This is a genomic window from Flavobacterium sp. xlx-214 (genome assembly GCF_013874595.1).
Taxonomy (GTDB): Bacteria; Bacteroidota; Bacteroidia; order Flavobacteriales; family Flavobacteriaceae; genus Flavobacterium.
Genome location: NZ_CP059431.1, coordinates 2,076,173 through 2,133,843, shown reverse-complemented (window position 1 = coordinate 2,133,843; position 57,671 = coordinate 2,076,173). Strand labels below are relative to the sequence as shown.

Here is a 57,671-nt window from a genome sequence, read left to right as displayed (position 1 = left end):
ATATAAATTATGCGCCTTTAGGTTTTTTGACGGAAGCTGATCACTACTATATCAAAATTAAACTGACCGATATTATATTAGACCACTCAAATAGTAATTAATTCTAGTGTCACCTGAGTACAAATAGGAAGATCCAGCTTTGAAATCTCAATTGCAGTAAGAGATCTATCTCGGTTTTTCTCTTCTTTTACGCCCAGGCTTTATTTTAGAGCTTGGAAGTCGTGACTCGAGCGAAGCGACTGAACGAAGTTAATCTTCAATTTCGGATGAAAAGAAGCAAAAATTTTTTCTTTTTTATCTTGCCTCGGTATAAAATCGATTAAATAATGTCTTACAAGCTAACTAATCGCGGTTCGGCAGGCTCACCGACCAACCGATTAATTTACGCTTGCTTCAACAATTTAACTGTCAATTTGATACCAATGGCGCAATTGTATTACTTGTAAATAGTTGGATTTATTGTTGAACTGGGTTTCGACGCAGCTATTAGATTTGTATTCAATAACTTTAAGTAGTAACAAAGAAAATAAATCTGAACAACCAGAGGGAATAGGAGAACTAGTTCGACTCTTAAACAGTAGGTTTATACTGAGCATTAGTCCTATTTTCCTCTTTGGTTTATAGTACCATTTAGAATGTTAAGCATCAAGGCTTATTAATAGCGTTAGCAATAAAACCAATTGGTTGCCAGAGTTATTTTCCTAAATCTAAAATTATGAAAAAAAATGTAATTGGTGTTGACGTATCCAAAGATACACTTGATTATTGCATCTTAGATGTAGAAAATCATTCAAAAATTGGTAAAGGAACCATTGCTAATGAAGAAAAAGCTATTCTGAAGTGGTTACGAGAGTTTGATGTTGAAAATACAATAATCAGTTTTGAACACACAGGTCACTACGGAGCCCTATTAGCTTGGGTTTTGGAAGATTCAAAATTTGTGTATTATATAATCAATCCTTTAGATCTCCAGCGTTCGTTGGGTATTCAACGTGGAAAATCTGATGTTGTTGATGCTTACAGAATCGCAGAGTATACCATTGGGAATAAACATAAGCTAAGCCCATTTAAACTCCCAAGTGAAGGTTTGAGGAAATTAAAAGTCTTAATGACAGCTAGAGAACGTTATGTGAAAATTGCTGTACAGATTAAAAACAGTTTGAAAGCCGAAGAGATTTTAGCAACGAAAGTGGATATAAAAAAGCTAATTACGCTTGAAAATCAACAATTAAATGTCATTGAAAAAACAATCAAAGCTTTAGAAAAAGAAATGATGGATATCCTAAAATCGATAGATGAATTACAGCTTTCATACAAAAAAATTACTAGGATAATTGGTGTAGGTCCCATTACAGCATTGAAATGCATTATTGAAACAGATAATTTTATGAAGTTTACTGATGCGCGTAAATTCAATTGTCATTGTGGGTTAGCACCGTTTCCATATCAATCAGGAAGCAGCATAAAAGGTCGGACTAAAACACATTTTCTCAGAGATAAAACCCTTAAGACTATTCTGTTTAATGCAGCAGGATCTGCTATACAACACGATCCTCAATTAAGAAACTATTATCTCGATAAAATTGAAAAAGGGAAACATAAACTAACCGCTCTTAATGCAGTAGCAAACAAAATTGTACTTAGAATATTTGCTGTCGTAAAAAGAGAAGAGCCTTTTGTGAAATTAACTACTTAAAAATTTGCTTTTATCTTAGAATGCTCAGCCACGTAGTCACGAGTAACGAAGTGAAATGGCTGTTTGGTTATAGGTTTTATGTTGATGCGTTTAACTGGTGAATCGTTGAACTGGTGAACTGGTGAACTGGTGAACTGTTGAATTGTTGAATTGTTGAACTGTTGAACTGTTGAACTGGTGAACTGATGAACTGGTGAATTGATGAACTGATGAACTGATGAACTGATGAATTGATGAACTGATGAACTGATGAACTGATGAACTGATGAACTGATGAACTGATGAACTGATGAACTGATGAACTGATGAACTGATGAACTGATGAACTGATGAACTGATGAACTGATGAACTGATGAACTGATGAACTGATAAGTCGAGATTTATTATCTATCACAGACTACATCAAGTTTCTTAGCTACTTGTGAGACATCGCATCAAGTGCGATGTGACAGGGCGCTTAAGTAGTTGATGTGTTTAACTGGTGAACTGGGCTTCGACTTGCGTCTGTGAACAATTAGGCATTTTAGCCAACATTACAATTTAAATACGGTTCATCATAAAAAAACAACAACTCAGTAATTATTTTTCGAATATTCTTTTTATTGACAATACTTTTGAAGCAAAACAATTAAGTAAATAGACAATGAAGAAACTTTTAAAAATTATTAAATTATCATTTATAGCCATTTTAAGTATTTGCACACTATTTTTCTTATACTTTTTTATTAGTAATAAAATATTTTTAGAATCTAAAAATGAAAATAATATAGCTTATTTAACCAAAAATAATACTGAAATCACAAATGCTATTAATGACAAATTGTTTGGCGAAGAATTTTATAAGTCAAAGGTTTTCCTTTTAGGAGAAATTCACGGGTATGCAGATAATCAGAAATTGGACAAAGAGTTACTATTTTTCTTAAATAAAAAAATAGGTGTTAAATACTATATAGCAGAGATGGATAGTTTAACGGCTAAAAATCTTAATAACTTCTTATCAAATAGTTCGAAAAATCAAGAAACTTTGAAAGAGGTAGTTTTAGCAATTAAAGAAAGAATTCCACAACAATCAAGTCAAGAACTATTTGACAAATGGAACGACATTTATGATTATAACCAAAAACTAACAGATTCATTAAAAATAACAGTAATTGGAATTGATAAGAATTTTGATGATAATTCAAAAGGTTCAAGAGATTTAGCTATGGTAATTAATTTTAAAAATTCAATCAAAAAATTGAAACTTGAAAATGAAAAATTCTATGGCCTTTTTGGTTATTTCCACGTATTGCAAAATAAAATGGAAAATGGAAAGGAAACATTCGCTTCTGAACTAAAAAAATCAGGTATAAAAACCACGAGTTTTGTTAGTTATACATTAGATAGCGAAGTGTATCTTCCTAAAAACTCCCAATTTCCTACACCTGAAAATGAAAAAGTGGATTGGATTAATGCAGATGGTCCATTGCAACTTGTTAAGGGAATCAATGACTTAAAGGAATTAAGTAAAGCTAATTCAATAACTCTCTTTAAGTTAAACTCCAAGAACACTCCTTTTTTAAAATCTCAACACTTAATTAGTGTAAAATCGAACGTTTTTGGAGAAAATATTGTTCCTCAAAAAAACACTTTTACAACAGATTATTTTCAGTATGTTTTTTTATTAAGGAATTCCAAAGCACTAACAAAACTGAAGTAAAAAAATACAGCTATAATATCGGTTTTACTTCATATAGTTCGCCTAGCTTGGGTGGCGAGATGTAGGATTAAGTGCTAATTGAACTTCCGCCCTATTTATCCGCCAAAAGCTGTTTGTTTTTGTTTTTTTATTAAATTTATCAAAAGGTTTACAGCTTTGGCTCAGTTTCTGCCTAAATTGAACTTTCGCTCAATTCAACCCCGCACTTCGCCAATTGCCGGAACGTTAACAGTAATTTTCCCAAGACATACCTAAACAAAAAATAAAATGAAACAAATAATGACTTTTCTCGTCATCACTTTTATAAGTTATGCAACATGCGCACAATCTGTAATTGTAAATGCTGATGGAACTCATTCAACTGTAATTGACAACGGAACAACCAAGACAATTGTAAATGCTGATGGAACTCATTCAACTGTAATTGACAACGGGACAACAAAGACAATTGTAAATGCTGATGGAACTCATTCAACTGTAATTGACAACGGAACAACAATGACAATTGTAAATCCTAATGGAACTCATTCAACTGTTAAAAAGAAAAAGAAAAAAAATCATCGCTAATAAGGGTTTTACTTTGTACAGTTCGCTTCTTTTGGATGGTAAAACCTAATGAAGTGGTTCAACGAAGTCAAATACGGATGAAGTGCTTCATATGAAACTTTTCGCAAATTTGAATATTTGTACTTCGTATCTAAGGTAGTGTTAAAAATCTGCTCACTAGGAAAGTCCCGAACCATTATGTGCTATCTTATAAAACTGTGTTCCATAATAAAATTTCGACAACATGAAAAATGAATATTCAATAGAATTAATACAAATGGAAAAACATGATTTACATGTAAGAGAAAAATTATTAAAAGAAAATAAACTCACTTCTGGCTATGATTTGGAAATGGAAAATGTGCATCAATCAAATGCCAAACGATTAAGAGAAATTATTGATAAAATAGGATTCCCCACAATTTCTAAAGTTGGCAGAAAAGCAAGTGATGCAGCTTGGTTAATTATACAGCATGCCATTTCTGAACCAATTTTCATGGAAAACTCATACAAATTAATGCTAGAAAATCAGACCGATATAAATCTGAAAAACATTGCTTTTTTATATGATAGAATTCAATTTTTTAAAGGAAAGCCACAAAAATTTGGTACACAATTAAATTCAGATGGAACAATTTATCCAGTAGAAAGTAAAGAAAACCTAAATAATGAAAGAGAAAAATACAATTTATATAAATTATCTGATCTAGAAATTGAAAAAATTCCGAACATAGACAAAATAGAACAACTTGAAAATGAAAACCATGAGTATATTTTATGGCGACAAAAAGTTGGATGGAAATAAACACTTCCATTAACATTGTATTTGCCTAGTACAGTTCGCTGTGATTGGGTGGTAAAACCTAATGAAGTGGTTCGACGAAGTCTAATGCGGGTTAATCTATAATAGTAAAATTTACACTTTGCTACTTTTATCTTTATTTATTCTTTCCTATTGATATCAATAAACTATCCGTTTTGTATAATTTTTTTGTTTAACTCACTTTAATGAAATCTAGTATATAGAAGTAGTTTTACGAAACTTTTGTATTTTTAAGTTTTACTAATTAACTATGTTACCTTTAAACGTAAAACGAGATACCTTGAACAAAAAACATACATTTATGAAAACACTTGTTTTCTTAATTTTTACTTTCATTTTTTTTAATGTTCATTGTTTTGGACAGAAAGAATCGAATCAAAAAATTGAAAAAATTTACCTTGACAAAAATGATAAAACAAAAAACTGTTACACGATCATTTATCCCTCAAAACTTCCTTGGAAAGGGTATGTTTTTTTAATTCCAGGGTTTGGGGAAACAGCAGAAAATGTTTTACAACAAACCAACTTGCCAAACGAATTAGCTAAAAATGGTTTTTTGACTGTTATTCCTACTTTTCAAGATGGTGTTTTGTCTTTTGGAGTTGATAATTTGAGTCAAGAAACCTTTCATAAAATTCTTAAAGATGTAACTTCAAAGCACAAGCTCATTGACCAAAATTTTTATGTTGGTGGATTTTCTATTGGTGGAAGTGCTGCCATAAAATATGCTGAAAATACATTAGTTAAACCAACAGCAGTTTTTGCGATAGACCCGCCGCTTGATTTTGAAAGATTTTATAATTCTGCAAAAAGAGATATTAGACTTTCAAAAAACGGAGAGGCAAATCAAGAAAACATTTACATGATAGAAAGACTTGAGAAAGAAACAGGTGGAAATCCGACAACGAATCTTGCGGAATATTATAAACTTTCACCATACTCATTTTCAGACAGCTCTCAAACAGCAATTAAAAAACTGGAAAATATGCCCATAAGAATTTACACCGAGCCTGATATAAATTGGTGGTTGAAAGAACGTGGAGCAGACTTTACAACTATGAATGCTACGGAATGTTCGGCAATGATTAATGAACTTAACAAGTTAGGAAATGAAAATGCACTATTAATTACAACAGAAAATAAAGGTTTTAGAAAATATGAAAATAAACGACATCCGCATTCTTGGAGTATTGTAGATAATGAAGAACTAATAAATTGGTTATTAGAACAAAAATAACGTATCCACCCCACCAAGTACATCTTTCATAATAAAAAATAAGCATTGAAATTTGCTTAATGAATACAAATGAAACAAAACGAGCGTCTATGCTTAACTTGGTTAATCTGTGGCGCGCTTCTGGTCGGCCAAAAAAAGAATTTAGTGCAGCAAATTCAATCAGCATCCACAAGTTAAACTATTGGATTGATCTTTCAAATAAACAAAAAAAGTCAAATAGCTTTATCGAAATTTCGCGCGAAATTCCGCCTTCAAAAACCTTAGATATCATTTACCCAAACGGTGTAAAAATCAGCACTAACGGCGATTTCTCGTTAATTAAAAAATTAATCCACTTATTTTAGGATGTTTTCATTAGGATCTTCGCATCGATTTTTCCTTTATCAGGAACCTTGCGATATGAGAAAATCATTTGATGGACTTTGTGGGTTGATTTCATCAGGCATGCAGCGCAGCGCTACAAGTGGCGAAGTATTTGTGTTTTTAAACCGAAACCGCACCCATATTAAACTTTTGCATTGGGAAAATGGAGGCTTTGTGTTGTATTATAAAAGACTTGAGTTGGGTACTTTTTCCAAACCAAGCAGCTTAAGCTGCGAACTGCAATGGCATGATTTAATTTTGATGATTGAAGGAATACAAGTGGTAAAAAGCATTCAAAAAAAACGCTTTTATTTACCATAAAGTTATTATTTTTATTGGAAAAGCGCTGCTTTTTAGTATATTTACTGTATGGAAAAAGCACTAGAAAATTTATCGAAAGATGACCTTTTAAAGGTTATTTCTAGTCAACTTGATTTGCTTTCAGATAAAAATGAGCAAATAAAATCAATATCTCAAGAACGTGACCATCTTTCACAAGAACGCGATTATTTAAAAGCACAAGTAGAAATGCTTAAGCGCATGCAATTCGGGCAAAAGCGCGAGCGCTTTGAAGGCGATCCTAATCAAGCGACGCTTCCTTTTGAAGCCGAACCTTTTGAAATAGAAGCGCAAGAAGAAATCATTAAAGAAAAAATAGAGTATACACGCAAACGCCCTAACCATAAAGGTCGTGCTAAGTTGCCAGAGCATCTTGAGGTAAAAGAAATTAAGATCCACCCTGAAGGTGATTTATCGCAAATGATTTGCATTGGCAAAGAAATTACCGAGGAATTGGAATGCGAGCCTGCAAAATTTTACATCAAAAGATACATTCGTTACAAATACGCTGCTAAAAATGGTGAAGGTGTTTTAATTGGCGAACTTCCTGAACGTGTGATTGACAAAGGAATTCCGGGAGCTGGCGTTTTAGCCATGATTTTAACCGATAAATACGTAGATCATTTACCATTATATCGCCAAAAGCAACGTTTTGCCAGAGAAAACATTCAAATACCCTCATCCACCATTGAAGGTTGGACCAAGCAAGCACTCGAAAAGCTTGAACCACTATACGAACAGCTTGTTTTTGATACCAAAAAACAAGGATATCTTCAGGTAGATGAAACACCTATAAAAGTGTTGGATAGCGACAAAAAAGGCGCTACCCATCAAGGCTACTATTGGGTATATCATGCTCCGTTAGAGGGAACCGTATTATTTGACTATAGCCCCACTCGCGGCAGTAGTGCACCTGCGCCTATGCTTAAAAATTTTAAAGGATACTTACAAACCGATGGTTATGCAGTGTACGAAAAGTATGGTAAAATGAAAGAAATAACGCATTTGGCTTGTTGGGCACATGCGCGCCGTGAGTTTGAAAAAGCGTTAGAAAATAATAAAGCAAGAGCTGAAAAAGCATTGCTAATCATTCAAAAACTCTACGCAATAGAACGATTAATCAAAGAAAGTAATCTAGATTCTTCTCAAATAAAAACTTTACGCTTAACAGAATCATTGCCAATAATCAATGAGTTTGGACAATGGATTTTTAAGGAAATAAAAAATACACTACCTAAAAGTCAAATTGGCAAAGCAATGACCTATGCATACACAAGATGGGATGCCTTATCAGCTTATTTATACGATGGAAACTTACATATTGATAACAATTTAGTAGAGAATGCAATTAGACCAGTTGCACTAGGACGAAAAAATTACCTCTTCGCAGGAAGCCATGAAGCTGCACAGCGTGCTGCAATGATCTACTCGTTCTTTACCATCTGCAAAAAGCATGAGGTAAATCCATTTAAATGGTTGAAGCATACCTTGCAAAACATAGCGTCTATAAACCATAAAAACTTAAAGGACCTTTATCCTCAAAATTTCAAGAATTTAAATATGTAGTTTGTAGGGTGGATACAAAATAACACCTATAGGTAACACTCTTTATTTACTTCATACAGTTCTAGTTAATATGGTGGTAAAACCTAACGAAGTGGTTTGACGAAGTCAAATAATAAGATTACACTTCTACACTTCTCAGTGCAGGAATGTAAAGTAGAAATATTTATCCGCCTCTGCTTTTATCTAATTATTTGTTTTGATGAACTGTGTGTTTCATATTGTTTTTTCTTTACTTTAGTAAACATAAAAAACCATTGCTCAAGTTAGTGCATAATTGAAAGTTTAGTCTTTCTAATCCGCCACTATCGCAAAGCCCCAAACTGTTAGCTATAATTTTAAAACAATCCCATGTCACACACTGACCACAAAAAAATTATCAATAAAGTAGCAAAAAAAATTTTAAGCTCACATGGAATAACTCAAAAAGGACAATCTCGAATTTGGCTTGATGATAATGGTTGGTTTGTAACTGTTATCGAATTTCAACCATTCCATGGAAGACAAGGAACAACTTTAAATATTGGCGTAAACTTTAATTGGTATGAGGAAGAGTATTTTTCATTTGACATCGGCTACAGACAGGATATTGACTTTGTAGATTATGACGGAAATGAAGATATGTTTTCAGAAGAAATAGAAAAACTTTGTCATTTGGCCCTGAACAAAATATTAGAATTTCGTGAAAAATTTAAAAATTTAGATAATGCAAAATTAAGTATTTTAAATAATACATTTACCAGCGAAGAAATATGGGGAAGTTATCACAAAGGAACAATTTGTGGTTTAACAAATGAGTATGCTAAGAAAAATGAATATTATCAAAAAATACTTGACAATAATGAAACTTATGAGTGGTTGAGTGAACTGAAAAGCAGAGTAAATCTTCTTGAAAATAATATTAGCAATCACAATGATTTTAGTAAAAAAGTTATTGAAATAATTAAAAAAACAAGGACTTTAAAAAAACTTAAAGAAAAGGAAATCATATTGAGCTAATAAAAACTACCGCTAACATCATATTTACTTCCTACAGTTCGCTGCGATCGGGTGGACAAAAGCGGGTTAAGTGATAAATTGAGAGTTTTTGCTTCCTTATCAACCAAAATCTGTCCATATTTGTATTTTTTGTAAGTTTACAAATAATGGAACAGCTTTAGTTTCGTTCGGGTCTGAATTGAACAGTTGCTCAATTTAATCCTACACAGTCACTAAGCTGCGGCACATTATATGTAATTTTATTAAAACTTTATGTCCAAATTAAAGCAGATTAGAGAACAACAAAATCTAACGCAAGAAGAATTATCCGAAAAATCTGGAATTTCTGTAAGAACAATACAAAGAATTGAATCGGGAACCGAACCAAAAGGTCATACTTTAAAAGCACTATCTAAATCGTTGGACATTTCGGAAAATGAATTAACTAAAAAATTAGTAGAAGATTCAATTGAAGAATCTCTTGAAAAACCAATCGAATTTATAGAACCCAAAAGTGGAGTTGACTATCAAAAAATCAAACTCATTAACCTCTCTTCTATCCTATTTATTTTGATTCCGCCCCTTAATATATTGGCTCCTCTTATTTTGTCTTACGCCCTAAAACAGAAAAATAATTTGTCTAAACAAATAATTTCGCTACAAATTCTTTGGACAATTTTAGCTCCGATATTTTTCATGTTGGGGATTTTATTGAAACTTGGACGTTCATTTACAATTGTGATTTTAATCATTATTGTGTTATCTAACGTTTTCTTGATATTGCGAAATCTTGCAGAAATTGACAAAAACAAAAAACTACGTTATCAATTGAATTTCAACATGATATAATCTTTGACGGGGAATTGTCGGGTTTTTGTCGGGGTGAATTTTTGCTATATTTTGTTTTAAATGTAACCTTTGTTGAAAATTAAAACAATGTCTAGTAAAATCAGTTTCGGAATTCTATTTCTTATTATTTGCTCAAATAAAATCTTTGCTCAAACTGAAAACCCTACCACTCTTTATAAAACAATTTTATCAAAAGACAGTCTGCTTTTTGAAGTTGGTTTTAATCAATGCAACATCACTCAATTCGAAAATCTGTTGAGTGAAAATCTAAAATTTTATCATGACAAAGATGGAATTTCAGACAAAGCAAAATTTATAGCTGATTTAAAAAAAGGCATTTGCGACAACCTTGAAAATCGACAAGTAAAACGATTTTTGATAAGGGACAAAACCGAAATTTTTCCACTTTACAAAAATGGAGAACTTTACGGAGCGGTTCAAAATGGAGAACATTCTTTTTCTGAAAAAAGAGAAAATCAAGCTGGAATTGCAAAATTTACTAATCTTTGGGAACTGGAAAACGGAGAATGGAAATTGAAAGAATCTTTTAGTTTTGATCATCAACCCATTTCAGAAGCACAAAAAACTGCGAATATTTTCGACAATAATTCTGCCATTGAAAATTGGTTATTAGAAAATAAAATCAAAACTCTAGGACTTGGAATTATTGAAAATGGAAAACTAAAACAAGTAAAAGTTTTTGGAGAAATTTCAAAAGGAAATTCTGCGCCATACAACACAATTTTCAATGTAGCATCTCTTACAAAACCAATTACAACAATGGTTGCATTGAAATTGGTAAGTGAAGGAAAGTGGAATCTGGATGAACCTATTTACAACTATTTTACCGATGCAGATATTGCAAAAGATCCGAGAAATAAAAAACTCACCACAAGACTTATTTTGAGTCATCAAACAGGATTTCCAAATTGGAGAAGTGAAACCGAAAACAAAAAATTACAGTTCCTTTTTGAACCTGGAACAAAATATGGATATTCTGGAGAAGGTTTTGAATATTTAAGAAAAGCTATTGAAAAGAAATTCAAAAAACCTTTAGAAAAACTTGCTGAAGAATTGGTTTTTCAACCTTTAAAAATGAAAGATTCCGATCTTATCTGGACAAAAAACACTGATGAATCACGATTTGCAATAGGTTATGATGAAAACGGAAATCCATACCAAACTATTAAAAATACAACAGCAAATGCAGCCGATGATTTGCACACTACAATTAAAGATTACGGAAATTTTCTCGTTAATATTTTGAATGGAGGAAACCTTTCAGAAAATGTTTATCTGGAAATGTTGAAAAAACAAGTAAAAACAAAAGATAACAAATATTTTGGACTGGGTTTTGAAATGTATGATTTAGGAAATGGAGAAATGGCAATTTCACACGGAGGTTCCGACTTGGGAACGCAATGTATTACATTTCTATTTACAAAAACAAAAAACGGAATTTTAATTTTTACGAATTCTACTGTTGGTTATAAAATTTTTAATCCTCTTTTAATTCATTATTTAGGTGAAAACGGAAAAAAATTAATTGATATTGAAAGTAAATAAAAACTAAGTGTAACATAATATTTACTTTGTGCTGTTCGCTTTCAGGAGATGGAGCAATGGCGGGTTATATGATTTATTGAAAGTTTCTTTTTATTATTCCGAAAAAAAGCCAATTATGTATAAGTTTTATTTTTTTGATTAAGGAATTCGTGAATGTTTGAATTTCCACTGGCTTTTTTTCTTAAATTTATTTAATGAATTGGTTTTTGCTGTGTGTTGTATAAATTGAGATTTTTATTTTCGATTTTGACACGTCCTTTAGATTTGCTCGTTTTTGGTACTTTGCAAAGCCCCGAACCATTAGCTGGAACCATTTTGCCATTAATACGTTTAATTAAAAGAAAATGGACTTTAGTTTAATTAAAAAATATTTTAAATATAAAAGTAAGAATACTAATGCTTTTCAAATTATTTCTGATGAAATTGCTGATGATTTAAATTTAGACCTACTTTTCTTAAAAGTTGATAGAACAATTTCAAAGATTGGGAAACAATATTTTTATTCAAAATTTCGAATTATTACAAACGAGAAAAATTCATTATTTAATGAATACCAAGATTACTTTGATAAAAATTGTTTGACAAATGTTGAAATTGAATTAGATAAATTAAATCGAAATAGAGACTTCGAAATAATTGAACTTATAGAAAATGATATTTTCATAAATCAAAAATTCTTAAACTATGCAAAATTATCTCTTGTTTTTTTGTGTGTAATATTATTTTGTAGCTTTTTTGTAACGCAAATTCTATTTCTACTTATTCCACTTTTCCTTGTAAATGCTTATTATCACTACTTAAACAAAAATTATGTTGAATACTATAATTTAATAATTTCACGACTTCATAAGATGCTTGCTGTTAGTGAAAACATTAGTAAAACCAAAGCATTTGAAAATGAATATAAGCAAATAAATATCAAAAAATTGCGTAATTCCTTTTGGACAAGTAACGCTACTGAACAATTAGCAAAAAATGAATTTCTAATTGTATTTTGGCTTATTCTTGAGCTTAGTAGGATTGCATTTAATCTTGAAATATTTGGTTTTGCTAAAAAAGTTACGATTTTGAATTCTTCAAAAAAAGAACTTTTATCCGTTTTTGAATTTATAGGAAAAATTGATACAGCTAATTCTATTTCAAAAATTAAGAAAGAATATAAAACAACGGAGCCCATTTTTACAGAATTAAAAGAAATGCAATTGGAAGCAATTTATCATCCGCTCCTTGATGATTGTATAAGAAATAATCTAAAAATAATTAAGAGTAGTATAGTCATAACTGGCTCAAATATGTCCGGAAAAACTTCATTCATGAGAGTTGTTGCAATCAATACAATTTTTGCTCAGTCATTAGGTTTTTGTTTTGCTGACGTTTACAAAGCACCATTCATGAAAATTTTCACATCAATTTCAATTCAGGATGATATTTATGATAATAAAAGTTATTACTTGGACGAAGTACTAAGAATTAAAAATTTTCTCGAAATTTCGCCTGATTTCAAACTTATATTGATTGATGAAATTTTCAAAGGAACTAATACAAGAGAAAGAATAGCAATTAGCAAATCTGTATTAAAAAATTTAAATAGTGAAAAAAATATAGTATTTGTAACAAGTCATGACCTAGAAATTGCGAGTTTCTTAGAAAATTATGGCTACCAGCTTTACTATTTTTCTGAAACTGTTCACGCAAATGAAATTAAATTTACCTATAAAATAAATAAAGGTTTAAATACGAAAACAAATGCCATTAGAATTTTAGAAATGTATAATTTCCCTACAAATATTATAGACGAATCTTACAAACTACTTGGATAATTATTGCTACAGTTGAACATTCGTTTAAATTAAGCCTGCAATTGCCTTCGTCGAACCTTCGATTTCGCTGATGGTTTTTGATTATGTGTAATGGTAAGGCGTGACTCAATCAAATAAAAATTGACTCTTAATAAAATGAAAATATCAAAACAAACCGAATCAATTCTAACTCAAATAAGCAACGCGAATACAAAACTAGGTGATTTGCGGAAAATTGCTAACGAAATTAAAAAGGATCATGAATTGGCCTTAGAACTTTGGTCAACAGAACGGTTTCTTGCACGCCAATTAGCTATTCTTATTATGGACAAAAAACAATTGTCACAAGAGATTATTAATAAACTAGACAAAGACATTCAACAACATAACGAATCTGAAAAGCTACAACTTATGGATTGGCTTTTTGCAAATCAACTTGCAAAAGACAAAAAATTGATTGCGTTAATAGAAAGTTGGGAAAACAGTTCTTCATCGCTGCAAAGAAGAACTTTTTGGTATTATCAAGGTAGATTGCGTTGGATGGGGAAACCCCAAGCTTACAGCGAATTATTACTTAATAAAATTGAGCAAAAAATTGAAAAAGAACAACCCGAGGTACAATGGGCTATGAACTTTATGACAGGTTGGATTGGTGTATATGAAAAAACGTATCGAGACCGTTGTATAGCAATTGGTGAAAAGACGGGACTTTATAAAGGGAAAATGGTTTCAAAAGGTTGTACACCAGAATATTTACCGGATTTCATTGCAATTGAAAGCAAGAAGAGAAATTTATAAAAAGGTGAACAAAAATAGAAATTATAATCATGAGTAATCAAATAACCAAATACATCGAAAACGGATCTCTAGAGCAAAAAGAAATTATGTAAATGAAAAATTACGAAAGAAGCCGATTGTTTTCTTAACGAGCAAATAGCATAAACACTGAATTATAAAGTGAATTACCAAATGACTCTATTTTATATCAAAGTTTGTAACTACAGATTTACTAAGTTAACAATAATACCAACTATGGCACTTTTTCAAATATTATTTCCTTCTAATTAATCCTTCAAAATAAACAAAGAGGCTATGCTTGTGCACAACCTCTTTGTGTTATTTAATTTCTTGTTCAATTTTGTTTAAAAAATCTTGAAAAGCAACTGCTTCTTCAGCAGGAATGCGTTTAGCTAATTCAACACCGCGTTTTTGAAAGTCGTTTAGCTTAGGTCCCAACTCTTTTAAGGCTTTATCATCCTTATTTGCAGTAGCAACTTTATAATTTGTAATAAAAGTGTTGTATTCCTTTACAAATTTATCGGCTTCAGCATATTTAAAAGTGGGAATACTTTGAACCTGTACATCTTCAGCAGTATTTGTATTAACTACTTCTGTACTGTTCTCAATTGGCGGATTTGCCATTGGTTCATGTATTTTGTTTTCTTCCTTTTTACATGATGTAAAAACCAAAGAACCAAATACAAAGAAAATGATTAACTTTTTCATATATAACTTTGTTTATTTTTATTAAAAATACATAATTATGTTACTAAATAAAATACATAATTGAGCCCATTGAGGATTGAAATGAAGAATAGTTGTTGAATGAAAGTAAGTAAAACAACACTATTCAAAAAAGACAAACAATGAACAGCTTTAATTGTTACAATAAAATAAATTCAAATTCTTCTAAATTAGAATTATTAAAATAGCTATAAATTATTTTTATTTTTGAACCCTCTTCACCATCAGTAAGATTACCTGATGTATCAAAAGAGCCAAATTCATTGGCTTTGAAAATATCTTTTAAAAAAATTTTTGACTTATGTTTTTCTTTTAAAACTTGAACGGTATTAAAAAAACTTTCCAAACAAATATTCAATTGTTTTAGTCTTTCTACAATTTCAGAGGTTTCTCCGTGGGTAATGTATACTCTTATGGCTTTTTCTAGTGGCATAATATGAAGGTTAACTAAGTGTGAGATAAAATAGTATAGTAAAGAATCTATTGCCTTATAAATATACTATTTTTTTACATAAAAAATTACTAAATTAAAAAAACATAAAGACCAGCTGTGAGCAGGCTGGTCTTTAACTTTAAATAGAAATTTTAAAACAAACTATTAAATTTAAATATTAAACATTTAGAGTGAATGTCTTATAAACTCTACTAGATTAACAAGCATAAATATACAACTATTTAGTAAAAATTTATCATTATATGCTTAAACATTTTTAGTTTATCTGTTATATTGGATACCTCTCCAAAAGATATGATTTTTATTCCTTTTCAGCTTCAAAATTTATGTACTCTTCTGCAATTTCTGTTAATAATGCATCTGTATCCTCTTCTTCTTCTAATGTAGTTTCTAATAAATAGGCTACTTTTTCATTTTTTTAGAGTAATGGCTATTTGTACTAATACTCCCTAGATGGCAATTTGACAATGTTCTACTTTTTGTGCTCCAATAATTATAGTAGCATCACCTATGGTAGAACCGCCTTTTGTTTTTTTAACCATCTTATTTATTCCTATAAAAATGATATTATTTAGACTTACTTCTTTTAATATCATAAAAAAGTAATTATTTTTATTTTACTTTTTCTACTTACGCTAATTTGATTAAAGGTATTGTACTAACCTAATTTAAATAATTTTTTAACCAAGTATATTATTAAAAAAAAACTTACTGCATTTTACTTTTCATAAATTTTACTCTTCACTTTTTAATGTAATATTTTTAAAATTCCATGGAAACATATAGGCTGCATAGTACTTACAATGGTAGAAAAAAGAAAAAAACAGTATTTATAGTCAAAAAACGGCTATAAGTTATCTTTTCAACGATTCAACAGCACATTCCTACTTCTGTTTGTTAAAACACAAACAAAAAAACTAAATTTTATAAGCAAAACTTAGTTTATATAACTTTTTACACAAAAAAATATTAAATACTACATTTATTTCACAAAATGTCTATTTAAACCACAATGTGTAACGTATAAAAATGGTTAGTGCTAATAATAATGTAGTATTTATCCTAATTAAACAAACTGGCATTTTATTTGAATATTATTAATTATTCTTTAAAACACGCCACTTTTTTATATTTTAATAATTGTATTGTACTAATACTGCACCGTTAAGGCAAATGTTTTTTTAAAAATAGTTATAATATATAATAAAGGTTGCAACTGTAAAACTGTAAGTAAGTACTGCTTTATTTGAAAATGCATTACCTGAAATTACAAATTGGTTATAATACTTAGTTGCTAGAGAATTATTTTGTAAGAGATTAAAAGCACGACTAATGTAATTATATATCCATTTTTAAAATAGGTTGCTAAAAATTTACAAATAATGTACTACTGAAAATGACGCTATATTAGATAAAAAATTATAAAATGTTGCTAGAGAACCCCCACTTCTTTAATAATAGCAATTTACATTTTGTTTTACTTTTTAATTGATGTAGTAATTAATAAAAGTAAAAATATATAAGGAAATATGAGAAAAAAAATAAATGATTACAGTGTTGCCATTTTGCTTATAATTTTAGGTGGAATTTGTTTGATACTTTATGCAAGTGGTTTGTGATTAATTGAAAAAAAATAAAATTAAAAATTACAATATATAAAATAGAATTTAAATACTCTTTAACCATAAGAAATATAGGCATTAGATATCCCAACTGTTTAAAATTTTGCTTCTTTACCTGTTTCTTCTCAATTATGATTGGAGCCTTAAAATTTGATAATAATCTTTGTTATGTAATAAGTAAAGGAAAGAAAGATAGCTTAAAGTATTTTTAAAGGTGAGGCATACCACAACTGAAAATGACTCAACTTGAGATATTGGTTTTTGTTTGAATATTGAAATTCTAGGTTTATAAGGTTAATAAAAAATTACATATTAATATTAATAATTTAAATATTTTGTCATGATAAAATCAAAAAAAAGTATTGCTATAATAGTAGCAGGAGCAGTAGTTGGAGCAGCAGTTTGTGCATTATTAGCTCCAGAAGAAGGAAAACAAATCAGAAATAAATTAGGTAAAGGCTTAAAATGTGGCAGCAATAGCTTTATGAGTTCATTTGAAGGTTTAAAGGAAATGGTGCTGCATTTGGTTGCAGATAAAAAAGGAACTTTTGAGAATAATTTTGATGAATTAGTTCATAAAACTGAACATAAAAAAGAAGACATTATTTCTTCATTAGAACGTAAGTTAGCTGAATTAAAGAAAAAATAAATTATAGTAGATTAAAAAGAGATGAAAAACATTTTTAAATTCTACTTTAATAAAGAAATGTGAAACTTAAAATTTTGTAGTTATGAGAGATTTAATTTGGTTAATAGCCGTGGTACTGATTATTTTATGGGCGGTAGGCTATTTTGGTTTTGGAGAAGCAGTAGGCAGTTTTATTCACATTTTATTGGTATTTGCTGTTATTGCTATTTTATATAGATTGATTACAGGTAACAAACCTTAATGGAAAACATACGCTTTACTTTTGAAGCGTATGTTTTTTTATATATAAATAACCTAAATTTAAATTTTGCAAAAAAAAGAAATTAAAACAACATTAACTTGAAACTATGAAATGCTAATAGAAAATATTTTAGGAACAGTTGCAGGAATTTTAACTTCTGTATCGATGTTACCGCAGCTTTTTAAAGTTGTAAAACAACGTGATGTTGAAAATATATCTGTTGTTATGTTAGTTGTTCTATTATGTGGTGTGAGTTTGTGGGTTATTTACGGTTTTATGAAAAACGAATGGCCTATTATTATCTCGAATGCTTTCTCAGTTGTTTTGAACGCTACCTTGTTGGTATGCTATTTTGCGTTTAAAAAAAAACAGAAATAGAAATGCATTTATACTTAATATTATATTAGGTAGTTGCATACAATATTTTTTTTAAAGTATTCTAAGGTTTTAATGATTTTCGCATGAACAACGCTAACAACCTTATTCTAGGGAATATCATTTAACTTGATTGAAACAACAGCCACCCCTTTTTTGCTAATAAATAATTCTTATAAAACGGTTACAACTTCACAAATCCAAGAGTTTTTTTATATAAATGGACCTAGGAGCCAACGTGTTCTTATCTCAACACTTTCTAAATTCACAGAATATTTACACCTTCTTCTAATAAATGATTAGCAGAGCTTTGAGACAAGATAATTTAGATATAGCATCAGAACTTTTTTGCAGCTCATATACATATAGATTCTAGCAATACAAGTATTAAGAACAATTTAATAGAGCATCTAAATAAAATTAATTTTGATGATGTCAACTAAATTTTTTAAATGAAATAATAACAAAACTACTCTACTTATTAAATTTCTATTTTCTGATATTTAAAAAAAGAGATTACCCTTAACAAAAGCATCATATCTTTATTCATTTGATTTAATTGAATTTATTATCAGCTATTTCATTTTCTTTATATTGTTGGACGATTTCAATAGCATTTTCAACTACATCAGTAAGAGCGACGATAAAATCATTATTACCTGCAATATCTATAGCATGCTTTATAGCTTCAACTTCTTTAGGTATTACTTCAAAAGACACTTCTTTTTTCACCTGGTGCATTCCCCTTAATAAAAGCTCTACAATTTCAGAGGCTGTACGTCCACGTAAATGGCGCTCCTGTCTAATGATAATATGATCAAACATTTCCGAGGCTAATTCTCCACATTTTATAATATCTTCATTACGGCGATCTCCTACTCCTGCAATAATGCCAATTTTACGATTAGCTTTCACGTGTTTCAACATTTGACCGATTGCTTTATATCCTGCGGGATTGTGTGCAAAATCTATCATAACTTTGAAATTTTGAAATTCAAAAATATTTATCCTTCCAGGAGTAAGATCTGGACCAGGAACAAACTGTTTTACAGCCGATTGAATTATTTCGACAGATATACCTTGCAAGTAACAAGCTAATACTGCAGCTAAAATATTTTGTACCATAAAAGAAGCAGTACCATCAATAGATAAAGGAATATCTTTTATTTTGCTTATTCTTATGTTTTTTCCTTTATCTCTTATAGTTAAATATCCATTTTCACAAAAAGCTAATACTGCATCTACAAAAGTTAGTTCGTTTTCAATGATTAGGTTTTGGTTAAGGAAAAAAAAAGCTTTATTACCATGTAACTGCTTAGCTACTTTCATGCAGTAGGGATCTTCTGCATTTAGAATCGCCCATCCACTTTTTTTAACACTTTCTACAACTACCGCTTTAACTTTTGAAAGATCTTCTAGTGTATTAATTTCATTCATTCCTAAATGATCATTGGTAATATTGGTTATGATTCCAATATCACATTTTTTAAAACCGAGGCCTTCTCTTATAATACCGCCTCTTGCTGTTTCTAATACAGCGAAATTTACTGTTGGGTCTTTTAGAACATATTTAGCGCTCAACGGCCCGGTGGTGTCTCCTTTTTCCAACATTTTGCCTTGTATATATATTCCATCTGATGTTGTAAGACCTACCTGGAAACCTGCTTTTTCTGCAATAAAAGCTATTAATCTTGAAGTAGTAGTTTTACCATTTGTTCCGGTCACAGCAATTATAGGAATTGAAAATTGATTCTCTTCAGGAAAAAGCATTTTTACAACAGCTTCACCTACATTACGTTTGGATCCTATTGTTGGTGACAAGTGCATTCTGAATCCAGGCGCTGCATTAACTTCCAAAACGGCACCTCCAGTTTCTTTTAATGATTTTGTTATATCAGTTGATATAAGATCGACACCACATATATCCATTCCCATTACATGAGAAATTCTTTCAGCTATAAATTTAACATCGGAGTGTATAACATCAGTTACATCAATTGCAGTCCCTCCCGTACTTAAATTGGCTCCTGATTTAAGGAAAATGTACTTGTCTTTCTCAGGAATTGAATTCAGTGAAAGTCCTTCTTTTGAAAGTAAGTAAACCGATTCTTCGTCGATTTTTATTTTGGTAAGCATTTTTTCATGACCGGTTCCTCTTAATGGATCAGTATTTATGAATTCTACTAATTCTATCACTGTGTGAATACCGTCCCCGACAATATGTGCAGGAATTCTTTTAGCAGCTGCTACTACTTTATGATCAATAATAAGAATTCTATAATCTGCACCTTCAATAAAACGCTCGAATATAACATCTTTGCTGTATTCTTGAGCTTTTACGAAAGCTGATTCCACTTCTTGTCTTGTTTTTAAATTTACACATGCACCTTTTCCCTGATGTCCATCTAAAGGTTTTACAGCCATCGGAAATCCTACTTCACTTATTGCATGTTCGATTCCTTCAAATGATGTACAACATATACCAAATGGAACGGGAATAGAAGCGTTTTGAAGAATTTCTTTTGTAATTTGTTTGTTCCCAGCGGACTTTACTGCTATGTATCCTGTATTGTTTGTGATTGTTGCTTCTATGACTTTCTGGTTAGCGCCATATCCTAATTGTACAAGAGATCGATTGTTTTTTCTATAAAATGGAATCTCTCTTTTTATTGCAGCATCTACTATACTTTGAGTGGAAGGGCCAAACCGATTGTTTTCATATAATCGCCTCATTTGTATTAAGTCAGGTTCTAAATTGTAGTGCTTTCCTTCTATTAATGCCTCAGCAATTTTTACGGCTGTTTTTGCTGCATATACACCTACCTCTTCATCTATATAACTAAATACAACCTGATAGACTCCTTTTTTGTTTGTTTCACGTGTTCTTCCAAATCCGGTATCCATTCCTGCTAAAGTTTGAATTTCCAAAGCAATATGTTCAATCACGTGTCCCATCCATGTCCCTTCTTGTATTCTTGTGAAAAAGCCACCTGGAACTCCTTCAGAACATCGATGAGAATACAAACTGGGTAAAAGCTGTTTTATTCTTTCAAAAAATCCACTAATTTTATTTGTCGGAAAATGCTCCATTTCCTCTAAATCAAGAATCATATGAATTAAAAATTGTCTGCGAATACTCCAAATATTTGGGCCTCTTAAAACGTTGGTTTTTTCAATTTTCATATTTTTATTTTGAATTTACTAATAATTTACTGCGCTGACAATATTTTTAACTTATTAATACTCAACTATTATTGAATTCAATTTGTTTTTTTTGTAATTTACATGAATAAAAAACTATGAGTATAAAAGGAAAATTAATTATTGTTGGCGGCGCTATTAATATTAGAGAAAATGCTATAAGTCCCTCCGGAATGAAAAGTACCAGCCAAGATTTCTTTTTTGAAAATGGAATTCTTAAAAGAATAGTAGAGGCTTCTAAACTGGGGCAACAGTCGCGAATTGAAATTATTACCACAGCATCCCAAATGCCAACTGAAGCCGCAGAGACCTATATAAATGCATTTTCGTTGCTTGGTGCAAAAAATGTATCTCACCTTCCAATTGAAAATAGAAAAGATGCAATTGATTCCGATCATATAAAAAGGCTTCAATCAGCAGATGTAGTTTTGTTTACTGGTGGAGATCAACTTAGATTAACCTCAACCTTAGGTGGTACCTTATTTCATCAAACTCTGCTACAAAAGTATTACCATGAAGAATTCATCTATGCTGGGACATCTGCTGGTGCCGCAGCAGCTTCTTCTAGCATGATTTATGAGGGCGAAAGTTCCAATGCTCTATTGAAAGGCTCTGTTGAAATTAATAGTGGTTTGGGACTAATTGATTCCATTATTGTAGATACACATTTTATGCATAGAGGAAGAATAGGTCGCCTTTTTCAAGCTGTGGTAGGAAATCCAATGAAGATAGGAATTGGATTAGGTGAAGATACCGGCTTGTTAATTGAAAACAATAATAAGATGACAGCAATCGGATCTGGTAATGTTATTCTAGTTGACGGACGGGAGATACTAGATACTAGTCTTACGCAAGTAGCTATTGGGCAACCTATTTCAATCAGCCACCTAATATCGCATGTAATGACACGAAACGACATTTTTTATTTAGATGAAAATAAGATTGTAATTAAAGATTCGCAGTATAAACAAAAAAACGAAACATCATGAAAATTATCATACACGGTGGTTTTTTTTCTGAATCAACAACAAATCACGCAACAAAGATTCAAAAACAAGTTGCTCTAAAAGAGATCGTAACAAAGGGTTTTAATTTTATGCACGACCATACAGCTTTAGAAACGGTGATTTACACTGTGGGACTTTTGGAAGATGATCCTTTATTTAATGCTGGAACAGGTTCACAAATTCAATCAGATGGATCCATAAGAATGAGTGCAGCGATAGCAGATGGACAAAATTTAAATTTTGCGGGAGTTATGAATATTCAGAAAGTGAAAAATCCTATAAGAGTAGCTGAACTGTTACTTCCGCTACAGGATAAAGTTTTGTGTGATTTTGGAGCTACCTTATTCGCTCGAAAGAAAGGTTTTGAATTTTATGATCCAGAAACATTTGAAAGAAAAAAAGAATATCAAGAAAAAATAAAAAATAAACCTACAAGTACGGTTGGATGCGTTTGTTTTGATGTAAATGGTCAAATTGCAGCGGCAACTTCTACAGGAGGAAAAGGATTCGAAACCGTTGGAAGGATATCTGACTCTGCTACTGTTGCAGGAACTTACGCTAATTCGTTTTGTGGTGTCAGTACTACGGGTGTGGGAGAAGATATTGTTCGCGTTGCGTTAGCAAGTAAAATTGTCACTCGCGTCACAGACGGAATGCCCATTGAGGAAGCTTTTAAAAAATCCTTCAAAGAGTTATCGTCTATCGATGGCTTTGCAGGAGCTATATCAATAGATCATTTCGGTAATATTTTTTATTACGAATCACATCCAACAATGACTTTTTCTTCTTTTGACGGAAAACATTATACTACATTTTCTTAATCCAAATAACTCCTTTATAATTACACTTTTTAAAAGAAGAAAAACGCTAATCATTTGTTTATGGAAATAGAAAAATTCTTTTATGGTGAAAATGGTATACATTTTCTGCCAGAAATTGTGATAAGAACTACTATCATGTTCCTAATAATTCTTGTTTTTTTGAGGTTAATTGGAAAAAGAGGCATAAAACAACTCTCTGTATTTGAACTTGTCGTAATTATAGGGCTTGGATCGGCAGCCGGAGATCCTATGATCTATAAAGAAATTGGTGTCATAACTACTTTAACAGCTTTTGTCATAATTCTTATATGTTATAAAATTCTAACAAATATAGTATTTAGATATAAACCCATGGAGTATTTGGTCGAGGGCAAGCCTATTACGATCATTAATAATGGATTATTTGAAATCGATAATTTTAAAAAAGAAACTTTAAGTAAAGATGAATTCTTTATGGAATTAAGACTTAAGGGAATTTATCATTTGGGACAAGTTTCATGTGCTATTTTGGAAATATCTGGAGAAATTAGTGTTTATTATTTTGATGACGAGGAAATTAAATACGGTTTACCTGTATTACCTGATTACGAGACCAAAATAGTTTATAAACCATCTTCAGGAGCGTTTTATTCTTGCTTATTCTGTGGTTTTACTTTGAATTTTTTAGAAGAAACCAACTGCCATTGTCCTCGTTGCAACAAAAATGAATGGCTTATTTCTAGTAATATTAAAAGAAAATAATGAAATCCATCTTTATAATATGTCTTATTAAAAGTTTTTAGTTTGTATACATAATAACAAAGCCTTAAAAAATTTAAGGCTTTGTTATTATTATAGATACCTTCTCAGAGTCCATGCCATCATTTCATGTTTTTGCATCAATCCTGTAAGAAAATCTGAAGTTCCTTGGTCACTGTACTTTTCTTCTGATTCTTCTACTCCTACTCTTAAATTTCGTATAATTGTTTCGTGGTCTGCCAGTAATTCTTTTATCATATCTAGATTGTTTACTGGATTTTTACCGGGTGTTTCTTTTAAGGAAGAGCCTTTAGCGAATTCACTTGTAGTTCCAATTGCCATACCTCCTAATTGACTTACGCGCTCTGCAATTTCATCAATTGCTGCTTGAACTTGCTCATAATGGTTTTCGAAAAGCTTATGTAATTCCATAAAATTATCCCCTTGCACATTCCAATGATATTTCCGTAACTTAAAGTAGAGAATGTGTGCATCTGCAAGACAATTGTTTAAAATTGAACATACTTCTTTTAAATTTTTCTTTGTGATTCCAATGTTTGGTTCCATAGCATATAGATTTATAGTTTATAATTAAAAGTACAAAATTTTTAGGAATTAACGGTCATCTATATTAAAAACACCCCGTTACCATTCTTACTTAAATAAAAATTAAGTTAGTATAATTGAAGTAAAATGTAGACCAAAAAAAATAAAACCTCTCTTGCTATTGCCAGAATCAGGCGGTCAATTTTTGCAGATTCTCCACCTAATTCCTCCGTAGATTCTTGTTACCTTTTTTGAATTAATCTTGCGAATTTTATCCTATTTTTGAATTCACAACTTGAAAAACACTTTAAGTCACGGTTTATCACAATGTTTTTTCATTCTTAAATATCGTTCTCTACAGTAAAAAAACTAGACAAAATATTCTGTCAATACAACTAAAAAAGCCAACCCTCCCCTATCAATTCCTATTACTGCCATTTCAGTAAAAGCTCATAAAACCACTTCTACTTTTAGGTTTTCATTAAAAATCTAAAAACCATGAGCACAAAACAAAAAGACCTATCGTATTTCCGTTTACAATTACAAGAACACCTAAACAACAGCTTTCCTGAAAAAGCACACAACCGAAAATTTATAGACCAACGCTCATCAAGAGCAGCTCATGCATATGAAGGTGCCTTTATAGCAGGAAATACCATAGACCAATGCAATGAAATTGCCAACTACATACTCTTTGAAGGATTGCACTTTTCTAAATTTGATACCATTTTTCAAGTAGTTTGTCAAGAATTTGATACCCTAATGGCAGATGAAGAGTTGCGCCCTTTTGCCCTTAAAATGTTTGCTCTATGCGAGCCTGTTTTCTCCAACTACACATTAACCGATGATTTTGCATATACCTATGCGTTTGATGCTCTTTATACCGAAATAACAGGAACTATAGCTAGTTGGATACAAGAAAATGGGCTTCAGTAAGAAACAACACCTCCAGCAGAACATAGACGCTTTAAAAATTGCTTTTCAACTAGAAAAAGAAAACCGTAGCGCTACTAGTGCCGAAAGGCAGCTTATGATGCAATACAGCGGATTTGGTGGTCTAAAATTCATTCTTAATCCCATATCAAAAGAAACAGATATTAACTATTGGAAACAAAGCGAACAAGATCTTTTTAATAGTACACAGCAACTATATCATTTACTAAGAGAAAATGCCATAGATGAAAAACAGTACAGGCTTTATGTAGACCGTATGAAAACCTCGGTACTTACTGCTTTTTATACACCACCGCTAGTTATTGATGCTATTTCACAAATAATGAAAGACAACGATCTAGTAATTGAAAATTTGCTAGAACCATCCGCTGGTATTGGGTCATTTATTCATTCATTTGCAGATAATCACACCCACGTAACCGCTTACGAAAAAGATGAACTAACAGGTAAAATCCTCAAACAACTATATCCAGAAAACAGCATTCATGTAAAAGGATTTGAAGAAATACTAGGTAACCAACAAAACAGTTACGATGTTATTGCAAGTAACATCCCTTTTGGTGGTACCGCAGTATTTGATCTTTCTTATTCACGAAGCAATGAGGCAGCAAAAATTCAAGCCGCACGTAGCATTCATAATTATTTCTTTTTAAAGGGAACCGATATGTTACGTAATGGCGGCGTATTAGCCTTTATAACATCGCAAGGAGTGCTTAACAGCCCTAGCAACCAACTTATACGCGAAGCCTTGATGAAAGAACATACATTGGTTTCAGCTGTTCGATTACCCAACAATCTTTTTACAGAATATGCGGGGACAGAAGTTGGAAGCGATTTGATTATTCTACAGAAAAATATCGAAAAAAAGTCTTTATCACAACGAGAACTCCTTTTTTGCACTACACAAACAACCCAAAACGGCATTACAACGAATGTCTTACTTGATAACCCCGCTTTAGCCGTTCATACCAAAGTACGTTTAGGCACCAATCCTTATGGCAAGCCAGCATTGATTTATGAACATAAAGACGGAATTGAAGGCATTGCAAAAGAGCTGAAACAACTGTTATCAACAGATTTTTCACTTTATCTTGACAGAGAACTATATCAAAGCAATAGAAAATTGGAATCTATTGCACCAACTTCATCACAAACCACCGCTGCACCTTCACTAACTCACGATAAAATGGTTGCGCAAGATCAACCACAACACACAGCATCTATCCCAAAACAAGAATTACAACAACTCAGTATTTTTGATCTTTTTGAAAACACAGAAGAAGCCATACCCTTGATTGTTCCGTCCAAAAAACCAATTCGAAAAAAAAATAGAACAAACAACAATTACCAAACAAACCTATTTCAGACTACACAGCACCAAACCAATGCTACTGTATCTACTAATGAAGCAATAAACAAAGCCAGAGAACCAATTACAAGTAAACAAGAAACAACCCATGACTTGTTTTCACAATTCGATCGAGATGTTCCTATAATCCAACCCGTTATTTCCCAGAGCATCTCCTCTACCCATTTAGAACCATCCCCTTATAGTACTAAAATCCAATCCTTTCATCGCAACGATTGTCTTGTATTTGATAAAGGCAATGTTGGATATTTACAAAAAGTGAACAAAGAACAAGATACAGCCCAATTCCATCCGTTACAGTTACCAACCTTACAGAAAGTAAGAGCAGAAGCTTATATTGTTTTACGAGATACCTATTTGGATCTTTATCAGAAAGAAGCAAAACATCATACCGAACATAAAGAACAAAGACAAAAACTTAATCTTCTCTATGATGCCTTTGTAAAGAAATATGGTCATTTGAATAGTGCCGAAAATATCAAACTCATTAAAACAGATAGCTCTGGTAAAGAAATCCCTTATTTGGAACGTGTAAAAGGCGGTATTATTCATAAAGCAGACATATTTAATCATCCTGTAAGTTTCTCTACAAAAACACTAACAACCGATAATCCCGAAGAAGCTTTAGCATCCTCGCTTAACAAGTACGGAAGTGTAGATTTAGACTATATGTCTGAAATAAGCAAAATGACTATCGCAGATTTAAAAAATGCATTGCATGGACGTATTTTTTACAATCCCCTTCAAGAAACTTACGAAATAGCTGAGCGATGGATTGCGGGTAATGTAGTAGAAAAAGCAAAAGAAATAGAAACATACGTAGCAAACAATCCAGAAGACCCAGAAGCAAAACAAAGTCTTGCGGTGTTAGAAGAAGCACGACCAAGACGCATTGAATTTGAAGAATTAGACTTTAATCTAGGAGAGCGCTGGATACCTACTGAGCTATATGCACAATTTGCTTCTGATCTATTTGATACAAATATAACCATACATTATTCAAACAGTTCAGATGATTTTTCGGTAATCTGTAAGCAAGGTAATCAGAATATTTGGGTAAAATACGCCGTTAAAGCTGAAAGCAGAACCTTTGATGGCGTGGCACTGCTTAAACACGCACTTGTAAATACCACACCAAATATTACCAAAAAAGTCATGGTTAACGACCAAGAAGTCAAGGTAAAAGATATGGAGGCGATACAAATGGCTAACAATAAAATTGACGAAATCAGAACCGCATTTACTGATTGGCTTCATGCACAGAGCGATGACCTTAAACACCAACTAAGTAAACAATACAACGATAAATTTAACTGTTTTGTTCGTCCAAATTATGATGGAAGTCACCAAGAGTTTCCAGGTTTAGATCGAACTGCTTTAGGGATAGAAGACCTGTATGGAAGTCAAAAAGATGCCGTATTAATGATAAAATTAAATAATGGCGCTATCTGTGATCATGAAGTAGGTGCAGGAAAAACACTCATTATGTGTACAGCAGCACAAGAAATGAAACGCTTAGGTTTGGCTCACAAACCTATGTTTATCGGCTTAAAAAGCAATGTACATGAAATTGCCGAAGCCTACAGAACTGCTTATCCACATGCTAAAATACTTTTTCCAGGCAAAGCAGATTTTACCCCACAGAAACGTTTACGCATTTTTGGAGACATTAAAAACAACGATTGGGATTGTGTAATTTTAACGCATGATCAATTTGGAATGATACCGCAATCACCCGAAATTCAAAAAGAGATTCTTGAAATTGAATTGGATAATGTAGAACAAAACCTTGATGCAATGCAATCTCAAGGAACTGAAATAACCAGAGGTATGCTTGCAGGGGCTATCAAAAGAAAAGAAAACCTTGAAGTAAAATTAAAAACCTTACAACATGATATTGCAAACCGCAAAGATGATGTGGTCGATTTTAAAATGATGGGTATAGATCATTTGTTTGTTGATGAGAGCCACCAATTCAAAAACCTGATGTTTAACACCCGACATAGTCGTGTAGCAGGTTTAGGAAATGCAGACGGTAGTCAAAAAGCATTAAACCTATTATTTGCCATCAGAACAATACAAAAACGCATAGATTCAGATATGGGAGCTACTTTTCTGTCGGGGACAACCATTAGTAACTCATTAACCGAGTTGTACCTGCTTTTTAAATACCTAAGACCTAAAGCATTGGAAAAGCAGGGTATTAACTGTTTTGATGCATGGGCAGCCATCTATGCACGTAAAACAACAGACTATGAATTTTCGGTTGCCAATAATATCGTGGCAAAAGAACGATTTCGATACTTTATCAAAGTACCAGAACTTGCCCAATTCTATTCTGAAATCACAGACTACCGAACCGCAAAGGATATTGGTATAGACCGACCAACAAAAAACGAGATCCTTTACAACATTCCTCCTACTCCTGACCAAGAAGTTTTTATAAAGAACTTAATGGAGTTTGCTAAAACAGGAAATGCCACCTTGCTTGGAAGAGCGCCATTGTCCCCGTCCGAAGAAAAAGCAAAAATGCTCATTGCTACCGATTACGCCCGTAAAATGTCATTGGATATGCGCATGATAAGTGAAGTTTACCAAGACCATCCAGACAGTAAAGCTTCCCATTGTGCCCATACTATTGCACAATACTATAACAAATTCAATGCACAAAAAGGAACACAGTTTGTATTCTCTGATTTGGGAACTTACAAGCCAAACGAATGGAATGTGTATTCTGAAATAAAACGCAAACTTGTAGAAGATCATCAAATCCCAGCTCATGAAATACGGTTTATACAAGAAGCCAAAACAGACAAGCAACGCAAAGAACTTATTACCGATATGAACCAAGGCAAGATTCGTGTACTGTTTGGTTCAACAAGCATGCTTGGTACGGGAGTAAACGCACAGAAAAGAGCTGTTGCTATTCATCATTTAGATACCCCATGGCGTCCAAGTGATTTAGCACAACGGGACGGAAGAGGCATACGTAAAGGTAATGAAATAGCCAAGCATTTTGCCGATAACAAACTAGACGTGATCATCTATGCAGTTGAGAAATCTCTGGATAGTTACAAATTCAATTTATTATTTAACAAACAGCTTTTTATTGACCAGCTAAAATCCAACAAGTTAGGCAAACGAACAATAGACGAAGGTAGTATGGATGAAAAATCAGGTATGAATTTCTCAGAATATGTAGCAATCCTTTCAGGAAATACCGACCTTTTAGATAAGGCAAAAGTAGAAAAACAGATTGCAGGACTGGAAAGTGAAAAACAAGCTTTTAATCGTTCAAAATTAAGTGCTAAATACAAATTGGAAGATTTTAAAGCTGAATTAGCTAAAGCTCGATCTCGTTTTGATCGAATGAACATTGATTGGAACAATTTTCAAGGACGTATTCAAAAAAAACAAGATGGCTCTATTATCAATGCATTACAATTAACCGATTTAAAAACAAATGCAAATCCAAAACAATTGGGTACCAAACTTAATGATCTGGCAGATAAAGCTCGTACAGGAGGAGATTACGAAGAAATTGGAACCCTTTACGGTTTTCAGCTTTTAGTAAAAACGGAGCTGTCTAAAAAAGACGAGCTGGACATACGACTAAACCGCTTCTTTGTACAAGGAGAAGGAACCATCAAATACACGTTTAATAATGGTATACTAGCCAAAGATCCAGAAACAGCTTCAATGAATTTTTTAAGAGCATTAGAAAAAATACCTAGTTATATCGAAAAAGAACAAGAACATATAGAAGCTTTCCAAAAAGACATCCCCGTACTTGAAGAAGTGGTCACAAGTATTTGGACTAAAGAAAAGAAATTAAGCGAACTTAAAACCGAACTTGCTGCCATAGACCGAAAAATACAGCTCTCAATTACTCCTAATGATAGTCAAAAAACTAGTGATGAAGACGCAAAACAAACAAATAAAAAAACAGCTGAAACTTTACCCCAAATAATCAAAACAAACCCCTACACCGAACCTCAAATGAACGGTATTATGGCAAAAGAAGAAAGTAAAAACCAAATTATAAGTATAAAACGAAAATTTTAAGTATGTTAATTCAAAAGATTAGAAAATAATTAAATCGTAAACTACTTCTTTACTCAGCGCTTTTAATTAATACAATGTAAAAACATATTTTATTCACAACTTAACTAAAAAATCACATATAGAATCTAACAATCCAAAAGATGAATATCCGAAAAATTTATAAGGATTTGGTTTATACACAAACCAAAACTTATTTTTAGTTATGAAAAACAATAAAAAATCTACAACAAATAGCATATCAGTAACAGAATGAGGCTTCCCGAAAGTTATAGAAATAAGTTATTATCTTAAGTGAAAGCTTTTATGAAGTAAGGCTATAATTATAATTAATAAAAGTATTACATCTATAAAAAATAAGAGCATTTTCTTAAAAGAAAACACCCTTATATAACCAAAAAAAACACTTAAATTCAAAGATAAACATTTTCAAAAACTTATTCTAATTCAATCCAAAAAAACCTAGAAAGAGTACTTTCTAGGTTTTTCATAGCAATTGCTCAATTACTTTTGAAGCTAATTCGTAAATATTTATCTTGATTGGTATCAAAAGTAAGAGTTCAATAACAAAAATAAAAATTTCTCACTAACATTTATGATTTTAGGTAGCTGAGCTACCCGAAATGTTAAATAATTAATTAATTATTTTAAATGGAATCTGTAAAATTGATATAGTCACATTATTTAATCTCTTTATTTCAAAAATACCTTCCAATTTTTTTGTTCTTATTTGAATGCTTTTTAAACCTAAACCATTAGGCTTTACATTAAAATTGAAACCAACTCCATCATCATGAACTTTCAAAAGGATGCCTTCTTCATTTTTAATAAAAAAAACAAAACAATTTGAAGCCTTAGAATGCTTATTTACATTTTGTAACAATTCTTGTAAAATTAAAAATAGTTGTGTTTTTTGCTGAATTGTTAACACAGACCAATCAATCTGAGCATCAACCGAACATTTAAAAACGGTGTTAAAACTATTGGATTGAGAAAGTACCAATTCTTCTAAAACAGAGGAAAAACTTTGTTTTTGATGAAATAGATTATCATGTATATCGTGAGATATATCTCTAATTTGTTGCTCGCTTTTTAGTAGTTCATTTATTACTTTACTTTTGGATTCAATATCTTCTGTAGCTATTTTTTCAAGATTAAGACGCGTTGTGAAAATTCGGTTTACAACAGAATCGTGTAAATCTCTTGCTATTCTAGCTCTTTCTTCATTTTTAGCATGCTCTGAGGCAATCTGTTGTTCAAAAAGTAATTCTTGAATTCTTTGTACATTATCTTGCTCTTTCTTTTGATACTCTAACTTTCTATTTCGAAGTTTTAAACGGTAGATAATAAATAATATAAGTATAAGTAACAAAAAGATAATAGCACTTACCCCATAATAAAGTGTTCGTTTAATCAAAATAGTATTTTCTTTTTCAATTTCGTCTGTTTCATAAGCAATTCGAGCAAATTTGTTTCGAGTTGACTTTTCTACTTCATACAAACTATCCTTTACTATAACGTATTTATTTAAATAATAATTTTTCTCTTCTTTTTCATTTTCTGCTAAAAATTTCAAAATCCTCAATACATCTGAATTACTATTTGTTTCAACAGCTAATTTATATGCCTGCTTCATATTTCTTAACGATTGTACGGTATCTTTTTTCTTTAAATAATATTCCGACATACGTACCCTACTGGCAATTATTCCTTGTTGATGATTTAGTTCTTCTCTAATTAGTAGCGATTTCTTTAATAAAGAATCAATTTTTAAATCATCTACATTACTATTAATCAAACTATTTGCATAGTTATTTAGAATCATTGCATGAAGCTTTGCATGGTTTTCAACATATGGCTTTTGTAAAGCTAACTTATAATAAGATTGTGCTTTTTCAAAATCTTCCATTTTATCATAATACCCACCAATGTTATTGTAATAAGATAACCAGTCCCTATCAATATTTTCTTTATCATATCCCTCTTGTTCAAGAATACTTAAAAGTTCTGGAATTTTATCATAATATTTTTTTGCACTAGCAAAGCCATTTAGTTCTTTAAGAATTAAAGTCATTTTTACAGTAGCTTCATATGTCAATCTATGATCCTTATTTTGTGATAAAATAGACAATGCTCTTACTGTTTCCACCTCACTTTCTGTTGTAATGCCCATATCATACAAAACATCTGCTTTATATAAAATTACTCTAGCAAATTCAACTCGCTCAGACTCAATATCACTATAATATTTCTCGGCCTTGGTATAATAATAAAAAGAACTATCTAATACTTCAATTGATTCAAAATAATCACCTAAATACCTATTAACAAGTCCTAATTGGCTTAGATTTCCTTGTTTTTTAGCTAATTTATTGACCTTGTGAAGTATATTGTAATTTTTTTGAACATTACCAAGCTCTTTATATGCTAATGCAACATTTAAAAGCTCTGTAGTATAGTCTTTCTTATTTACATTTTCTTGTAAATTTGAATAATAATGATCTAACCATTTATCCTTATCAGTTGCCATTTCGAAACTATCCCAGAAACCTTTTAAACTATTTTGATCAGATTTTTTGCTACATCCAATTAACAGAGAACCTAATAATATTAAAAAAAATAAAAATTTCATTTAAAAAAAAATTTTAACGGTATCTAAAAATAACAATCCCTTGCGAAACAAATTAACGAACTATATCTTAAAACATAAAAAAAGAAACCTTTTTTTTAAGGTTTCTTTTTAACTTAAGGTTTTATCGGTTTAGTAGGTTTTATATGAACATCATCATCATCTCCATTACCAGTACCTGGTGTTGTACCTATTCCTGTATTTGGTGTTGTTCCAGTTCCAGTTCCTGGAGTAATACCCACTCCCGTCCCCGGATTTGTACCACTTCCAGGATCAATTCCGCTTTCTGGATTATTTTCGTCTTCATTTGGATTTTCTCCTCCTGATTCAGGATCATCACTATTTGTAGAAGATGTAGACTTTGTTTGAGGTGTATCTTTCTGAGCTTGTAATTGCTTTATTTGAAATTCCTCTTGTTTTTCGATTTCATATTTAGTTTCATCGTCGTTAGAACATGAAACAAATGTTGCAGATAGGCATAATAATGCCATTACAAAAAATTGCTTTTTCATTTTTAAATAAATTAAATGTTGGAAAAGCCTGTATATCTGCAGTTTCTACAAGCAAGTTTGAACCATGCATGATTCATACACAACAAAAAATGTTCTTTCTTGAACTTCTTATTTTTTTTAGTAATAACTACTTTGAATTACTACCTTTTGTGTTTAACAAAGAAATTGAAAAACAACTACTTAACAGTGATTTTAAAGGTATATCATGTGGACAACCTTAGTCTGTTAGGATTAAGAATAATTTACATGGTGAAAAGCCGTATTTTTAAAATCTCAAATTCGAATATTGGTAGAATTTTGTAAAAATGGAGAAATTTCATATTTGAATATCACTAATCTTATCTATAGTTCGATTCCATTCTGAACAAGAATATTTTCAACTATTACTCGATAAGAGTTCGAAAAGGGAAGTTGTTCATTAAAATTTAAAAAACATTTTGATTTACTAAAAACGATCCTCGAAACGTAATGAATATTTACAATATAGCTTTTGTGTATTCGGACAAAATTAACAGGAAGTGTTTCTTCGTAGTATTTCAATGTTTTGTATGCAGTTATCGTTTTACCATTAATCATTTTAAAGTCTGTACTGTTATTATCTGCTTTTAAATAAACGATATCATTAAACTTTAAAATCTGGTAATCACTATAAGATCTAATGCATAAACTCTGCTGAATTGGAATTGGCATTCTTTTTTCAAACTTCGCCAACGATAAACTCAAAGAATGTATGTCAGTACAGACTAAGTAATCTGAGAACCCGCTTTGGATTGCTTCTAAAGAATAAATTGGACTATTGTGTAATGCGATAAAATAAGGGACACATTTCAAATATTGCAACATTTCACTTAAAACAGTAAATGTTATGGCATTATCAGCATATTCTGAAGCCACATTAAAAAAAACCAAGTGAGGCTTCAATTTTAAAATACTCTCAATTGTTTTCTTTTCATTTGGAAAAGTACCATAATAACGATATTGAGGATAAAAAGAAGAAATCTCCTCTAACCTCAGCCCTTCAACTTCTTGATTTCCAATAACAACAAAAGAATATTGCACCCCTAAAATATAGACTCATCAAAATTATATACTTTAAAAATATTAACCGTGTAGCGTAGGTACCCACTTTGTTAAATTATTTTTCGCTAAATTAGTTGCAGAATAAATTATCTTTTGCTTAAACTAGTATGAATATATTACTACTTGACGATCATTTAATGACACTTGATGGGTATGCTTTGTATCTTCAGCCAGAAATGAACAGTTTTTATAAAGTTTCAAACTGTGAAGAGTTCTACAACTGGTTATTTACTGATACTCTTGTAGACATTGCTTTAATAGATTATAATTTGCCACCGTACAATGCTGCAAGTTTGTTTAATGGTTCTGATTGTGCTCTTTTACTTCAACAAGCACAACCTAATTGTAAGATTATTTTAGTTACTGCTCATGATGAAGCTGTTTTTCTTTATGAAATGAATAAGAAAGTAAATCCGTATGCTATTATTTCAAAAATAGACTTTAATCAAGAACTAATTAATGAATTACTGAATACTGCTACAAAAGCACCTTATTATTCACCAAAAGTAAAAGAAGCCTTTACAAAAATAACTAGAAAAAATACGCTACTAGATAGTAATAGCAGAGAAATACTTTTGTACTTGTCACAAGGTTTCAAATCAAGTCAGTTGTCTCAATTCATTAATTTAAGCCAAAGTGGAATTCAGAAGAAAATAACTAAAATGCTTCAAGACTTTAATGTAAATGACTATCATGAGCTAATACAAATCTTGAAAAAGGATAATCTATTGTAAAAACATTTTGATAGCTAAATTTATAATCTTTTACTATCGGTTTGTCTACTAAATAGATCTCTAAATTGATATAACAAACGCTCTATTAATCTTAAATCCTCAGTAATAATATCTGCTGTACCTGACATTTCTTGTTGAAATACAATTTGTTTTTTGTAGGATGTTTGCAATCCTTCAGGTAAAATAACATCTATTAGTAAATTATTTTCCTTATCAGGTGTCAGCGAAATAGATTTAATTTTTCCTTTTAAAAGTCCAAATTCACGATCTGGATAATTTATTAAGCGGATGTTAACTGGCTTGCCCCACTTTAATTTTTCCAGAGTTTAAAATAGGAGCTTTAATTTTACCTAAAAAATCAGATTGGATTTTAGGTAATATTACAAAAGCATTTTCACCTGCATTTATAGTTTGATTTTCAGTCCAAATCTGCATAAAAGATACTTGCCCAGAAATAGAAGAGCGAAGTACATAAGCCAGTTCCCATTCTGTTATTGCTTTTTTTAGTTGATTAAAGGAAAGTATTACATTTCGCAACAAACTAACATCATCTTTAGATTTATTGACTAAATTACTTCTTTTGTTCCGATTTAAATCATTTGACGAAGAGCGCAACTGTGAAATTTGAGAGTTCAGACTATTTATATTCTTTTCTTGTTGTAAATATTCAATATTTTTTAGCTCCCATTCTTGTGTTGAAATCACTCCCTTATCATAAAGCTTTTTATTTCTGTCAAGTTCTTGTTTTTTTAATAGTAATTCTTTTTGTCCTATTTCCTTTTGCTCTACTAATAAAACTAACCTTTCATTTTGATGAGAGCTTTCAACATTGTTAGCATTTATATCAATTTGATAAGGATCCAAATCCTTATTTAATCTATAAGCCATATAATCTTTTTCAAAAACACTATAAGCACTTTCAATAGAACCGAGATTTAAAGGTGGTAACTCATCTATAGAAAAAACAAAGGTTTCATTAGTTGTATTAATACTATCAATAAGTTCCTTTAAAAAAAATACATCTTTATAACTGGCAGGATTCTCTATTACAGCTAAAGGAGTATTATTAGCAACCGAATCTCTATCTTTAATAAATATCTTTTCAATTCTTCCTGAACTTTTTGCTACCAATTTTTCAGGAGGAATTTGTGTTGTTATTGTTACTTGAGTACTAACAATATCGGGATATTTAATGAACCAAGAAAAAAATAAAATAAACAATATTATAATAAGAATGATGACATTTCCCCAACGAATCATCCAATGAGGGACACGGGTTAATATATCTTGTACTTCTTCGCTTCTTAGCTCTATTTCTCTTTCGTCTGACATATTAATTTCCCAATTGTAGTTGATTTTTAACCAATTCGTAATAATTCCCTTTTAAAGCTACTAATTCCATATGTGTTCCCTGTTCTATTATTTTTCCTTTATCTAAAACAACAATTTGGTCTGCATTCATTACAGTACTTAACCTATGTGCAATTACCACAACCGTTTTGTTTTTATAAAAAACATTTAGTTTTTCCATAATTTCTTTTTCGTTATTGGCATCTAAAGCACTAGTTGCCTCGTCAAAAAATAACATTTCAGGGTTTTTATAAACTGCTCTTGCAATTAAAAGACGTTGCTTTTGCCCAGTACTCATTCCTATTCCCTCCATTCCAATTTTTGTATTAAAGCCTAAAGGCAGACTGTCTACATAATCTTTTATATTAGCTACATCTGAAGCATATCGTAATCGTTCTTTATCAATTATATCAACACCAATAGCAATATTATTTGCCAGAGTATCGTTAAATATGTAGCCTTCTTGCATTACTGAACCAATATGAGCCCTCCAAGTTTTTTGCGAGATATTTTTTAAGTCTAATTGGTCATAATTAACAATTCCTTCAATCGGTTCGTAAAATTTTAAGAGCATTTTCATAAGAGTGGTTTTTCCACTACCACTAGTACCTACTATTGCTGTAATTTTGTTAGCAGGAATGGTTAAATTCAAGTCTTTTAATACAATTTGATCAGAACCAGTGTATCGAAAAGATATATTTTTAAGAGTAATGTTTGCTTTTTTAGGAATGTCTTTAATTGTTTCATCTTCGTTTTGTACTTCATCTTCTTTGTCGTGAATCTCTCCCAAGCGAGCTAACGATATTTTAGCATCTTGTAATTCTCTTACAAATTCAATCAATTGAATTATTGGACCGTTCAGGTTTCCTACAATAGATGATATTGCCATCATCATCCCTAAGGTAATTTCACCATCTATAACTAGTTTTGCTGATAGAAAAACAATGAGTATATTTTTTAATTCATTTATGAAATTAGAACCTATACTTTGGGTTTGCTCCAAAACCAATCCTTGCATAGAAACTTTAAACAATCGTGCCTGTACATATTCCCAACCCCAGCGTTTTTGTTTTTCTGCATTATGAAGCTTAATTTCCTGCATTCCGTTGATCAGCTCCATTACTTTGCTTTGTTCCTGACTTATTTCAGAGAATCGCTTATAATCCAATGTTTCCCTGCGCTTAAGAAAAATCAGTATCCAACCAAAATATAGGAAGCTTCCTATAAAAAAAACAGTAAATATTTGCAAATTATAATATGCTAGAATTCCTCCCATGATGAGCATATTCACAAACGAAAATAAAACATTCAACGAAGAAGTAGTCAAGATCCTTTCTATCCGGCTATGGTCATTAATTCGTTGCATAATATCCCCTGTCATTCGCACATCGAAAAATGAAATAGGAAGGTTCATCAATTTAATAAAGAAATCTGAAATTAATGAGATGTTAATTCGTGTCGAAAGATGTAACATAATCCAGCTCCTAAAAAACTCTAAAGCTGTTTTTCCAAAAAATAAAAAAAGCTGTGCGATAAGCACTAACCAAATAAAGTGAATATTTTGGTTCTGAATACCCACATCTACAATGCTCTGGGTTAGAAACGGAAAGATTAACTGCAAAATACTTCCAGCCAACAAACCAATAACCAATTGTGCAATAAAAGATTTATAACGTATTAAATATTTGGATAGATAAATTATACTATATTCTTTCTTTTCTTCATTGTAAGAATCTTGTTTGTAAAATACTGGTGTTGGTTCTAACAATAGAGCGATACCTTCTTCTGTATTTTCATCTGCATTATTACCTATCCAAAATTTTAAAAATTCTTCTTGTGTATACTCCAATAAACCAAAAGCAGGATCAGAAATATAAAGCTTTTCAATTTTCGATTTTCGGCTTTTAATTTTATATAAAACCACATAATGATTTTTGTTCCAATGGAGAATGCAAGGAAAAGGAGCCTCTAGAAGTTTTTCTAAAGATAGCTTAACACCTAATGTACGGAAGCCTATTTTTTCTGCCGCTTCACTTAAAGTCAAAAGATTACTCCCTTCACGAGTAGTCTCTGATAATTCTCGCAAGGTTTGAATATTTAAACTTTTATTATAATGTTTAGTTATTATTTTAAGACAAGTCGGTCCACAGTCTTTAACGTCCGCTTGCTTATAATGAGGAAACTTTTTAGCCATTTTTTTCTTCCAAATCTGAAATAAAATATTTTAGTTCTTCCAACACAAAATCATCTGGATACATATTTTTTCCTAAAATAATTATAGGAGTATATCTTAAATCATTTTCAACACAAAATAGATGTTGCTTTTCTAATTCTGTTCTTGTTGTTGTTGAAATTTGTGTTTGTTTCCATTTTCTAAGCCAATTTTCTAATGTCATTTCTTTAAGATACCAATCGTCAAGAGTATTTAAAATGTCTTCTTTTTTAGATATGAATATTTCATGTAAACTTTCAACGACAGAGATAAAAGGATTTTCTGTATTTTGGATATTTACATTGAACAATATCTCTATAGTAATTTTTTCAGGGTATTTTTTTGCAAGTTTTATTCCTTCTTTATAAATTGTGTAACAATGTCCGCAACTCGGACTTAGAAATAATCTTAGCTTAATCGGGTTTAGTTGCTTGTTTATAATAATTCCATTCAATGTTTGAATGTCTTCACTAACGGAATTATTATTTAATAGAAATTCAAATACCTCGAATTTTCGTTTGAATCGGGATAATATTGTGTTTTTTGAAACCATTTTATTTTTATTGACAAGAGCTTTTTCAACTGCTTTCCATATCAACCAAATTATAATAGTAATTATAAAATACTGCGAGTAATTATAAATATTCCAAGTTATTTGTTTGTATGAAATAAGAAAAAACATTGCTTGTAATAATAAAATAACGGATACTCCTAAGCATAAAACACACCATTTTCTTACTTTGAATTTCTGCAAATAAATAGAATATATAATTACAGGCACAGACAGAAGAGAGGAAAAACCTATCTGTATAAAAAAAGATGGTTTTAAAGAAATCAGTAACAAATTTGAAAGAAAGAAAACAATTGGTAAATCAGAAAAATTGATCGCGAAAAAAAACTTACTTTCTTTTGATTTTACAACAAAATCACAAGCTATATTTTTATTTGAACTATTACAGATTTTAGAAACAAAAGGATTTACTTCTCCCAAAGATTCTTGAATTATAAAAAATGATAACATAAGCCCTATCATTGAAAGTAACAAAAATGTTATGTAATTCAAAAAAAGCATTTGTGTATCTATCAGATTCAAAAATCCCACAAAGAATAATAAAATCAAAGGAATTATAAAGCGAATCATTTTATTTCTTCTAAATGAAGAATCAGAATTTTCTTTTGTTTCATTCTCTTCAATAACCAAAATAACTCCGTCCCAAAAAATCTTAAACTCATCAAAAGATATGTTTAATATTTGTCCATTTTGATTTTCATATGAGATGTCTTTTTCCTTTTTTTTAATCAAAACAAACTCTGTTTTATTATCTAAAAGAACAGAAGCTATAAATATTTCAGGCAGTTTTCTAAAATGTTCTTTTGGTACAGAAACTGCAAAATTTTCAATACCTAAAAATCCTAAACTGTCAGTAACTGAGAATAAACTTGGATAGTTTGGATGAGAAAAATAATTTTCTTTGAAGTTATTAATAACATTCTGATGATAATTATTGTTTTGTAAGTATTTAATTACAAGGTTCTCCATTAACATTAATTTAATAATTTTTATTTACTTTCTTAGTTCAATAAAAAATTAAATTTAGTAACAGGTGCTCCCCATAAGCTTGGTAACAAATATATTGCAAATATTAGTAAAATAAGAGCTAAGAATAGTTCACTTACTCTAACTCTATTTTCATCAGTATTAACTAATTTTACGAAATTAAGTACAATTGAAACAGCAAATAAAAGAGAAACTATTAATAACGAATTGATAATCTGCTTGTTGTCTAAACTCATATTTGGCATGAAAATATTCAATAATTTCAAAATATAAAGTAATAATACTATGTATAAAAAAACAGTTATAATTACCTGAGTTCTTTTATCTAAAATATATTTTTTACTAGACAAAAATTTTCCTAAAATAGTAGAAAATACCAATGGTACAAAATAATAAAAAGACTCTAACCATCCAAATCTACCTGTTTCATAAATTGAATTAGAAACAGTCATTATTATGACTATTCCACCAATAAAAAAAGCATCACCTTTATCCAAAACTTTTTTATTATATTTTATCAAAAGTATAATATGAAATATTAAAATAAAGGTTACTATAATTATTGTAATTATAACGAAAACTAATGAAACTTGCAACTTAAAATTCAAAAAAATCACCAATGCATTTATGGCTACAAATACAAATAGTTTAAAAATATTCCTTTTATCTGAAAAGCAATTAAAAGAATAGGTTATTAATAATAAAACAATGAATACCAATTCTAACAAAAAAAAACGTCTAGGTTTGCTATTGATGTTTTCTTCTACTTTTTTTATTTTTGCTTTATCTTGTGAGAATTGGGATACTATTTTTACAGATCTATTTTTAAGATTAAATTCAAATAATTTTAAATCTTGAATACAAGCATCTTTGCATACTTGATAATTTATTGCTACTTGTATAGTTTCTAAATTATCATTTTCTAGTATAACGGACTGTTCAATGGTTCCATTTGTGGAAAAAAAAATTTCAGTGACCTCAAAAATATCACTAAATTCACTTTGGGTGTTCAATTCAACAATATCACCATTTAACTTATAGTTGTTCTCTAAATTTTCAAATGATAATTTTAATGGTTCACCTCCACCTATTTCACTTTTTGTTGTATACAAGTGCCATCCTTCTTCTAATTCAACATTGAAAATAAGTTTAACATTTTTTTTGTCAATTACTTTTACTTCGCAATTCCAATTTACTGGATCAATTATTTGGCTATGTGAATATGTATAATTAAAAAGGAAATAAAAAAAGAAAAATACTTGAACAATTTTTTTTATTGTTTTCATTTAATAGATAAAAAACATTTTGTAAAAACGAGAACCCTGCTTGACAGAGTTCTCAAAAAAATTAAGGATTTGGCATTAAACCAACTGAATTTGCAACAGGCTCCATAGATTGTTTTAAATATCCCCCATAATTACTACACATATTAACCATAGTTTGTTGTGACACTCCATTAGGGTTTAAGCAAAACTGAGTTCCATCTTTGCAAGTTAAAGTCCATACCCTATCAGTTCCACCAAATATATTTTTTTGTTCTTGGTTAGATAGAGATTTAATACCTTCTAAATTCATAAATGATTCTTTCATAATTAAAAAAATTTCATTAAACAATTATTATTTGAAAACTTGCTATGTACTTGAATCATGTGCACTTGAATCTTTCAATATTTTAAAGTTTTCATTTCAAACGTATGCTAAAATTAATTCAGGTAAAAATTTTCATATCAAAATTATAATTTCAGGTTCTACATAAATACCAAATGTTAAAAAAACCATTTAAAGTAAGTTCTGTTGTTTACAAAACAACACTAATTTTTGCGAGTCAGCAACTTCAAATTCTTGTAACATTTTATTAACCCTCTTTTGAATAGCAGGTGTACTTAATTCAACAAAATCACTAATTTGGTTAACCTTAAAACCTTGTGCTAAATACATTAATATTTCCATATTTGTTACGCTTAGTAAAGAGTTTTTACCTCTAATTTCATTCAAAGCATTAAGTACTCTAGTGCTTAAATAAGGAGTTGGAATAATTTCGTTTACAATATTCCTTAAATCTTCAGATTTAAAATCAGACTTAGTAATAAGTGCATCAGCATTTGTTTTTTTATAAATTTTATAAAGAACGGTAGCTTCTTCTTGTGCCGTAATCAATATAATTTTGCATCTTGGTACATATTCTTTTATAAAAACAGCGCAATCCGCTCCTGAGTACATATTCTGTTCAGGGTAAGATGGTACATTATAGTCAAGAATAGCAATATCTGGCTTAAATCCTTCTAGCAAAGTATGGTATAATTGTTTACAAGAATACAATTTAGTAAAGTTATTAGAAGTATCATCTAATATAGCAATATAACCTTCTACAATCAATTCATGATCATCAAGCAATAATATATTCATCTGTATAGAAAACTTAAAAAATCCTTTACCTTACAAAGGAAAAAGATTTCTTTCAAATAAAAAGGTAGCAACACTACCCATTTTGTTAATCTTTACTAAACAAAACCAGCTTCTAAACCAATACTTTAAATCAAATGTTGTAAATCAGGATCGTTCTTGATACGTTCCAACTCATTTTCAACTATATGTAGAATATCTGACTTTATCATAGTATAGTTCATCTCTATTTCCTTCTTCATCCTATCATTACCCTGTTCATCTTTAAAAGAACGTATTTCTGGAATTATATTATATCGACTAGTCTCAGCACTTACTTTCTCATTATCAACTACAATTTCCGCATGGAAAATCTTTTGTTCAATGCGTTCATTAAAATTATCAGAAACAGCACCAACGAACATACCTTGAGTAAGCGTTGAAATTTTGGAAGCTGGTATCAAGCTATCCAACTGAGTAGAAATTGATGTTGACGTATCATTTCTATTAATAGACAAACTCTGGCGTTTTTGCAGGACTTTCCCAAAACGTTCTGATAAACTTTTAGCAGTTTCACCTACTACTTGTCCGCTAAAAATATTACCTACTGTGTTTTGTATTACTTTACTTTCTTTATCACCATAATCCCTTGTTAATTGAGAAAAATCTTGGAAGCCTAAGCAAACAGCTACTTTATTACTTCTTGCTGTTGCAATTAAATTATCTAATCCTCGAAAATAAATGGTAGGTAATTCATCTATGATAACCGAACTTTTAAGCTGCCCTTTCTTATTAATTAGTTTGACAATTCTTGAATTATACAATCCTAAAGCTGCTGAATAAATATTTTGCCTATCAGGATTATTTCCCATACATAAAATCTTAGGCTCTTTAGGATTATTAATATCTAAAGAAAAATCATTACCCGTCATTACCCAATACAATTGAGGCGAAATCATTCGAGACAAAGGAATTTTAGCAGACGCTATTTGACCTTGCAATTGATCTTGTGCACCACCCTTCCAAGCATCCATAAAAGGAGAAAGATAATTTTCCAATTCAGTGTAAGAAGTCAAAATAGTAAAAACATCTTCATATTTTTTATTCAACAATTCAATAGCATGTGGAAAAGTGCAATACTTGCCGTTATCATAGATTTTCAGATACCAAATAATGGCTGCCAATAAAATAATTGGGCTTTCCACAAAGAAATCACCTTGTTTCTGTATCCATGATCTGTTCAAATTCAGCATAATGGTGTATGCAGCTTCATAGGCATCAGAGATATCCGTCATAAAACTTGGATTTAGTGGATTGCAGCGGTGGCTCTTACGTGGATTATCAAAATTGATTACATAAAATTTAGGAGCAACCGTATATTTATCTTGATGTTTTAATAAGTGATTGTAAGCAATTGTAGAAAGATCATCAAATTTAAAATCATATAAATACATAGAAAAGCCTTTCTCAATCTGTTGTTTAATAAGGTTATTTACAACAGCATATGATTTGCCAGAACCGGGTGTTCCGAGTACTATCGTTGCTCTAAAAGGATTTACAATATTAATCCAACCATTATTCCACTTGCCTTTATAGTAAAATTTAGTAGGAAGGTTAACAGAGTATTCATTTTCCTTTAATTTGGTTTCTTGCAGAAAGCTTTCATTTTCATTATTGAAAACATCATGCATTAAATTTGTACGAAGCAAACGACTCATCCATAACCCTGCCATAAGCAAAGCAATGTATCCTAAAGAAAGTGTTATGATGTACAGAAAATGACCAACTACAGAAGAAAGCTTTAGCAACGGTGTATTTAAAAAAAACAATAAAAATCCCGTAATCAACACCCCATATATTTTACGCCAGGTGATTTTCTCATTCTTTACACCTTTCGTTCCCAAACAACTCAAAGCCAACAAAACCAAAGCAAAAACTTTGGTATACAGTACATGCGAAAACAAACCAGCAGTTCGTTGAAAATTGCTTAGTATTTTATTAAGAATTTCCAATACCCAACCACGTTCCATAAAAAAAACATAGCAAAACCAATACAGATGCATCAGTAGTAATAGAATACTAACTGCCCGCATAAAAGCCATAATCTTGGCAAGTCCTCTTAAATCGTCTTCTCCTTGCATTTTTTTAAATTTTAAATGTTCGGACTTAATTTAAAGACGGTAAAATAGTGATTATAGGATTGTAGCTGTTTACGGCATCACTTGACCGTCTTTGGTATTAAAATGATCAATTAACTATAAATGCAGGCATTTTTTAATTTAGAATTTGAACATCCAAAACCTAATAATTATTAAATTTGAATATAAACTATTTGAAACTACCAAAATGGAACATAATTTAATTGAACTAAAAGATGGTGATTATTGTAAAGTAATATCTGGTGCCCATAAAGGAAAGCAGGGCATTATTCAAGATTTAAAAGCATCCAAAACAGGTCATTTCACTATTACAGTAAAGCAAGAAAATAATGTACGATTTAAAACCCTTGCAAAAAATGTAGAACTAATTAACGTAGAATAAAAGCATTGAAACTTACAACGCTAAAAAAACTAAATTTAAAAAATCTTAAAAATATTCAGTATGCCTAGCAAAGTAACCTTACACAGAATACTAACAGCAAGTCCTGAAAAAGTATTCAAAGCCTTTTCAAATGCCGATGCAATAGCTTCTTGGCTGCCACCATATGGTTTTACAGCCAAAGTTTATCAAATGGATTTTAAAGTAGGCGGTACTTATAAAATGTCGTTTACCAATTTTTCAACAGGCAACAGCCATTCTTTTGGTGGTGAGTATTTAGAAATTATTCAAGATATGCTATTGAAATATACCGACCGCTTTGATGATCCAAACCTACCTGGAGAAATGATTACCACGATTACATTTAAAAAAGTACTATCTGGAACTGAAATCACAGCTACGCAAGAAGGAATTCCAGATTCTATTCCTACTGAAATGTGTTATTTAGGTTGGCAAGAAAGTTTAGATAAACTTAAAAAATTGGTCGAACCCAATATTCCAGATGCTTAACATTTTTAATTAATGCATCATAAACGGTGGCTACAGATTTAAAGTTTCTCCAAATCTGTAGCTAAATTCGTACGCTATCTCTTTTTGTATTTCCTCTTTTTCATCTTCTGAGCAAAATCCAATTCTTCATAATCTTCGCCCAGTGTTTCAGGTAGCAGTCCTCCTAGTGTTTCGATAGTATTGTATTCCTTAATATCACTATTCAAAAAATCAAACAATGCATGTGCTTTCTCCAAAAGAACATCCTCTATATCATTTGAAAATCTTACTAATGAAGACGTATTATTTGATACAGCATGTACACGTTGTGTATTACAATTCCATAAATCATTAAAAACATTCGCAGCATATTCTTTACCTAGCCTAGAACCATTCCATACCATTTTGGTATTATGGTCTATGAAAGTAATACCATACAATCTATCAGCATCATTTCTACGCACCACCACATTGATTCCTTGCTGAATTAAATGCTTTTTAAAGCCAATCTCATCGTTTGTTGTTTTTAAAACATCATCTATTATCGCTTTTAAGGTTTGCTTACTAAGATGGTCTTTCACACCCAACTTACTTTTATTAAAATGCGTTTCTAAATCAATAATCCCCTTGTTTTTGCCAAAAAGAGAAGCTTTGAACGGATTTCCAACTTTCTCCGATTTTTCATTTAAAGAAAAGTAGATTAAACCACGTAGTGAAGTTTCAGGCAATTCGCTTTCTATTTTTTCGCAGGTAATATTAAATAACGATAACAAAGCATTGTATTCGCCCAAAGTTTGAAATTTATAATGATTGGGTAACGTTTGTATTACAGAAGCGATTTGTTTTTTTACGTTACCAGCCTTATAATTCACCGGGTGAAAAATCATATTGCTCTCTGCGCGTTCCTTATCAGTTGCAGGTATCAATCCATATTGCTTTTCCAATTCACGACAGATTTTCATGGACCGTATTTTCTCAAATTTATCCGAAATCTTTTTACCCAATTCATCCACACAAACTGATACAATATGTATGTGCGTACGGTCAATATCTGTATGTTTAAAGACAACATAAGGCTGTTCACCATAGCCCATTTGTTGCATATACCGCTCTGCCAATTCGCAAAAATTTTCATCACTTACCTTGTCTTTAGGATCAGGATTAAGAGAAATATGCAACGTATGTTTTTCAGTATTTCGATTTGCCACGAGATAAGGCTCAAAAGATCGAGCCAATTGCGCTACAGTATACTTACCATTCCTTGTTTCCATCATTTTGCTTACCATCAATATTTTTCCATTTTCGTTTGCAACTTTAATATTATTATACGCTAATGCCCCATAAAGATTTCCACTTTTACCTATTTTAGCAATCATTTATCCTCCTCTTTTTTCAAGTGTTTTTCATCAAACTCCTCAGCTAACAAAACAACCTTTTTACACAAAATTGCTAATTCAGCGGTCTGCTTTTCAAGTTTAAAAAGGAAAGCCGCTGCTTTTTTTTCCGAAAAATGACGATACAACAACTTTACAATTTGATTATAGTTTACACCAACCGAACGAAACTGGCTATGAAAAGAAGTTAAACGCATATAAAAATCTAAAGTCCCTTTATCCATCTGAATTGTTTTTACCGTCTTTTCAAAAATGCAAGAAGTTATAAAATGCGCTTTAATGTGCATTCCCGATTGATCAAATAACCCTAGAAAACGAGCATGTTCTTCCTCGTTAAAAGAAATGGTATATCGAAATTTCACAGGATCTTTTTTTGGAGGTCTCCCCGTCTTTTTCCTTATATTTTTATTAAAATCATTCATAATTAAACCACTTTAAATACATTATAAAAACAGACTTCGGAGGTTTTTCAGCCCCCTGCAAAGGGCAAGTTGTTTTGCGCATCAGAAATCTTTTCTAGATGCTCAAAACACAACTTGCCGTGTTCTTGAGAACACAAAAATCCTCCCTTCGGGAAGGATTGCATGTAAAAGAGAAATAGGGCTTAACGCCCTTAAATCTAAAATCCATTTGATCGTTACACTCTAGCATCACTCTTAAATTAAACTTTATACAAAGAAAAGCCCCTTCAAGCAATACACACTTTACGCTATAAAACCAAGTTACGACTATCGAAGCCAAACAATTCCACAAAAAATTTTGGCAGGTACACATACCCTTTATTTGCTGTAATGTGTCACATATAGTTGCACAATAAGAAAGAAATCAAGTAAGAAAAACCTGTAAAAACACAAATAACAGCATGTAAAAACGTAAAGTTTTAAAAGCGTAAAAGCATAAAAAAAGCAACACACACAATGACCATTAAGCACATAAAACCCTAAGCCAACAATTACATAAAAATCACCAAGAATACAGGAAAATGAGCCTATCGAAATACAAATTCAAACAAAAATTTCAAAAAAGATGTTTCGTACTATTCACACAAAACAAAACAAATAACCCTAAATTTTTAAGAAATGAAAACAAGCAAAAAACCTTTAAAAATTAGTTTCTCTACACAGAAAGGAGGTGTTGGAAAATCTACCCTGACAACACTAGTCGCAAGTGTGTTGCATTACCGTTTAGGTTACAATGTAGTAGTTATAGATTGCGATTTTCCGCAGCACAGCCTTACCCATATGCGGGAGCGAGACAAAAACAACATCATCCAGAACGAGTATCATAAAAAAGCTGCTATGAAGCAGTTTCATAACATCAACAAAAAAGCCTACCCCATCATTAAAACCAAGTCGCAATATGCTTTAGACAAAGCCGCAGAATATGAAGAAAAATCACCTGTAACACCCGATGTTATTTTTTTTGACCTACCAGGAACCGCAAATACCACTGGAGTACTTACAACTTTGAAAATGATGGACTTCATCTTCTCTCCTATCACGGCTGACCGTTTAGTAGTAGAAAGTTCATTGAGTTTTAGTAAAGCCTTCCTTGAATTACCTAAGACCGTAGAAGGAAACGAAAAGCAAGAACTGTGGTTATTTTGGAATCAAGTAGATGGAAGAGAAAAAACAGAACTGTATGCAGCCTATCAAAATGTAATCGAAGCACTAAAAATCCCTTTGATGCAGACCAAGATTAGAGACAGTAAACGTTTTAGAAAAGAAACAGATGGAACAGAAAACTACATATTTCGATCAAGTCTTTTACCCGCTGAAGTAAACTTGCTTAAAGCCACACGAATGAATTTGTTTATTTATGAATTTTTAAAAATAACACATCTCTAAAACCAATGAATCTATGAACTCAGAAAATAAAAATAATAAACTTAAAAAGCCAAATGTTGACGAGGATTACCTAATGAACATTATAAGTGGCGATGAAACAATTTTAGAACCACAAGATAATCATGTAGTTGAAAATAAAAATCAAGAAAAAGTAAAGTCAAGAGAAAAAACTAAAGTAAGTTCAAGTAAAAAAATCAACTACGAAGAAACTTTTTTAGTGAATCATTACCATTCCGCAAGGAGTGGAAAAGTGGTTTATATACGTCCTGAATACCACGAAAGGCTATTACGCATGGTACAACTTACCAAAGAAGAAAAAACAACGCTGTATGCCTACATAGACAACATTTTGGAACATCATTTCAAAGAATTTGGAGATGATATAACGAATTACTTCAACCACCATTTCAAACCCATTCTCTAAACTATGGAAAAAATCATCATCGTCTGTTTGATTCTCATCATCGTAATCCTTTTATATGATCGAACGATTTTTAAATCACCCTCTCATAAAACCTTTGACGAGAAGAAAACAAATCCACATCTACCCGACATTATGGGAAAACCTAAATTGCAACCCATCCGAAAACCATCACAAGTAGAAAGCATACCAGAAAAACCTCCTATTGACCCAAATGATTTAGAAATTGAATACGATGAAAATGAAACATTGTACCATCCAATTTCAAAAAAAGAGCAAGACAAAGAAGGCACAAATGTTATTGATCTAGAAGAAGAGGAAGAAGAATGGTATCAACATCATTTATCTACAGTAGATCCAGGTTTTGCACAAGGCGTTACTTTTGAAGAATTAGGTATGGTAAGTACCTTTCTTCAAAATGATGCTTTAAAGAAAGGTCAAGAGGATGAAGTAATTTCCATTGTTCATAAAATACAAGGTACAGAACTATTTGATCTATTAGAAAACTCAATTGAAAATGTATCTACCAAAATTGCACAACTATTAGATAACACACTGGCATCTGAACCCATTAATAGTAGTCCTACAAAACAAGAAAACATCCCTCTTAGCGATTTCGATATTGAAGAATTTCTCTAGACCCTCTTCAAAAAGAACTGCATCCGAACATCCTTATTGAAACGATATTTAAAAATGAAGCTTTTTAAATATCGTTTTTTTATCTCCTTACCTATCACAGCAACCTATCTATGAAATAGTTCAAGTTTCAATACAAGCCACTTTAAAATCAAGATTACATAAATGTTTTCCAAAGCACCCTTTAACAAGACACTTAAACTCAAGTTCTTCCATTAACTGCCAATGTACCCTATTCCTTGCATTTCAATCACATCTTTGTTCCGAAAGCCTGTAAAGAGCGGGATAAACAATAACTAATTAATCTAAAAATGATGAAAAAACAAAGAAAAATGCAAGCGGCTTTAGTAGTCTTTATGTTTGCAACACTGACCACATTTGGTCAAGGAAATGGAAGCGCAGGAATCAACGAAGCGACACAAATGGTTACCTCCTATTTTGATCCTGCCACCCAATTAATCTACGCCATTGGTGCAGTGGTTGGATTGATTGGAGGTGTAAAAGTGTACAACAAATTCAGTTCAGGAGATCCAGATACAAGCAAAACAGCCGCTTCTTGGTTTGGTGCCTGTATTTTCTTAATTGTAGCAGCTACAATCCTACGCTCCTTCTTTCTTTAAACTTCGCCTTATGAACTACGACATCAACAAAGGTATTGGAAGAACAGTAGAGTTTAAAGGTCTGAAAGCACAGTACCTGTTCATTTTTGCTGGTGGATTGCTTGGTACACTTATCCTGGTAATGATCTTATACATGGCAGGTTTAAACTCCTACATCTGCCTCATCCTTGGTGTAGGAAGTGCTACATTGATTGTATGGCAAACATTTTCACTTAACAAAAAGTACGGAGAACATGGAATCATGAAGTTAGGTGCAAGAAAAAAACATCCGCAATACATCATTTCTCGAAAAGACGTTCGCAAGCATTTAAGGTACACTCTTAAAAATAAACAGTATGAGAAATACAGCTAAAATTACAACACTTGAAAGTAAGTTTCCTCTGTTAGCTTTAGAAAACAATTGTATTGTTTCAAAAGAAGCCGATATAACCGCCTGTTTCAAAGTGTACTTACCTGAACTATTTACAGTAACTTCTTCGGAATATGAAGCCATACATGCTGCTTGGTTTAAAGCCATTAAAACCCTGCCCGATTATACGATTGTACACAAACAAGATTGGTACATCAAGGAAAACTATGTTGCTGATTTAGCAGAAGAGAATCAAAGTTTTTTGTCAAAATCGTATCAACAACATTTTAACGAACGTCCGTTTCTAAACCATTATTGCTATCTCTTTTTAACAAAAACAACCAAAGAACGCATGCGGATGCAAAGCAATTTTTCATCGCTTTGCAAGGGTAAGCTCATACCAAAAGAGATGCAAGACAAAGAAACAATCCATCGATTTATGGAAGCTGTATCCCAATTTGAACGCATCATCAACGACAGTAGTTATATAAAACTGGAACGACTAGATGAAGAGGATATTATGGGAAATGAAACTAAGCAGGGTTTGTTATCTCAATACTTCAGTTTATCAAGAGATCAAAACACGCCACTGCAAGACATTACTTTAGGTTCAGAAGAAATGAGAATTGGCAATAAAAGGTTGTGTTTACATACCCTATCCGATACCGATGATTTACCAGCAAGCGTATCTGCGGATAGCCGTTATGAAAAACTATCCACTGATAGAAGCGATTGCCGCTTATCCTTTGCTTCACCTGTAGGATTACTCCTTAATTGCAATCACATCTACAACCAATATTTGTTCTTAGACAATAGTGAAAGTAACCTCCAAAAATTTGAAAAATCCGCACGCAACATGCATTCTTTGGCTAGATACAGCCGAGCCAATCAGATCAATAAAGAATGGATAGAAAAATACTTAAATGAAGCACATAGTTTTGGTTTCTCCTCTATTCGAGCACACTTCAATGTAATGGCATGGGCGGAAGATCCTCTAGAGTTAAAACAGTTAAAGAATGATTGCGGTAGCGCACTAGCACTTATGGAGTGCAAGCCGAGACACAATACAACAGATGTTGCTACTTTGTACTGGGCTGGCATACCAGGTAATGCAGGTGATTTTCCAAGCGAAGAGAGTTTTTACACCTTTATGGAACCTGCTTTATGCTTTTTCACAGAAGAAACCAATTACCACAACTCTCCTTCGCCTTTCGGTATTAAAATGGCGGATCGCCTGACTGGGAAACCCATTCATTTGGACATTTCAGATTTACCAATGAAACGAGGAATTATTACTAATAGAAACAAGTTTATATTAGGTCCTTCTGGTAGTGGAAAATCATTCTTTACCAACCATATGGTACGCCAGTATTACGAACAAGGAGCCCATGTTTTATTGGTAGATACAGGAAACTCCTATCAAGGATTATGCGAACTCATAAAAAGTAAAACCAAGGGCGACGATGGTGTGTATTTCACCTACACAGAAGAACATCCCATTGCTTTTAACCCCTTTTACACAGAAGACGGCATTTTTGACATCGAGAAAAGAGAAAGTATTAAGACTCTAATCCTCACCCTATGGAAGCGAGATGACGAACCTCCTAGTCGTTCAGAAGAAGTAGCCTTATCAAATGCAGTAAGTGGCTACATAGAACGTATTAAACAACAGCATGAAGTAGCTTCTTTCAATGGTTTTTATGAGTATGTACAAAACGACTATAGAAACCTACTGAACGAAAAGCAAGTACGAGAAAAGGACTTTGACATTGCTAATTTCCTCAACGTTTTAGAACCTTACTACAAAGGTGGCGAGTATGATTATTTGCTCAATTCAGATCAAGAGCTCGATCTGCTTTCCAAGCGATTTATCGTATTTGAGATTGATGCCATTAAAGACCACAAAATCCTGTTTCCTATTGTCACCATTATCATTATGGAGGTTTTCATTAATAAAATGAGAAGACTAAAAGGCATCCGAAAGCTTATTTTAATTGAAGAGGCATGGAAAGCCATTGCAAAGGAAGGCATGGCAGAGTACATCAAATATTTGTTTAAAACAGTTCGTAAATTCTTTGGAGAAGCTATTGTTGTAACACAAGAAGTAGATGACATTATACAATCCCCTATTGTAAAAGAAAGCATTATCAATAATTCCGACTGCAAAATTCTGCTTGATCAACGCAAGTATATGAACAAATTTGATGCTATACAGACCATGCTAGGATTAACCGAAAAAGAAAAAGCACAAATCCTTTCTATTAATATGAACAACGATCCAAACCGATTGTACAAAGAAGTATGGATTGGTTTAGGAGGAACGCACTCAGCTGTTTACGCAACCGAGGTGTCCACAGAGGAGTACTTAGCCTATACAACTGAAGAAACAGAAAAAATAGAAGTAATGAAAGTTGCCTCAGAGCTAGGAGGAGATATAGCACTAGCTATCAAACACATTGCTATGTTGAAACGCGAAAACATCAAATAACTATTTAAACTTTAATAAAATGAAAAAAATAATTTTTACGGTGGTAATGGCACTTTTCTTAGTCCAATCACCAACTGCGCATGCTCAAATGATCGTTGCAGATCCAGCAAATTTGGCTTCAGGCATCCTAAATTCAGCAAACGAAATCATACAAACCTCTTCTACCGTAAGCAACGTAGTGAAAAACTTTAAAGAAGTTGAAAAGGTATATAAACAAGGTAAAGAGTACTATGACAAACTCAAAGCCGTAACCAATTTAGTTAAAGATGCCAGAAAAGTACAACAGACCGTACTACTGGTTGGAGATGTATCAGAAATGTATGTACAAAATTTTAACAAAATGCTGAACGATCCCAATTTCACACCACAAGAATTAGTTGCAATAGGTAATGGATACACCTCCTTGTTAAATGAAAGTACAGAATTACTAAAAGAACTAAAACAAATTGTGAGCGCAACCAATCTTTCATTGAACGATAAAGAACGTATGGATGTTGTTGATCGTGTGTATAATGAAGTTAAAAACTACCACAGCTTAGTTCGGTATTACACCAATAAAAACATATCGGTTAGCTATCTAAGAGCAAAAAAGAAAAACGATGGCAAACGAGTATTAGAACTTTATGGAACAAGCAACCAAAAATACTGGTAACAATGGAATGGAACAACCTACATGAAGTACTGCGTTCGTTGTACGATGATATGATGCCCCTTGCAGGTGCAATGGCAGCTGTAGCCAAAGGTTTGGCAGGATTGGGTGCCTTGTTTTATGTTGCTTTAAGAGTCTGGCAGGCTATAAGCAGAGCAGAGCCAATTGATGTCTATCCCCTCTTGCGTCCCTTTGCATTAGGACTATGCATCATGTTTTTTCCCACCATTGTTTTGGGGTCTATCAATGCTATTTTGAGACCTATAGTTACAGGAACCCATAGTATTCTTGAAAATCAAGTGTTGGACTTAAACAAACTGCAACAACAAAAAGACCAATTGGAATATGAGGCAATGGTTCGAAATCCCGAAACAGCATATATGGTTTCTGACGAACAATTTGACAAAAAATTAGAAGAACTCGGTTGGTCTCCTTCAGACATTGGTACGATGGCAGGTATGTATATGGACAGACAAGCTTACCAAATAGAAAAAGCGATGAAAGACTGGTTTCGTAATTTATTAGAAGTTTTGTTTCAAGCTGCCGCTTTAGTCATTGATACCATACGTACCTTTTTTCTAATTGTCTTGTCTATACTCGGTCCTATTGCGTTTGCCATTTCCGTCTGGGACGGTTTTCAAACGACACTCACGCAGTGGTTCACAAGGTACGTAAGTGTGTATTTATGGCTACCCGTTTCCGATTTATTCAGTTCTATGTTAGCAAGAATACAAACCTTGATTTTAGAACGAGACATAGCCATGCTAGTAGACCCAACCTATATCCCCGATACCAGCAACACCATTTACATCATCTTTATGATAATTGGTATTGTTGGCTACTTTACCATACCCACAGTAACAGGCTGGATTATTCAAGCTGGTGGCGGTGGCAACTTTATGCGAAACATTTCTCAAACAGCTACAAAAGCAGCAAATGTATCCAGTGCAGGAGCTGGTGCCGTAGCAGGAAATATTGGAGGTCAATTACTCAAATAAAACTAAAAAATAGCAACATGGAATTTAAAACATTAAGAAATATAGAAAACAGTTTTAAACAAATTAGATTGTATGCCCTTGTATTTGCCACGCTTTGCGTTATTGTGGTAGGATTTTCCGTTTGGAAATCCTACCACTTTGCAGAGCAACAGCGTCAAAAAGTCTACGTTTTAGACAACGGAAAATCACTCATGGTTGCTCTTTCACAAGATACAAGCATCAACCGCCCAGTAGAAGCCAGAGAACATGTTAGGCGCTTTCATGAACTGTTCTTTACTTTAGCTCCCGATAAAAACGCAATTGAAAGCAATATGAAACGAGCCTTTCATTTAGCAGATAAAAGTGCTTTTGATTACTACAAAGACCTCGCAGAAAAAGGCTATTACAACCGCATTATTTCAGGTAACGTACAACAGCGTACAGAAGTAGACAGCGTTGTATGCAATTTTGATCAGTATCCTTATTCAGTACGCACCTATGCAAAACAGTACATCATTCGCTCTAGTAATGTAACTAAACGCAACCTTATTTCTACCTGCTTTTTGGTTAACTCCGTAAGATCAGACAACAATCCTCAAGGTTTTACAATGGAAAAATTTACAGTAATCGAAAACAAGGATATGGAAATCATAGAACGTTAAAACTTAAAAAAGATGAAAGAAATAAGAACAAAAGTAAGTCAGTATTTTGATCAGTTAAACACTCATTGGAAATCCTTACCTATTCAAAAACAACAACATTACACCCTTTATATATTCATTATCTATCTCATTTTGACAGCAGGATTGATTTGTAAAATATGGTTTGATGCGGGAACGTACAAGGAAATAGCCTTGGAGCAATTTGAAAATCCTATTCCGATAGCAATCAAAAATCAGTCAAAAGCAATGAATTCATTAGTAAACTTTTCAAAAAACAAAAACTATGTCTGAAAATAATCAAAAAAAATCAGTGGTTCGGGTAACAGAGAACCACGCCAATAAAGAAGGTGCTTTGTTTCAAGAGCCTAAACATAAAATAGAAAAATTCAAAAAACCATTGCTATTTAGTTTGATGTTCCTCGTTTTTTTAGGATGCATGTATTTGATTTTTAAACCCACAACTGACGACACAAAGAAAGAACTAATTGGTTTAAATCCTGTTGTGCCACAAGCCACTAACATTGGAATGCCAACTGATAAAGGCAAAGCATATGAAGAGGAATTACTATCACAAAAATCAGTAGAAAAAAACAATGCCTTTACCACTCTTGCAGATTATTGGCACTTCGAAGATCAACAAGAAACTATTCCTTTATTTACTCAAAGCAATAAAAAAGACAGTCCACTTGAAAGCGATACACAACAAAATAAAAACCCTGCATTGGATAGTTACCGTAATGCACAAAGCACGTTAGACTCTTTTTACAAAAATGATGATACTGAAACACAAAAACTTCGAAGAGAAATAGAAGATTTAAAAAATCAATTAAATGAACAAGAAGTTCCTAAAACCGTCACTATAGATGATCAACTCACATTAATGGAAAAATCTTATCAAATGGCTGCAAAATACCTTCCACAAAACAACCAAACGCAGCCATCTTCTTCCGAAACAAAAGAGACCATTCCAAGTAATACTTCTGCTCCCATTATTAGAAACCAAAAAGAAAATTTGGTAGCAATCACCTCAGCAAAAAAGCAAACGGTTTCTGCGTTATATAGAGAACCATCCGATAGCGCCTTTATATCCGATTGGAACCAAATCAAAAATCGTCATTTTTA

Annotated in this window: 53 protein-coding genes (2 of these 53 running past the window's edge); 36 read left to right on the top strand and 17 right to left on the bottom strand. The window is 31.7% G+C overall.

Translation table 11 applies throughout. The annotated features are described in order from the left end of the window. The 14 genes from H1R17_RS10010 to H1R17_RS09945 form a co-directional block, all read left to right on the top strand. On the top strand, positions 1-101 hold the end of the coding sequence (locus tag H1R17_RS10010) for a hypothetical protein (RefSeq protein ID WP_163430960.1). It extends 352 nt beyond the left edge of the window; only the last 101 of its 453 coding nucleotides appear in the window; its start codon lies beyond the left edge, outside the window; it ends in the stop codon at positions 99-101. A gap of 614 nt (positions 102-715) precedes the next feature. Continuing rightward, complete coding sequence (locus H1R17_RS10005) at positions 716-1,696, top strand: IS110 family transposase (protein WP_181729222.1); 981 nt, start codon at positions 716-718, stop codon at positions 1,694-1,696. 644 nt (positions 1,697-2,340) lie between these two features. Next, positions 2,341-3,396: a hypothetical protein gene (locus H1R17_RS10000; protein WP_163432698.1), complete on the top strand. Its 1,056-nt coding sequence runs from the start codon at positions 2,341-2,343 to the stop codon at positions 3,394-3,396. A gap of 267 nt (positions 3,397-3,663) precedes the next feature. Further along, positions 3,664-3,963 carry a hypothetical protein gene (locus tag H1R17_RS09995; protein WP_163432697.1) on the top strand — a complete coding sequence of 100 codons (300 nt, stop codon included), beginning with the start codon at positions 3,664-3,666 and terminating at the stop codon, positions 3,961-3,963. Between the two features lie 223 nt (positions 3,964-4,186). Further along, the gene (locus H1R17_RS09990) at positions 4,187-4,747 is read left to right on the top strand and encodes a DUF6624 domain-containing protein (RefSeq protein ID WP_163432696.1); all 561 of its coding nucleotides are present in this window, start codon (positions 4,187-4,189) and stop codon (positions 4,745-4,747) included. Positions 4,748-5,066: 319 nt separating this feature from the next. Beyond that, entirely contained in the window at positions 5,067-6,002 is a 936-nt protein-coding gene (locus H1R17_RS09985; RefSeq protein WP_240453367.1) for an alpha/beta hydrolase, read from the top strand. 59 nt (positions 6,003-6,061) lie between these two features. Then, positions 6,062-6,346: a hypothetical protein gene (locus tag H1R17_RS09980; protein ID WP_181729221.1), complete on the top strand. Its 285-nt coding sequence runs from the start codon at positions 6,062-6,064 to the stop codon at positions 6,344-6,346. Position 6,347: 1 nt separating this feature from the next. Next, a complete protein-coding gene (gene tnpB / locus H1R17_RS09975; protein WP_163432694.1) occupies positions 6,348-6,686 on the top strand; it encodes an IS66 family insertion sequence element accessory protein TnpB in 339 nt (112 codons plus the stop codon). A gap of 48 nt (positions 6,687-6,734) precedes the next feature. After that, entirely contained in the window at positions 6,735-8,270 is a 1,536-nt protein-coding gene (locus tag H1R17_RS09970; protein ID WP_163432693.1) for an IS66 family transposase, read from the top strand. A gap of 348 nt (positions 8,271-8,618) precedes the next feature. Beyond that, positions 8,619-9,266 carry a hypothetical protein gene (locus H1R17_RS09965; RefSeq protein WP_163432692.1) on the top strand — a complete coding sequence of 216 codons (648 nt, stop codon included), beginning with the start codon at positions 8,619-8,621 and terminating at the stop codon, positions 9,264-9,266. 252 nt (positions 9,267-9,518) lie between these two features. Next, positions 9,519-10,094, top strand: a complete 576-nt coding sequence (locus tag H1R17_RS09960) for a helix-turn-helix domain-containing protein (protein ID WP_163432691.1) — start codon at positions 9,519-9,521, stop codon at positions 10,092-10,094. 87 nt (positions 10,095-10,181) lie between these two features. After that, positions 10,182-11,660 (top strand): serine hydrolase, encoded by a 1,479-nt coding sequence (locus H1R17_RS09955; protein ID WP_163432690.1) that lies wholly within the window; start codon positions 10,182-10,184, stop codon positions 11,658-11,660. A gap of 344 nt (positions 11,661-12,004) precedes the next feature. Continuing rightward, positions 12,005-13,480, top strand: a complete 1,476-nt coding sequence (locus H1R17_RS09950; RefSeq protein WP_163432689.1) for a hypothetical protein — start codon at positions 12,005-12,007, stop codon at positions 13,478-13,480. Between the two features lie 135 nt (positions 13,481-13,615). After that, on the top strand, positions 13,616-14,257 hold the full coding sequence (locus H1R17_RS09945; RefSeq protein ID WP_163432688.1) for a DNA alkylation repair protein: 642 nt from the start codon (positions 13,616-13,618) through the stop codon (positions 14,255-14,257). A gap of 318 nt (positions 14,258-14,575) precedes the next feature. Here the strand turns inward: H1R17_RS09945 and H1R17_RS09940 are convergent, their stop codons facing one another. The 3 genes from H1R17_RS09940 to H1R17_RS09930 all read right to left on the bottom strand — a co-directional run bounded on the left by H1R17_RS09940 (position 14,576) and on the right by H1R17_RS09930 (position 16,033). Continuing rightward, positions 14,576-14,965 (bottom strand): hypothetical protein, encoded by a 390-nt coding sequence (locus tag H1R17_RS09940; protein WP_163432687.1) that lies wholly within the window; start codon positions 14,963-14,965, stop codon positions 14,576-14,578. A gap of 157 nt (positions 14,966-15,122) precedes the next feature. Beyond that, positions 15,123-15,416, bottom strand: a complete 294-nt coding sequence (locus tag H1R17_RS09935; protein WP_163432686.1) for a hypothetical protein — start codon at positions 15,414-15,416, stop codon at positions 15,123-15,125. A gap of 470 nt (positions 15,417-15,886) precedes the next feature. Continuing rightward, positions 15,887-16,033: a hypothetical protein gene (locus H1R17_RS09930; RefSeq protein ID WP_163432685.1), complete on the bottom strand. Its 147-nt coding sequence runs from the start codon at positions 16,031-16,033 to the stop codon at positions 15,887-15,889. Positions 16,034-17,399: 1,366 nt separating this feature from the next. Between H1R17_RS09930 and H1R17_RS09925 the strand changes: the two genes are divergently transcribed. The 3 genes from H1R17_RS09925 to H1R17_RS09915 all read left to right on the top strand — a co-directional run bounded on the left by H1R17_RS09925 (position 17,400) and on the right by H1R17_RS09915 (position 18,327). Next, positions 17,400-17,708, top strand: coding sequence for a YtxH domain-containing protein (locus H1R17_RS09925; RefSeq protein ID WP_163432684.1), 309 nt, complete (start codon positions 17,400-17,402; stop codon positions 17,706-17,708). An 82-nt stretch (positions 17,709-17,790) separates the two neighbouring features. Further along, positions 17,791-17,949, top strand: a complete 159-nt coding sequence (locus H1R17_RS09920; RefSeq protein ID WP_163432683.1) for a lmo0937 family membrane protein — start codon at positions 17,791-17,793, stop codon at positions 17,947-17,949. Positions 17,950-18,060: 111 nt separating this feature from the next. Next, positions 18,061-18,327, top strand: coding sequence for a SemiSWEET transporter (locus tag H1R17_RS09915; protein ID WP_163432682.1), 267 nt, complete (start codon positions 18,061-18,063; stop codon positions 18,325-18,327). A gap of 552 nt (positions 18,328-18,879) precedes the next feature. Here H1R17_RS09915 and cphA read toward each other — a convergent pair. Beyond that, on the bottom strand, positions 18,880-21,507 hold the full coding sequence (cphA, locus tag H1R17_RS09910; protein WP_163432681.1) for a cyanophycin synthetase: 2,628 nt from the start codon (positions 21,505-21,507) through the stop codon (positions 18,880-18,882). A 116-nt stretch (positions 21,508-21,623) separates the two neighbouring features. Between cphA and H1R17_RS09905 the strand changes: the two genes are divergently transcribed. The 3 genes from H1R17_RS09905 to H1R17_RS09895 are packed head-to-tail and all read left to right on the top strand — an operon-like array spanning position 21,624 to position 24,094. Beyond that, positions 21,624-22,514 (top strand): cyanophycinase, encoded by an 891-nt coding sequence (locus H1R17_RS09905; protein ID WP_163432680.1) that lies wholly within the window; start codon positions 21,624-21,626, stop codon positions 22,512-22,514. Continuing rightward, the gene (locus H1R17_RS09900) at positions 22,511-23,353 is read left to right on the top strand and encodes an isoaspartyl peptidase/L-asparaginase (RefSeq protein WP_163432679.1); all 843 of its coding nucleotides are present in this window, start codon (positions 22,511-22,513) and stop codon (positions 23,351-23,353) included. Before H1R17_RS09905 ends, H1R17_RS09900 begins: the two co-directional genes overlap by 4 nt. 60 nt (positions 23,354-23,413) lie before the next feature. Continuing rightward, the gene (locus H1R17_RS09895) at positions 23,414-24,094 is read left to right on the top strand and encodes a DUF421 domain-containing protein (RefSeq protein ID WP_163432678.1); all 681 of its coding nucleotides are present in this window, start codon (positions 23,414-23,416) and stop codon (positions 24,092-24,094) included. 90 nt (positions 24,095-24,184) lie between these two features. Here the strand turns inward: H1R17_RS09895 and H1R17_RS09890 are convergent, their stop codons facing one another. After that, on the bottom strand, positions 24,185-24,658 hold the full coding sequence (locus tag H1R17_RS09890; protein ID WP_163432677.1) for a Dps family protein: 474 nt from the start codon (positions 24,656-24,658) through the stop codon (positions 24,185-24,187). A 477-nt stretch (positions 24,659-25,135) separates the two neighbouring features. Between H1R17_RS09890 and H1R17_RS09885 the strand changes: the two genes are divergently transcribed. Continuing rightward, positions 25,136-25,573, top strand: coding sequence for a DUF1896 domain-containing protein (locus tag H1R17_RS09885; protein WP_163432676.1), 438 nt, complete (start codon positions 25,136-25,138; stop codon positions 25,571-25,573). Continuing rightward, entirely contained in the window at positions 25,560-31,025 is a 5,466-nt protein-coding gene (locus H1R17_RS09880) for a helicase-related protein (protein ID WP_163432675.1), read from the top strand. Before H1R17_RS09885 ends, H1R17_RS09880 begins: the two co-directional genes overlap by 14 nt. 631 nt (positions 31,026-31,656) lie before the next feature. On the opposite strand, the gene H1R17_RS09875 is transcribed toward H1R17_RS09880, so the two are convergent. From H1R17_RS09875 to H1R17_RS09865, 3 genes are all read right to left on the bottom strand, one after another. Continuing rightward, the gene (locus H1R17_RS09875) at positions 31,657-33,654 is read right to left on the bottom strand and encodes a sensor histidine kinase (RefSeq protein WP_163432674.1); all 1,998 of its coding nucleotides are present in this window, start codon (positions 33,652-33,654) and stop codon (positions 31,657-31,659) included. A 113-nt stretch (positions 33,655-33,767) separates the two neighbouring features. Beyond that, on the bottom strand, positions 33,768-34,163 hold the full coding sequence (locus H1R17_RS09870; RefSeq protein ID WP_163432673.1) for a hypothetical protein: 396 nt from the start codon (positions 34,161-34,163) through the stop codon (positions 33,768-33,770). 342 nt (positions 34,164-34,505) lie between these two features. After that, positions 34,506-35,222, bottom strand: coding sequence for a LytTR family DNA-binding domain-containing protein (locus H1R17_RS09865; protein WP_163432672.1), 717 nt, complete (start codon positions 35,220-35,222; stop codon positions 34,506-34,508). A gap of 128 nt (positions 35,223-35,350) precedes the next feature. Between H1R17_RS09865 and H1R17_RS09860 the strand changes: the two genes are divergently transcribed. Further along, positions 35,351-35,977 carry a response regulator transcription factor gene (locus H1R17_RS09860; protein ID WP_163432671.1) on the top strand — a complete coding sequence of 209 codons (627 nt, stop codon included), beginning with the start codon at positions 35,351-35,353 and terminating at the stop codon, positions 35,975-35,977. A 291-nt stretch (positions 35,978-36,268) separates the two neighbouring features. On the opposite strand, the gene H1R17_RS09855 is transcribed toward H1R17_RS09860, so the two are convergent. The 7 genes from H1R17_RS09855 to mobC all read right to left on the bottom strand — a co-directional run bounded on the left by H1R17_RS09855 (position 36,269) and on the right by mobC (position 45,620). Continuing rightward, complete coding sequence (locus tag H1R17_RS09855) at positions 36,269-37,309, bottom strand: HlyD family efflux transporter periplasmic adaptor subunit (RefSeq protein WP_317164268.1); 1,041 nt, start codon at positions 37,307-37,309, stop codon at positions 36,269-36,271. Between the two features lies 1 nt (position 37,310). After that, complete coding sequence (locus H1R17_RS09850; protein WP_163432670.1) at positions 37,311-39,521, bottom strand: peptidase domain-containing ABC transporter; 2,211 nt, start codon at positions 39,519-39,521, stop codon at positions 37,311-37,313. After that, on the bottom strand, positions 39,514-41,079 hold the full coding sequence (locus H1R17_RS09845; RefSeq protein ID WP_163432669.1) for a vitamin K epoxide reductase family protein: 1,566 nt from the start codon (positions 41,077-41,079) through the stop codon (positions 39,514-39,516). The genes H1R17_RS09850 and H1R17_RS09845 overlap by 8 nt, the downstream gene beginning before the upstream one ends. Before the next feature lie 32 nt (positions 41,080-41,111). After that, the gene (locus H1R17_RS09840) at positions 41,112-42,383 is read right to left on the bottom strand and encodes a protein-disulfide reductase DsbD domain-containing protein (RefSeq protein ID WP_163432668.1); all 1,272 of its coding nucleotides are present in this window, start codon (positions 42,381-42,383) and stop codon (positions 41,112-41,114) included. A gap of 61 nt (positions 42,384-42,444) precedes the next feature. Then, positions 42,445-42,687, bottom strand: coding sequence for a hypothetical protein (locus tag H1R17_RS09835; protein WP_163432667.1), 243 nt, complete (start codon positions 42,685-42,687; stop codon positions 42,445-42,447). A 189-nt stretch (positions 42,688-42,876) separates the two neighbouring features. After that, positions 42,877-43,503: a response regulator gene (locus H1R17_RS09830; RefSeq protein WP_163432666.1), complete on the bottom strand. Its 627-nt coding sequence runs from the start codon at positions 43,501-43,503 to the stop codon at positions 42,877-42,879. 125 nt (positions 43,504-43,628) lie between these two features. Continuing rightward, the gene (gene mobC, locus H1R17_RS09825) at positions 43,629-45,620 is read right to left on the bottom strand and encodes a conjugal transfer protein MobC (RefSeq protein ID WP_163432665.1); all 1,992 of its coding nucleotides are present in this window, start codon (positions 45,618-45,620) and stop codon (positions 43,629-43,631) included. 205 nt (positions 45,621-45,825) lie between these two features. On the opposite strand from mobC, the gene H1R17_RS09820 reads away from it, so the two are divergent. Both H1R17_RS09820 and H1R17_RS09815 read left to right on the top strand, forming a co-directional pair. Then, complete coding sequence (locus tag H1R17_RS09820; RefSeq protein WP_163432664.1) at positions 45,826-46,020, top strand: KOW motif-containing protein; 195 nt, start codon at positions 45,826-45,828, stop codon at positions 46,018-46,020. Positions 46,021-46,080: 60 nt separating this feature from the next. Next, positions 46,081-46,527 (top strand): SRPBCC family protein, encoded by a 447-nt coding sequence (locus H1R17_RS09815; RefSeq protein ID WP_163432663.1) that lies wholly within the window; start codon positions 46,081-46,083, stop codon positions 46,525-46,527. A 74-nt stretch (positions 46,528-46,601) separates the two neighbouring features. On the opposite strand, the gene mobB is transcribed toward H1R17_RS09815, so the two are convergent. Together mobB and mobA are read right to left on the bottom strand one after the other, a co-directional pair. Continuing rightward, the gene (gene mobB, locus H1R17_RS09810; RefSeq protein ID WP_163432662.1) at positions 46,602-47,882 is read right to left on the bottom strand and encodes a conjugal transfer protein MobB; all 1,281 of its coding nucleotides are present in this window, start codon (positions 47,880-47,882) and stop codon (positions 46,602-46,604) included. Further along, positions 47,879-48,322, bottom strand: coding sequence for a conjugal transfer protein MobA (mobA, locus tag H1R17_RS09805; RefSeq protein ID WP_163432661.1), 444 nt, complete (start codon positions 48,320-48,322; stop codon positions 47,879-47,881). Before mobA ends, mobB begins: the two co-directional genes overlap by 4 nt. Positions 48,323-48,979: 657 nt before the next feature. Here mobA and H1R17_RS09800 point away from each other — a divergent pair. From H1R17_RS09800 to traM, 11 genes are all read left to right on the top strand, one after another. Further along, complete coding sequence (locus H1R17_RS09800; protein ID WP_163432660.1) at positions 48,980-49,747, top strand: ParA family protein; 768 nt, start codon at positions 48,980-48,982, stop codon at positions 49,745-49,747. A gap of 13 nt (positions 49,748-49,760) precedes the next feature. Next, positions 49,761-50,171, top strand: a complete 411-nt coding sequence (locus H1R17_RS09795; RefSeq protein WP_163432659.1) for a DUF3408 domain-containing protein — start codon at positions 49,761-49,763, stop codon at positions 50,169-50,171. A gap of 132 nt (positions 50,172-50,303) precedes the next feature. Then, the gene (locus H1R17_RS09790) at positions 50,304-50,807 is read left to right on the top strand and encodes a conjugal transfer protein TraD (protein WP_240453366.1); all 504 of its coding nucleotides are present in this window, start codon (positions 50,304-50,306) and stop codon (positions 50,805-50,807) included. Positions 50,808-51,118: 311 nt separating this feature from the next. Further along, positions 51,119-51,424 carry a DUF4134 domain-containing protein gene (locus H1R17_RS09785; protein WP_181729261.1) on the top strand — a complete coding sequence of 102 codons (306 nt, stop codon included), beginning with the start codon at positions 51,119-51,121 and terminating at the stop codon, positions 51,422-51,424. Positions 51,425-51,434: 10 nt separating this feature from the next. After that, on the top strand, positions 51,435-51,776 hold the full coding sequence (locus tag H1R17_RS09780) for a DUF4133 domain-containing protein (RefSeq protein ID WP_163432656.1): 342 nt from the start codon (positions 51,435-51,437) through the stop codon (positions 51,774-51,776). Further along, positions 51,760-54,261, top strand: coding sequence for a TraG family conjugative transposon ATPase (locus tag H1R17_RS09775; RefSeq protein ID WP_163432655.1), 2,502 nt, complete (start codon positions 51,760-51,762; stop codon positions 54,259-54,261). Before H1R17_RS09780 ends, H1R17_RS09775 begins: the two co-directional genes overlap by 17 nt. A gap of 19 nt (positions 54,262-54,280) precedes the next feature. Further along, on the top strand, positions 54,281-54,913 hold the full coding sequence (locus H1R17_RS09770; protein WP_163432654.1) for a DUF4141 domain-containing protein: 633 nt from the start codon (positions 54,281-54,283) through the stop codon (positions 54,911-54,913). A 2-nt stretch (positions 54,914-54,915) separates the two neighbouring features. Then, entirely contained in the window at positions 54,916-55,908 is a 993-nt protein-coding gene (gene traJ, locus H1R17_RS09765) for a conjugative transposon protein TraJ (RefSeq protein ID WP_163432653.1), read from the top strand. 17 nt (positions 55,909-55,925) lie between these two features. Next, positions 55,926-56,549 carry a conjugative transposon protein TraK gene (traK, locus tag H1R17_RS09760; protein WP_163432652.1) on the top strand — a complete coding sequence of 208 codons (624 nt, stop codon included), beginning with the start codon at positions 55,926-55,928 and terminating at the stop codon, positions 56,547-56,549. A 12-nt stretch (positions 56,550-56,561) separates the two neighbouring features. After that, positions 56,562-56,840 carry a nitrogen regulatory IIA protein gene (locus tag H1R17_RS09755; RefSeq protein WP_163432651.1) on the top strand — a complete coding sequence of 93 codons (279 nt, stop codon included), beginning with the start codon at positions 56,562-56,564 and terminating at the stop codon, positions 56,838-56,840. Then, positions 56,833-57,671: the 5' portion of a conjugative transposon protein TraM gene (traM, locus tag H1R17_RS09750; protein WP_163432650.1), read on the top strand. It continues 505 nt past the right edge of the window; only the first 839 of its 1,344 coding nucleotides appear in the window; the start codon lies at positions 56,833-56,835; the stop codon falls past the right edge of the window. The genes H1R17_RS09755 and traM overlap by 8 nt, the downstream gene beginning before the upstream one ends.

What these genes read in the sequence shown, in the direction of transcription:
- H1R17_RS10005 (WP_181729222.1), top strand. Translation starts at nt 716, where the DNA reads ATGAAAAAAAATGTAATTGGTGTTGACGTATCCAAAGATACACTTGAT.
- H1R17_RS10000 (WP_163432698.1), top strand. Translation starts at nt 2,341, where the DNA reads ATGAAGAAACTTTTAAAAATTATTAAATTATCATTTATAGCCATTTTA.
- H1R17_RS09995 (WP_163432697.1), top strand. Translation starts at nt 3,664, where the DNA reads ATGAAACAAATAATGACTTTTCTCGTCATCACTTTTATAAGTTATGCA.
- H1R17_RS09990 (WP_163432696.1), top strand. Translation starts at nt 4,187, where the DNA reads ATGAAAAATGAATATTCAATAGAATTAATACAAATGGAAAAACATGAT.
- H1R17_RS09985 (WP_240453367.1), top strand. Translation starts at nt 5,067, where the DNA reads ATGAAAACACTTGTTTTCTTAATTTTTACTTTCATTTTTTTTAATGTT.
- H1R17_RS09980 (WP_181729221.1), top strand. Translation starts at nt 6,062, where the DNA reads ATGAATACAAATGAAACAAAACGAGCGTCTATGCTTAACTTGGTTAAT.
- tnpB (WP_163432694.1), top strand. Translation starts at nt 6,348, where the DNA reads ATGTTTTCATTAGGATCTTCGCATCGATTTTTCCTTTATCAGGAACCT.
- H1R17_RS09970 (WP_163432693.1), top strand. Translation starts at nt 6,735, where the DNA reads ATGGAAAAAGCACTAGAAAATTTATCGAAAGATGACCTTTTAAAGGTT.
- H1R17_RS09965 (WP_163432692.1), top strand. Translation starts at nt 8,619, where the DNA reads ATGTCACACACTGACCACAAAAAAATTATCAATAAAGTAGCAAAAAAA.
- H1R17_RS09960 (WP_163432691.1), top strand. Translation starts at nt 9,519, where the DNA reads ATGTCCAAATTAAAGCAGATTAGAGAACAACAAAATCTAACGCAAGAA.
- H1R17_RS09955 (WP_163432690.1), top strand. Translation starts at nt 10,182, where the DNA reads ATGTCTAGTAAAATCAGTTTCGGAATTCTATTTCTTATTATTTGCTCA.
- H1R17_RS09950 (WP_163432689.1), top strand. Translation starts at nt 12,005, where the DNA reads ATGGACTTTAGTTTAATTAAAAAATATTTTAAATATAAAAGTAAGAAT.
- H1R17_RS09945 (WP_163432688.1), top strand. Translation starts at nt 13,616, where the DNA reads ATGAAAATATCAAAACAAACCGAATCAATTCTAACTCAAATAAGCAAC.
- H1R17_RS09940 (WP_163432687.1), bottom strand. Translation starts at nt 14,965, where the DNA reads ATGAAAAAGTTAATCATTTTCTTTGTATTTGGTTCTTTGGTTTTTACA.
- H1R17_RS09935 (WP_163432686.1), bottom strand. Translation starts at nt 15,416, where the DNA reads ATGCCACTAGAAAAAGCCATAAGAGTATACATTACCCACGGAGAAACC.
- H1R17_RS09930 (WP_163432685.1), bottom strand. Translation starts at nt 16,033, where the DNA reads ATGATATTAAAAGAAGTAAGTCTAAATAATATCATTTTTATAGGAATA.
- H1R17_RS09925 (WP_163432684.1), top strand. Translation starts at nt 17,400, where the DNA reads ATGATAAAATCAAAAAAAAGTATTGCTATAATAGTAGCAGGAGCAGTA.
- H1R17_RS09920 (WP_163432683.1), top strand. Translation starts at nt 17,791, where the DNA reads ATGAGAGATTTAATTTGGTTAATAGCCGTGGTACTGATTATTTTATGG.
- H1R17_RS09915 (WP_163432682.1), top strand. Translation starts at nt 18,061, where the DNA reads ATGCTAATAGAAAATATTTTAGGAACAGTTGCAGGAATTTTAACTTCT.
- cphA (WP_163432681.1), bottom strand. Translation starts at nt 21,507, where the DNA reads ATGAAAATTGAAAAAACCAACGTTTTAAGAGGCCCAAATATTTGGAGT.
- H1R17_RS09905 (WP_163432680.1), top strand. Translation starts at nt 21,624, where the DNA reads ATGAGTATAAAAGGAAAATTAATTATTGTTGGCGGCGCTATTAATATT.
- H1R17_RS09900 (WP_163432679.1), top strand. Translation starts at nt 22,511, where the DNA reads ATGAAAATTATCATACACGGTGGTTTTTTTTCTGAATCAACAACAAAT.
- H1R17_RS09895 (WP_163432678.1), top strand. Translation starts at nt 23,414, where the DNA reads ATGGAAATAGAAAAATTCTTTTATGGTGAAAATGGTATACATTTTCTG.
- H1R17_RS09890 (WP_163432677.1), bottom strand. Translation starts at nt 24,658, where the DNA reads ATGGAACCAAACATTGGAATCACAAAGAAAAATTTAAAAGAAGTATGT.
- H1R17_RS09885 (WP_163432676.1), top strand. Translation starts at nt 25,136, where the DNA reads ATGAGCACAAAACAAAAAGACCTATCGTATTTCCGTTTACAATTACAA.
- H1R17_RS09880 (WP_163432675.1), top strand. Translation starts at nt 25,560, where the DNA reads ATGGGCTTCAGTAAGAAACAACACCTCCAGCAGAACATAGACGCTTTA.
- H1R17_RS09875 (WP_163432674.1), bottom strand. Translation starts at nt 33,654, where the DNA reads ATGAAATTTTTATTTTTTTTAATATTATTAGGTTCTCTGTTAATTGGA.
- H1R17_RS09870 (WP_163432673.1), bottom strand. Translation starts at nt 34,163, where the DNA reads ATGAAAAAGCAATTTTTTGTAATGGCATTATTATGCCTATCTGCAACA.
- H1R17_RS09860 (WP_163432671.1), top strand. Translation starts at nt 35,351, where the DNA reads ATGAATATATTACTACTTGACGATCATTTAATGACACTTGATGGGTAT.
- H1R17_RS09855 (WP_317164268.1), bottom strand. Translation starts at nt 37,309, where the DNA reads ATGTCAGACGAAAGAGAAATAGAGCTAAGAAGCGAAGAAGTACAAGAT.
- H1R17_RS09850 (WP_163432670.1), bottom strand. Translation starts at nt 39,521, where the DNA reads ATGGCTAAAAAGTTTCCTCATTATAAGCAAGCGGACGTTAAAGACTGT.
- H1R17_RS09845 (WP_163432669.1), bottom strand. Translation starts at nt 41,079, where the DNA reads ATGGAGAACCTTGTAATTAAATACTTACAAAACAATAATTATCATCAG.
- H1R17_RS09840 (WP_163432668.1), bottom strand. Translation starts at nt 42,383, where the DNA reads ATGAAAACAATAAAAAAAATTGTTCAAGTATTTTTCTTTTTTTATTTC.
- H1R17_RS09835 (WP_163432667.1), bottom strand. Translation starts at nt 42,687, where the DNA reads ATGAAAGAATCATTTATGAATTTAGAAGGTATTAAATCTCTATCTAAC.
- H1R17_RS09830 (WP_163432666.1), bottom strand. Translation starts at nt 43,503, where the DNA reads ATGAATATATTATTGCTTGATGATCATGAATTGATTGTAGAAGGTTAT.
- mobC (WP_163432665.1), bottom strand. Translation starts at nt 45,620, where the DNA reads ATGCAAGGAGAAGACGATTTAAGAGGACTTGCCAAGATTATGGCTTTT.
- H1R17_RS09820 (WP_163432664.1), top strand. Translation starts at nt 45,826, where the DNA reads ATGGAACATAATTTAATTGAACTAAAAGATGGTGATTATTGTAAAGTA.
- H1R17_RS09815 (WP_163432663.1), top strand. Translation starts at nt 46,081, where the DNA reads ATGCCTAGCAAAGTAACCTTACACAGAATACTAACAGCAAGTCCTGAA.
- mobB (WP_163432662.1), bottom strand. Translation starts at nt 47,882, where the DNA reads ATGATTGCTAAAATAGGTAAAAGTGGAAATCTTTATGGGGCATTAGCG.
- mobA (WP_163432661.1), bottom strand. Translation starts at nt 48,322, where the DNA reads ATGAATGATTTTAATAAAAATATAAGGAAAAAGACGGGGAGACCTCCA.
- H1R17_RS09800 (WP_163432660.1), top strand. Translation starts at nt 48,980, where the DNA reads ATGAAAACAAGCAAAAAACCTTTAAAAATTAGTTTCTCTACACAGAAA.
- H1R17_RS09795 (WP_163432659.1), top strand. Translation starts at nt 49,761, where the DNA reads ATGAACTCAGAAAATAAAAATAATAAACTTAAAAAGCCAAATGTTGAC.
- H1R17_RS09790 (WP_240453366.1), top strand. Translation starts at nt 50,304, where the DNA reads ATGGGAAAACCTAAATTGCAACCCATCCGAAAACCATCACAAGTAGAA.
- H1R17_RS09785 (WP_181729261.1), top strand. Translation starts at nt 51,119, where the DNA reads ATGAAAAAACAAAGAAAAATGCAAGCGGCTTTAGTAGTCTTTATGTTT.
- H1R17_RS09780 (WP_163432656.1), top strand. Translation starts at nt 51,435, where the DNA reads ATGAACTACGACATCAACAAAGGTATTGGAAGAACAGTAGAGTTTAAA.
- H1R17_RS09775 (WP_163432655.1), top strand. Translation starts at nt 51,760, where the DNA reads ATGAGAAATACAGCTAAAATTACAACACTTGAAAGTAAGTTTCCTCTG.
- H1R17_RS09770 (WP_163432654.1), top strand. Translation starts at nt 54,281, where the DNA reads ATGAAAAAAATAATTTTTACGGTGGTAATGGCACTTTTCTTAGTCCAA.
- traJ (WP_163432653.1), top strand. Translation starts at nt 54,916, where the DNA reads ATGGAATGGAACAACCTACATGAAGTACTGCGTTCGTTGTACGATGAT.
- traK (WP_163432652.1), top strand. Translation starts at nt 55,926, where the DNA reads ATGGAATTTAAAACATTAAGAAATATAGAAAACAGTTTTAAACAAATT.
- H1R17_RS09755 (WP_163432651.1), top strand. Translation starts at nt 56,562, where the DNA reads ATGAAAGAAATAAGAACAAAAGTAAGTCAGTATTTTGATCAGTTAAAC.